Genomic DNA, 57,671 nt, shown 5'->3' on the forward strand with positions numbered 1-57,671 from the left:
TCACCAAGACCGTCGGCGCCTTCGCCGTCACCCAGCCCGAGCCCGGCATCTTCGTCTGGCTCACCCCCTCCGGGCACACCTACCGCCGCGAACGCAACGGCACCGTCACCCTCCTCGCCGTCCGCCCACCCCACCACGGCCGACCCGAACCCCTCCACGACGAACGCGACGACCCACCACCCTTCTGACGGCTGACTGCTGAACGACCGACGGCTGACGGCTGACGGCTCAGTTCACGGGTGCTGCGGCGGGTGAGTGCCCGGGCAGGGAGCGCGGCGTGGCGGTGCTACTACCGCCCGCGAGAAGCGTGAAGGGCGTCGTGACGGTGGTTCCGCCGTGAACGCACAAGCCCCGCACGGCACCGATGTGACACACCGCGGCGGCAGGCCGGTTCGGACAGGCACGCAACGCTTTCCCCCTCACCCCCAAGGCCCGTTGACGCACCAACCCCCATGCTGTTCGCGACCATTGGGGAGGGCGCCCCGATGTGGCCCCCATCACGCTCTTCGTACGTTCGTGTCAGCCGGTCCGGAGCAGTCCGGCGCATCGCTTCGACGGAGAAACGGACACCCACATGACGACGATTGCCAACAACCTCCTCGAGTTTCTGTTGAGTCTCCTGCGCGATCCCGAGGCCGCGGCGGCGTTCCGTCACGACCCGGAGAAGGCCCTTGAGAACGCCGGGCTGAGCGACGTCTGCACGGAGGACGTCGAGGCCGTGCTGCCGGTGATCTTCGACTACGCACCCGTTCGCGTCGACTCGTCCTTCGATCGGGACTACAATACCGGCCGCAACGAGTCTGACGTCGGCGGGAACATCTCGCAGCCGCCGCCGTGGCGTCCTGACCGGCCCGACCGTGACGACGGCGACCGTCCCCGTGATGACGATGACCGTCCTCATGACGACGATCGCCCTCGAGACGACGACGACGACCACGCGCACGCCGTTCAGCAGCTGAGCTACGTCGTCAACAACTACTCCTACACCTCCAAGATCGACGACCGCGACACCATCACCGACCAGTCGGTTAACCAGAACATCTGGGCCGACGGCGATGTGGTCCAGCTGTTCGACAACGACGCGGTCATCGCCTCGGGCGACCACGCCGTCGCGGCCGGCGATGACGCGGACGTCGACAACTCGCACGACGAGTCCACGAACACCTGGGTCGACGTCGAGGACGGCGAGGCCACCGTGGTCGTCGGCGACGACAACTTCTCGGACGACATCGAGAACTCCGGGAACTACGCCGATCGCGGCGGCTCGGTGGAGGACAACGACACCGAGATCGACAACGACGGCCAGTACGCCGACCGCGGTGGCGAGAACCACGACACCGACGTGGACGTCGACTTCGACAACAGCGGCCAGATCGCCGGTGGCGACGCCGTGCACGCCGAGGACGAGGGCCAGGCCGCCGGCGACGACCTGACGGACAACGACACGGACGTGGACGTCGACGTCGACTTCGACAACAGCGGCCAGATCGCCGGTGGCGACGCCACCGACAGCCACGACGAGACGGCCGTCGACGTCGACTTCGACAACAGCGGCCAGATCGCCGGTGGCGACGCCACCAGCACTGACGTGGACGTCGACTTCGAGAACGAGGGCCAGATCGCCGGCGGTGACGTCAACCAGAACGAGACGGACATCGACGCGGAGTTCACCGACAACTCCGGCCAGGTCAACGACTCCCTGAACGGGAACGACATCGGCAACACGGACACCGACGTCGACATCGAGGACTCCTTCACCGTCGAGGACTCCTTCACGCAGGACAACGACGTCGTCGACGTCGACGACTCCCTCAACGACAACGAGACCGAGGTGGAGCTCTGATACTGACCCTCAATCGGAAATAGACCCCCAGTGGGCCCAGCGGCTCCACGTCCCCCCGTCCGCCGCTGGGCCTTCTGTGGTGTCATTGGACAAGCCGACGGCGAGGGAGCCGACGTGGACCTGGTGAAGCTGGTGGAGCAGGGCATCGCCCTGACGGGGGAGGGGCGTCCCGACCTCGGTCGGCGGCTCGAGCAGACGCGCCGCCGGCTGCTCGACCCGAGCGTGCGAGTGATGGTCGTCGGGGAGTTCAAACAGGGCAAGAGCCAGCTGGTCAACGCCCTGGTCAACGCGCCGGTCTGCCCCGTCGACGACGACATCGCCACCTCTGTCCCCACGATCGTGCGGCACGGCGAGAAGCCGGCCGCGTTCGTCGTAGGTCTGCCGTCGGGCCGGCCGCTGGAGGGGGCCGACGACGCACCCCCGGTCCGCGAGCCCGTCCCGCTCGCCGAGCTCGCCGGCTACGTCTCCGAGCGCGGCAACCCGGGCAACGAGCGCCGGCTTCTGGCCGCCGAGGTGTTCCTCCCGCGGATGATCCTCTCCGGCGGGCTCGCCGTGGTGGACTCGCCGGGCGTCGGCGGGCTCGAGTCGCCGCACTCGCTGACGACGCTCACCGCCCTCCCCGGCGCCGACGTCGTCCTCCTGGTCTCGGACGCCTCCCAGGAGTACACCGAGCCGGAGATGCGCTTCCTGCGCCAGGCGATGCGCATGTGTCCCAACGTCGGCTGCGTCCTGACGAAGACGGACATCTACCCGGACTGGCGACGGATCGTCGAGCTGGACCGCCGCCACCTGGACGCGGTCGCCCCGAACATCCCGATCTTCCCGGTCTCCTCGGTGCTGCGCCTGCACGCCGCCAAGGAGCAGGACCGGGAGCTCAACGAGGAGTCCGGCTTCCCCGCCCTGGTGCGCTACCTGCGGCAGGACATTCTCGGCCAGGCCGAACGGCTCGCCCGGCGCTCCGTCGCGCACGACCTGCGCTCGACGGCGGACAACCTGCGCATGTCCGTCCGCGCAGAGCTGCAGGCGCTGCAGAACCCCGGAGCTACGCCACAGCTGATCGTCGACCTCGAGGACGCCAAGTCGAAGGCCGACGAGCAGCGACGACGGTCCGCCCGCTGGCAGATCACCCTGGCCGACGGCATGACCGACCTCATCTCCGACATGGAGCACGACCTGCGCGACCGCATGCGGGCCGTGATGCGCGAGGCCGAGGAGGCCATCGACCGTGGGGACCCCGGCCCGGTGTGGGACCAGTTCTCGGACTGGTTCGAGCAGCGCACCGCCTCGGCCGTCTCCGACACCTTCGTCTGGACGGACGAACGCTCGCAGTGGCTCGCGCGCCAGGTGGCCGACCACTTCTCCCTCGAGGAGCTGCGCCTGCCCGACCTTCGCGTCGGGGACACCGACGACGTCCTCGACCCGGTCGAGCCGGTGCCGTTCCTCGACCCCGGCTACATGGGCATGGGCCAGAAGGTGCTCGTCGGGATGCGCGGCTCCTACGGCGGCATCCTGATGTTCGGCCTCCTGACCGGCCTGCTGGGCATGTCTTTGGTCAACCCCCTCTCCGTCGGTGCGGGCCTCCTCATCGGGACAAAGGCGTACAAGGACGACAAGGAGACCCGCCTCAAGCGGCGCCAGGCAGAGGCGAAGGCACTCGTGAGACGTGCCACCGACGACGTGATCTTCCAGGTCGGCAAGCAGCTCAAGGACCGGCTGCGGCTGGTGCAGCGCGCCATCCGTGACCACTTCACCGAGCTTGCGGAGGAGCACCACCGCACCCTCGCCGACTCCGTCCAGGCGGCACAGAAGGCGGCGGCGACGTTCGCCGCCGAGCGGGAGGGGCGGATCAAGGAGCTGCGCGCCGAGCTGGCCCGCGTCGAGAAGTTCCGCAGCCAGGCCGACCAGATCGAGAAGGATCCGGCACCGGCAGGGCGCCGATGACCGGCCGGCTCGTGGCGGAGGTGCGCGCGCTTCTCGCCGCGGCCGCGGAGCTCTACGAGGACGACGACGCCGCCGAGACGCTCAGGGCCTACGAACGGCGGCTCGACGAGCCGCTGCGCGTCGCCGTCGCCGGCATGGTCAAGGCGGGCAAGTCGACGCTGCTCAACGCGATCCTCGGGGAGGAGATCGCGCCCACCGACGCGGGGGAGTGCACCACGGTGGTGACCTGGTACCGGTACGGGGCCACGCCGCGCGTCACCCTCGTCCCCGTCGACGGCGCACCTCGGCCGCTGCCCGTGCGCAGGGAGGACGGCCGCCTGCTCCTGTCGCTCGACGGCACGTCGCCCGAGCGGGTCCGGCGGATCGAGGTCGAGTGGCCCGTGCCCAGCCTGCGGCGCCTCACGCTCGTGGACACGCCCGGCATCGCCTCCCTCTCGGGGGACGTCTCGGCCCGCACCACGGACTTTCTCACCCCTGAGGACGCGCCCGCGCAGGCGGACGCGGTCGTCTATCTCATGCGGCACATGCACGCCTCGGACATCAACTTCCTCCAGTCGTTCCGCGACACCGAGGCCAGCCGGTCGGGCACCGTCAACGCCATCGCCGTCCTTTCCCGCGCGGACGAGGTGGGCGCGGGCCGGATCGACGCGATGATCTCCGCCGGCGTGGTGGCGGCGCGCTACCGCGAGGACCCCACGCTGCGTCCCCTCGCCCTGGGGGTGGTGCCGGTGGCCGGCCTCGTCGCGCAGAGCGCCCGCACGCTCCGCCAGGAGGAGTTCACGGCGCTCTCGGCCTTCGCCGAGCTCGACCGGGCCGCCCGGGAACGCATGCTCATCTCCGCGGACCGCTTCGCCGCCCCGACGGCGCCGGTCGACATCCCTCCGGAGCGGCGCCGTGCGCTGCTGCAGCGGTTCGGCATCTTCGGCATCCGGCTGGGCGTGGCCCTCGTGCGAGGTGGCACCACGGACCCCACCGGGCTCGCCCACGCGATGGTGCGCCGCAGCGGGCTCGACGCCCTGCTCGCCCTGCTCGACGCGCAGTTCCAGACCCGAGCCGACCACCTCAAGGCGCGCTCGGCGCTCGTCGCGGTCGAGCAGCTGCTGCGCGAGCGACCTCGCCCCGGCGCCGAGGACGTCAAGGCGTCCCTGGAACGGGTCCGCGCCGGCGCGCACGAGTTGCGCGAGCTCGGGCTGCTGGCCCAGGCCCGCTCCGCCGGGCTGCCCCTGCGGGACAGTGCCGCGGCGGCCGAGGCGGAGGTGCTGGTCGGCGGGCGGGGGGCGGCCCCGCGAGCACGGCTCGGTCTCCCGGCGGACGCCACCGACGAGGAGGTTCGCGCGGAGGCTGCGGAACGGTTGCGTCACTGGCGCGCACGCGCCGAGAGCCCGCTGACCGACCGGGCGGCGGCCGAGGTCTGCCGGGTGGTGGTGCGCAGCTGCGAGGGCGTCCTCGCTGAGGTCGGCGCGGCAGACCCGGGGTCAGCGCTCGCGGAGCCAGCGGCCGACGCTCGGCGCGAGGCTCACGAGGTAGGCCAGGGCGGCTAGGGCCACCCACGCCACGAGCACCACGCGATCGCGGAGCCCGTTCGCGCCCGGGACGGTGAGGTACGCCTCCGCCACCAGGGCCACGAGCAAGTGCACGACCAGCAGCACCGTCAGGCCGACGCGCGCCCCGCCCCGCCGCGCCGTCATCCGGCGCACCAGGAGGCTCTCGACCAGGACGACGAGCACGATCGCCGCCACCGTGGCGACCAGCACCACCTGGGAGGCCGTCTCGACGGTGCCGGCCGCACGCCCCGGGTCGAGCTCGCGCACCTGCTCGGCGATGCCCGCCAGGTGCTCCTCACGGCCGAGGAAGGCGAAGACCACCGCAGTCAGGCCCGTGAGGAAGCTGAGCAGCCACAGCGTCCGGGAACGGAGCAGCGCGGGCGGTGGCGGGACCGTGGCGGGCGCGACCGGCGCGGGCGTGCGGTCCGACATCGCCGGGCGCGGTGGGGGAGAGGCCGAGTCGGGGGTCCGTGCGGACGGGCCGGGAGGCGTGGCCATGGCAGCACGCTAGCTGCGGGACCGCGCCGGATGGCGGGATTCGTGCTCAGTGCGTCAGCGCGTCCCGGAGCACGTCCAGCCCCACGGACCCGACGTCGAGGGCGCGGCGGTGGAACGCCCTGAGGTCGAACTCCTCGCCCCGGGCGGTCGCGGACTCGCGGGCGGCGTCCCGGGTCTCCTCCCACAGGCGCTGGCCGATCTTGTAGCTCGGAGCCTGGCCGGGCCAGCCGAGGTACCGGTCGAGCTCGAACGCGAGGAACTCCTCGGCCATGTTGGCGTTGCCCTTGAGGAACTCCCACGCCCGGGCCGCGTCCCAGGTGCCGCCGCCCCACTCCTGAGGTGCGGGCTTGCCCAGGTGCACGCCGATGTCGAGCACCACACGGGCCGCCCGCAGCCGCTGGCCGTCGAGCATGCCCATCCGGTCGCCCGGGTCGTCGAGGAAGCCCAGGTCCGCCATGAGCCGCTCGGCGTACAGCGCCCAGCCCTCGCCGTGCCCGCTGACCCAGGACGCCAGGCGGCGCCAGAGGTTGAGCAGCTCCGCACGGTAGACGGTCTGCCCGATCTGCAGGTGGTGACCCGGCACGCCCTCGTGGTAGACCGTGGTCCGCTCCCGCCAGGTCGCGAACTCGGTGACGCCGTCGGGCACCGACCACCACATGCGGCCCGGCCGCGAGAAGTCGGCGCTGGGGCCGGTGTAGTAGATGCCGCCGGTGTGGGTCGGGGCGATCAGGCACTCCAGGCGCCGGACCGGCTCGGGGATGTCGAACTGCGTGCCGGCGAGGGCGGCGACCGCCTCGTCCGAGGTGACCTGCATCCACTCCCGCAGCGCCTCGGTGCCGTGCAGCATGCGCGCCGGGTCCTTGTCCAGGCGTGCCATGGCCTCGGTGATGTCCGTGCCGGGACCGTAGAGCCGGTCGGCCACCTCCTGCTGCTCGGCGACGATCCGCGCCAGCTCGGCCCGCCCCCACTCGTAGGTCTCGTCGAGGTCGACGACGGCGCCCAGGAAGTACCGCGACCACAGCGCGTAGCGGTCGCGGCCCACGGCGTCCTCGCGCGGCGCGTCGGGGGCGATCTCCTCGCCGAGCATCCGCGCCAGGTCGGCGTACGCCTGGCGGGCGTCGGCGGCCCCCTTCTCGAGCGCCGCGGCGAGGGCGCGGGTGGGGGTCTCGCCGCTCGGCCGGGCAGAGGCGACGAGCGTGGTGAAGAAGGAGGTGTCGGCGTCGGCCAGGTCGTCGGCCTGCTTCAGGCACGCCTCCACCTGGCGCAGCGCCGCCACGTTGCCCGCGGCACGGGCGGCCCGCAGGGACTCCTGGTAGCCCTCGAGCGCGTCTGGCACGGCCGCCAGGCGGGTGGCGATCGTCTCCCAGTCCTCCGCCGTCGCCGTCGGCATGAGGTCGAAGACCTCACGGACGGCCTGCACCGGGGAGGCGATGACGTTGAGCTCGCGCTGGAGCTCGCCGGCCTCGGCCAGCTCAACCTGCAGGCCCAGGCGCTCGCGCATCGCGGCGTGCGTGACGCCGTCGACGTCGTCCACCGGCGCGAGAACCTCCAGCTCCGCCAGCGTCGCGCGGTCGAGCATGGCCTGCTCCTCGATCCCGGCGGGGGAGAGGTCCGGCATCTCGTGGTCGTGACCCGGCAGCCCGAGGGTGGTCGCGGTCAGCGGGTCCAGCGCGGCCAGCCGGTGGACGTAGGCGTCCGCGATCGCGTCGGTCGGGGTCGCGGGACGGGCGGCGGGTGCGCCGTCGGACGTGGTCTGGGTCACGGGTGGGAGCCTAGCCCCGCCCACGACCTCCGTTCAGCGGTGGAGGGACCAGCGCCAGGAGCCCGCGCCGGGCCCGGGCGGGACCCCGATCACCCGCGCCCGGTCGGTCCAGCGCGTCCGGACCCGCTCCGCGGCGTCGTCCGGCAGGCCACCGAGCTCGTCGACCCGGCCGCGGGCCGCGACGATCCCCGCCACGAGCGCGGCGAGCTCCAGCTCGTCGGGCCGGCCGTGGACCACCCGGACCGCGGGAGCCGCCGGCGCCCCGTGCGCCGCCGTGACGGCACCGCCCAGCGCGACGGCGACGACGTCGTCGTTCCCGCCGCCGGACCACTCCGCGGGCGAGGCGGCGGAGGCCAGGGAGTCGTCGATCGTGGTCACAGCGGGATGTTCCCGTGCTTCTTGGCCGGCAGCGACGCGCGCTTGGTCCGCAGCGCGCGCAGCGCCCGCACCACCTGGACCCGCGTCTCGGCCGGGGCGATGACGCCGTCGACGTAGCCTCGCTCGGCCGCCTCCCACGGGTTCACGAGCGCCTCCTCGTACTCGGCGACGAGCCGGGCCCGCTCGGCCTCGACGTCGCCGCCCTGCTCGGCGACCTTCTTCAGCGCGCCGCGCTGGAGGATGTTCACCGCGCCTCCCGAGCCCATCACCGCGATCTGCGCCGTCGGCCAGGCGAGGTTGACGTCCGCGCCCAGCTTCTTGGAGCCCATGACGATGTAGGCGCCGCCGTAGGCCTTGCGGGTGATGAGCGTGACGAGGGGGACGGTCGCCTCGGCGTACGCGTAGATGAGCTTCGCGCCGCGGCGGATGATGCCGTTCCACTCCTGGTCGGTGCCCGGCAGGAAACCGGGGACGTCCACGAACGTCAGCACGGGAAGGTTGAACGCGTCGCAGGTGCGCACGAACCGGGCTGCCTTCTCCGAGGCGTTGATGTCCAGCGTCCCGGCCATCTGCAGCGGCTGGTTCGCCACGATGCCCACCGGTCGGCCCTCGACGTGCCCGAACGCGGTGATCATGTTCTGCGCGAACCCGGGCTGGACCTCCAGCAGCTCGCCGTCGTCGACGACGTGCTCGATCACGGTGCGCATGTCGTAGGGCTGGTTGTCCGAGTCGGGCACGAGGGTGTCGAGCTCGCGGTCGGCGTCGGAGACCTCGAGCGCGGCGGTCGCCTCGGCGTCGGAGGTGGGCCACGACGGCGGGTCGGAGAGGTTGTTCGACGGCAGGTAGGACAGGAGGGCACGGACGTAGTCGATCGCGTCGTCCTCGTCGGCCGCCTGGTAGTGGGCGACACCGGAGCGCTGGTTATGGGTGGCCGCGCCGCCGAGCTCCTCGAAGCCGACCTCCTCGCCCGTGACCGCCTTGATGACGTCCGGCCCGGTGATGAACATGTTCGAGGTGCCCTCGGCCATGACGATGAAGTCGGTCAGCGCGGGCGAGTAGACCGCGCCGCCGGCGCTGGGGCCCAGGATCAGGGAGATCTGCGGGATGACGCCCGAGGCCGCGACGTTGCGCCGGAAGATCTCCGCGAACTGCGTCAGCGCCGCCACGCCCTCCTGGATGCGCGCGCCCCCGCCGTCGGAGATCCCGATGAGCGGCACACCGGTGCGCAGCGCCAGGTCCATGACCTTGGTGATCTTCTGCCCGTGCATCTCCCCGAGCGACCCGCCGAAGACGGTGAAGTCCTGGGAGTACACGCACACCTGGCGGCCGTCCACGGTGCCGAAGCCGGTGACGACGCCGTCGCCCGGGATCCGCTTCTTCTCCAGCCCGAAGTTGGTGGAGTGGTGGGTGGCGAAGGCGTCGAGCTCGGTGAACGAGCCGGGGTCGAGCAGCGCCTCGAGACGCTCGCGGGCGGACTTCTTGCCGCGCTTGCCCTGCTTCTCGACGGCGACGGCCGCCGGGGCGGTGATCCCGCGCTCGGTCCGGGCGGCGAGATCCGCCAGCTTCTCGGCCGTCGTCGACGTCGGCGCAGGAGGGGACGTTGCCGTGGAGGGCTGGTCGGCTGCCGCCCCGCGGGCGGTGGTCGCTTCGGTCACTCTCGACAGCGTAGTTGTCACTTTCCCACGGCCCGTGCACGGAGAGCGGTGATTCCCGGCATGTCCAGTTGTGCAGGTCCCACAAGAGCGGAGCGCAGGTGAGGAGGCGCCCGAGCACCAGGGACGTGGCCCTGAGGCGCTTCGGTGCGTCACATGCCTCGCGAATGCGCCGGCGTGTCACCGATAAGTGCTGCTGCGCAGATGAAGTCGTCCCGGACCGACTTCATCTGCTGAGGACCACTTCGGCAGTCGGTGGTTTGTCGCGCCAAGGGCACCGGGTGGGTGGTTGTCGCGCCAAGGGCACCGGGTGGGTGGTTGTCGCACCGGCGGCACGGGGTGGTTGGCTTGTGCCGTGACCCACGACTCCCCGTTCGCCCGCGTGGTCCGCGTGCCGCGCACCGGTTCCACCAACGACGACCTGCGCGCCGCCGCCGCTGCCGACCCCGACTCCTGGCCGCACCTGTCGGTGCTCGTCGCGGACCACCAGGACGCCGGCAAGGGGCGCGCCGGCCGCACCTGGGTGACCCCGCCGGGCAGCGCGCTGACCGCCTCGGTCCTCCTGCGCACGGAGGTGCCCCGGGAGCGCCTCGGCTGGGTGCCGCTGCTGGCCGGTCTGGCGGTGCAGCGTGCGTGCGAGCGCCTGCTCGCGGGAGTGGCCGCGGCCGGCGGGGCCGCGGGCAGCGCCGGGGCGGCCGCCGTCGGGGACACGAGCGGCCCCCGGACGGGCGTGAAGTGGCCCAACGACGTCCTGGCCCTGGGCGTCGGCACGGCAGACGTCGAACGCTGGGGCCGGGACCGCAAGCTCGCCGGGATCCTCGCGGAGGTGCTGCCCGGCGGCCGCGGGAGCATCGTCGTGCTCGGGATCGGCCTCAACGTGGCCCAGGCGGAGCTGCCGGTGCCGTGGGCGACGTCGCTGCGGCTGCTCGGCGCCGACGTCGATCCCGCCGGGGCGCTCGACGCGGTCGGGGCGGAGCTGGTCCCGTTGCTGGACGGGTGGCTGGCGGCCGGCGGGGACGCCGACGTCTCGGGGGTGCGTGACCGGGTGCGGCAGGTCTGCGTGACCCTCGGGCGCCGGGTGCGCGCCGAGCAGCCCGGCGGCGGGGGCCCGGAGGGGCGGGCGGTCGACCTCGACGCCGACGGCCGGCTGCTCGTCGACACCGGTGCCGGGGTCGAGGCGGTGGCCGCGGGGGACGTCTGGCACGTCCGGACCGAGCCGGCGGCGGACTAGGCTCGAAGGGTGAGCGAGGACACGCGGGGTGTCGCCCCCGGCGCCGAGGGGGTCGACCAGCTCCCGGACGGCGAGCTGGGCGTCCCCGACGTGCCGCGCCGGGACGACATCGGGGAGGCGTCCGGCGGCGAGACGTACTCGTCGACCGTGCGGGCCTCGGTGGAGCAGATCCTGGGCGGGTCGGAGCGCTACACCATCGTCGAGCTCGCACAGCTGGCCGGGGTGGGCGTCGACTTCGCCCGCACGTTCTGGAAGGCGATGGGCTTCCCGAACGTCACCGACGACGCCGTGCTGTTCGGCGACAGCGACGTCAACGCGCTGCGCGTCATGGGGCAGCTCATCACCGACGGCCGCATCGACACCAGCACGGCGATCTCCCTGCTGCGCGCGCAGTCCCACACCACCGACCGCCTCGTCCTGTGGCAGACCGAGGCGCTCGCCGAGGGCGCCACCCGCAGCATGAGCCTCGACGACGTCTCGGCCCGGCTCGTGGTGCTCGACCGGCTGCCCGGCATCGTCGACGTGCTGCAGTCCCAGCTCAACTACTCCTGGCGCCGCCAGCTCGCGGCGCTCATGGTGCGCACCGAGGCGGAGGTGGCGGACAGCCGCCGCCCGGACCTGGACCCGTTCCGCATGCCGCTGCAGCGCGCGGTGGGGTTCATCGACATGGTCGCGTACACCCGCCGCTCCACCGAGCTCGGGTCCCGGGCGCTCGCGGACCTCGTGCAGACCTTCGAGTACACCTCCCGCGACGTCATCACCACGCACGGCGCCCGCGTGGTCAAGACCATCGGCGACGCGATCCTCTACGTCGCCGACGACCTGCCCACCGGGGCCGAGGTCACCGTCGACCTGCTCAACGCCCTGCAGGCCAGGGAGAACATGCTGCCGGTGCGCGCCTCGGTGGTGTGGGGCGGGGTCATCTCCCGCAACGGCGACGTCTTCGGCCCCACCGTCAACCTCGCCTCCCGCCTGGTGGACGTCGCCCCGGCGGGCACGATCCTCATGGACCGCTCGACGGCGGACACCTTCGCCACGCTCCCGGCGGCGGCGCGGTACACCATGGTCCCGCGGGCGGTCGCCGAGCTCCAGGGGCTCGGCGAGGTCACCCCCATCGAGCTTCGCCGCCGCCCGGGCTGACGGCTGCCGAGCCGTCCCCAGGACCGAGGTCCCGCAACATCCGCACCGGAGTGGTGCCGTGGAGACCCTCCGACATGCGTCGTCGTCCCAGGGGTGAGGGTTACTTGACCTGTTCTTGGGATTTGGGCCTACGATGACGCCGTGACCAACGTGCTGCTCGTCGAGGACGACCCCGCCATCGCCGAACCCCTGGCTCGCGCCCTCGGGCGCGAGGGCTACGAGGTCCGGCCCCACGGGACCGGACAGGCCGCCATCGACGACCTCGCCAACGGCGTGGACCTCGTCGTGCTGGACCTCGGTCTGCCGGACATGGACGGGCTCGACGTGGCCCGGCACATCCGCAACAAGGGCCTGACGCTGCCCATCCTCGTGCTGACCGCGCGTGCCGACGAGGTGGACCTGGTCGTCGGGCTGGACGCCGGCGCGGACGACTACGTCACCAAGCCGTTCCGGCTCGCCGAGCTGCTCGCCCGCGTGCGGGCGCTGCTCCGCCGCGCCGGCGGGGACGTCACCGAGGAGGACGAGCTGGTCGCGCAGGACGTGCGCGTGGACGTCGCCGCGCACCGCGCGTTCCGTGGCAGCCGGGAGATGCACCTGACGGCCAAGGAGTTCGAGCTGCTGCGCGTCCTCGTGCGCGACGCCGGTTCCGTCGTCGGGCGCGAGACGCTCATGCGCGAGGTCTGGGGGACGGACCCGACCGGCTCCACGAAGACCCTCGACATGCACGTGTCCTGGCTGCGCCGCAAGCTCGGTGACGACGCGAACGACCCGCGGTACATCACCACGGTGCGGGGCATGGGCTTCCGCTTCGAGACCACCGGGAACTAGTCGCCGTGCGCCGTCGCGCCATCCAGATGATCGTGGTCGCGGTGACGGTCGCCGTGCTCATCCTGGGTGTGCCGATGGCGGTCTTCGGCGGCATCTTCGTGTGGGAGGCCGAGCGGGCCACCCTCGACCTGCGCGTCTCCTCGCTCGGGCGCTCCGTCGAGCGGCGCATCAACGTCGGCGAGGAGCTCGACGACGCGATGCTCGAGCCGTGGGTCGGCGGCAACGTCCAGCACGAGGCCGCCATCCTGGTGCGCGGGCCCGAGGGGGGAGAGTTCCGCGCCGGCCCAGCGCTGGAGGGGAAGGTGCTCCGCTCCCTGCAGATCACCCCCTCGGGGGCGACGATCCGCATGGACATCGACGCCTCGGACGTGCAGTGGCAGGTGGCGAGGGTCGTCGCGCTGATCGTCGCGGGCGCCGTCGCGGCGCTGGCGGTGGGGGTGGTCGTCGCCCGGCGCCAGGCGCGCAAGCTCTCCGCGCCGCTCATCTACCTCGCAGCCTCCGCCGAGCAGATCGGCTCAGGGCAGGTGCGCCCGCGCATGAAGCCCTCCGGGATCGAGGAGATCGACCTCGTGGCGGCGGAGCTCGCCCGCACGTCGGACCGTATGGCGGGCCGCCTCGCCGCCGAGCGCCAGTTCGCCGCCGACGCGTCCCACCAGCTGCGCACCCCACTGACGGCGCTGTCGATGCGGCTGGAGGAGATCCTCACCGTGTCGGACCAGGAGGAGGTGCGCGAGGAGGCCCGGGTGTCCCTCGAGCAGCTCGAGCGGCTGACCGGTGTGGTGGAGGACCTGCTGAAGAGCTCCCGGTCCTCCTCGGGCGGGACCACGGAGGCGGTGCACCTCGACGAGGTGTTCGCCCAGCAGGAGGAGGAGTGGGCCGCCAGCTTCGAGCGGGCGGGCCGCAAGCTCGTCCTCGACGACGCCGCCGGGGTGGCCGTCCTCGCCTCGCCCGGCTCGCTCGCCCAGGTGCTGGCCACGCTGATCGAGAACTCGCTCAAGTACGGCGACGGGACGACGACGGTGCGCACGCGCGCCTCCGGCAAGGGCACCGGGGTGTTCATCGACGTCGCCGACGAGGGCCAGGGCGTGAGCGACGAGCTGGCCCCGGACATCTTCACCAAGCACGTCTCCGGCGGCTCGGGCACGGGACTCGGCCTCGCGCTCGCCAAGAGCCTGGTCGCCGCCGACGGCGGCCGGCTCGAGCTCAGCCAGCGGCGCCCGCCGGTGTTCACGGTCTTCCTCAACGCCCTGCCGAGGACCCTCGACCCCGACGTCGTCCTGCCGCAGGGGGCGCTGGTGACCGTGGGGCGGCGCCGCCGGCGGCGGTGAGCCGCACGGTCGGTGAGACGCCTTCCTGACTGATCGGGCTACGGGACTCGGCGCACACCCAGAGTGTCGCTCCTGTCGCCGTTCCAGTCGCCGACGTAGATCTCGTCGTCGGCGCGGCCGTAGACGAGGACGAGATCGGCCTTGCCGCCGGCAATGGTGTCTTTGACGTGGTACTCGGAACCGCGGCGGACGGCGAGGGTGTCCTTGCGATCTCCGTTCCAGTCGCCGGCGAGGACGGTGTCCTCCGGGCGGCCGTAAACGACTACCTGGTCGGCCTTGCCGCCGGTGATGGTGTTCTTGATGTGGTACTCGGAGCCGCGGCGGACGGCGAGGGTGTCCTTGCGATCTCCGTTCCAGTCGCCGGCGAGGACCTGGTCGCCCGAGCGGCCGTAGACGACGACCTGGTCGGCGGGCCCGGAGGTCATGGAGTTGCGCACGTGGTACTGGGCGCCGCGGCGCACCGTGAAGGTGTCTTTCCCGTCGCCGTTCCAGTCGCCGACGAGGACGGTGTCGCCGGGGCGGCCGTAGGCCACTACCTGGTCCGCCGCGCCGCCACCGAGGGCGTTCTTGATGTAGAAGAGGTTTCCCCGGCGCAGAGCGATGGTGTCCTTGTTGTCGCCGTTCCAGTCGCCGACGAAGACCTGGTCGGTCACCCTGCCGTACTGGAAGACGTGGTTGGCCCTGGTGGTCCACGCGTCGTTGAGGAAGAACCCGTAGCGCTGCTCGGTCGGAGCCGGCTTCGGGGCGGCGGGGTCTGTCGGCCCCGCCGGGTCGGTGGGTTCGTCCGGGTCGGGGGGGTCGGTCGGCTCCGTCGGGGGCGGCTCCTGGGGGGCCGGACTGCCGTCACCGGTCAGGAGGGCGGAGTGGACCTCGTACTCCACGTCCGCGGCGAGGATCATGAGGTCCCCGGTCCACCTGTCCTTGGTGCTGGTGGCGTCGTTGAAGCTGCCCGAGAAGACCTTCTCGGCCGAACCGAAGTCGATGCTGCCGGTCGAGCTCTCGCGCACGAGGATGTCGTCGTAGTTGATCGCCGACGTGTACACCACGTGCAGCGTCCTCTCGGCCTCGTTCAGCTGCACGATGCCCCGGGTCCCGCTGCCGGAGACCTCGTAGAACGGGTCCCAGCGTCCGGACGGGCGGCGGACGAGAAGTCCGAGATCGGGATGTGACGAGTCGTTGAAGGAGGTCTTGACCACCGCGTACAGCGTGCCGTCGGACGCCGTGGCGACGTTGATGTGGTCGTCCGCGAAGCCGGAACCGTTGCTGGCCGCGTAGGCCGCGCCCGGCAACTCGACGGCCCCCCACGAGCCGGGTGCCGAGCTGTTCGGGTGGAAACGGAAGCCGAAGCGGTCCCTCCGCTGGTCCGACCACATGACTCCGACACCGCCGGACATCGCGGCGACCACGGCGATGTCGTCCTTGTCGATGCCCGTCTCCAGGGTGACCGGACCCGAGAACGAGCTGTACGGGAAGCTGCTGTACTGAACCTCGACCGAGTTCTCGGTGTCGTAGGCCAGCCACATCCGGCCCGTGGCGTCGATGTCGATCGTGGCGGTCTCGCCGCCGCTGCCCAGGTCCACCGAGGTTGCTCCCGACCGCGAGCCCCAGGGCCGGTAGCTGCGCGGCCCGGAGTCATACTGGAGCGAGACGAGCTCGGTGGACCCGTCGTAGAGCAGCACGTGCACGACGTTGCCGACCGCCTTCACGTCGGCCCGCACCGTGGTGTCGTCGGTCAGGCGATAGACGTTGGTCCAGCTGCCGCCGTCGTGGCGCCAGACCCAGGTGCCGGAGGACGAGGCCAGCACGGCCCACCAGGTGCCGGCGTACTTCCAGGTCTTGGACTGCGGCTTCTCGCCGGTCGTGACGGTGGAGGAGATGGTCGCGTCGCCCTCGATGATCGCCGTGGCGGCGAGCTGCTCCGGCGCGGCAGCGCGCGCCCCTGGGGCGCCAGCGCTCGCGCCGTCGTCGCCGTGCCAGGCCAGGTTCACCAGGCCCGGCTCGTCCGACGGCGCCAGCACCTCGATGGCGTAGACGTCTCCGGCGTCGGCCTCGAAGGTGACGAGGGAAGTGGCGAGGTCGCCGTCGTCGTCGTTCGAGACCAGCGGGGTCTGACTCTCCACGTCGGCGTGGACCGTCAGGACGGTGTCCATCTCGCTGCCGTGCGTGTAGAAGCGGTAGGTGCCGGTCGCCGGGGCTATCCAGGCCCACCACAACGACGGGTCGTCACCGGAGTCGGCCGGTGAGGACAGCACCGTGACCGTGCCCTCGGCACCGGTGATCTCCGGGCCGGGCACAGCACCGCTCCCGGCGGTCGCTGCCGAGGCGCCCGCCGCCGGCAACATCGCCAGCACGACCGCCCCGGCCAGCAGCGCGGCTGCCCACCTCGCTGGCGGGACCTCTGCGGCTCTCGACATGGCTTGCTCCCTGACGCTCCGGCTGGCTCGTACGCCGGAAGGCTGCGAGCTCGCGCGAGAAGATGAAGGGTCCTGATCCGTGGTGCTGCCGAGTATCACAACCGGGTCACGGCGTCGGACTTTTTCGGAGGGTGATTTCCGGGCGACGAAGGAGGTCACCCTTGTGGGAGGACAGAAGGGGACCCGCACCCCATGGGTGCGGGTCCCGGCCCTGCTGCGAAGCGCCGCTCCTTACGGAACTCGACGGACGCCGAGGGTGTCGGTTCCGTTGCCGTCCCAGTCGCCGACGTAGACCTCGTCGTCGACTCGGCCGAAGCTCTGGACGAGATCGGCTGCGCCACCCGAGATGGAGTTCTTGACGTGGTAAACGTTCCCGCGTCGCACGGCGAAGGTGTCCCCGTTCTTGCCGTCCCAGTCACCGGCCAGGACCGTGTCGGTGGCCCTGCCGTACGCGATAACCCGGTCAGCGACGCCGCCAGAGACCGAGTTCTTGACGTAGTAGGTGTTCCCGCGACGGACGGCGAGCGTGTCCTTGCTGTCGCCGTCCCAGTCGCCGACCACGACGTCATCGCCGGCCTTGCCGTAGTGCACCACCTGGTCGGCAGGCCCACCGGAGATGGTGTTCTTGATGTGATAGGCGTTGCCGCGCCGAACCGCGAAGGTGTCGACGCCATCTCCGTCCCAGTCTCCGACCAGCACCACGTCGCCGGTCTTGCCGTAGGCGATGACCTTCTCGGCCTGTCCGCCACGCTGTGCGTTGCTCACGTAGAACATGTTGCCCCGGCGCACGGTAATCGTGTCTCCGCCCTTTCCGTCCCAGTCACCCATCAGAACCTCGTCGGTGAACTTGCCGTAGACGAACACGTGGTTCGCCTTGGACGACCAGGAGTCGTTGAGGAAGAACCCGTACCGCTGCTCGGTCGGCGTTCCCGGACCGGGGGCGGACGGTCCCGTCGAGGTCGAGAAGGTGTGCGTCCAGGTGGTCTTCGCGCCGGCGGCGAAGGTGTAGCCGTCCAGCGCCCGGGCGGTGACCGTGACGGTGCCGCTGCCCTCATGGGTGCCTGCAGCCTTCACAGCTCCGCTGACGAGGTACTCCACGCCGGTCCTCGTGGGGATGGTGTACGTGTCGGACCCGGTGCCGGCGCGGTCGTCGAAGGTCACATCCGCCGGCGCCACCTCCACGTCCTCCTCGACAGGCTCGAAGGCCGGGTCAGCGTTCATGAGCTCGGTGATCTCGGCGGGCGTGAGCGCCCGGTCGTAGATGTGCACCGAGTCGACCGCGCCATTGAACGGTGTTGAGCCGCTGGAGTCAGACTGGGCGCCGATGGTCAGGGGAAGGTCGTTGGTCGCGACCTCTGCAGGGCCCGTGATCGACGGTCTCGCGTTTCCGTTGACGTACAGCGTCATGCTGGTTCCGTCATAGACACCGACCAGGTGGTTCCATTGCCCTGGCGTGACAGCGGTCACAGCGCCGGGCGTCGCGGACGAGTCGACCCGGAACGTGTTCTGGTTGGTCTGCTGGTTGAGCCGGAAGAACGCGACATCGTTGTTCGACAACGACAGCTCATAGCCACCAGTGACGCCTTGCACCGCCTTCTTGACGATCGACTCCGTGGCAAACGCATCGGGATTCACCCAAGCAGCCACAGACATCGGACCGGTGAGGTCAAGCTCGGGGGAGTCGGGGATCGTGACGCGGCCGCCGGTGAAGTCCAGTGCGCCGCTGCCACGGTGACCAGGGATCCGGGCGACCGACCCCTGGATGGTGCCGTCGTTGTCGCCGACCGAGTCGACGACGGCGGACCCGGAGCCTTCGTCCATCCGCCAGCCTCCGACGAGGCCCTCGTCGGTCGCTGCAGCGGCCCCTGAAACTGGTAGCACCACGATGGTGGCGCCGAGTGCCATGGCCGCCAGCGCTGGCAGCGCTCTTCGCGACCGGTGAGTCAACAACGTCTCTGACATGGTTCTCTCCGCCAAGTTGGTCTCTGCCACGGGCCGCCGCCGGTTGGCCACGGAGTGTGACTTGGCTCACCTTTGAGCCGTGCGGGGAGTCTTGCAGAGGGCCTGCGATTGCGAAGTCGATTGACGGAAACGAAATCAGGATGTTTGCGTCGTCCTGCGAAGCCGCAGGTCAGTGCCTCGAGGTGAAGACCAGATACCGGTAGCACAGGTACCGGAAGGCTGTTCCGAGCACCAGGCCGACGCCGTTGGCCGCGATGTTGTCCGCCAGCGGGGACGTGAGACCGAGGGCGTAGTGGCTCACCGCGAGGCTCCCCACCGCGATCGCCATGCCGCCGAGGTTGACCAGCGCGAACATCGTGAGCTCGCGCACCTGGGACTCACGCCGGCTGCCGGCGAAGGTCCAGTACCGGTTGCCCAGCCAGGCCACGAGCACCGAGACCGTCACCGAGATCACCTTGGCCGTGAGTGGTTTCTCGCCCAGCACCTCGCCGGGGCCGAAGCGCAGGAGGTTGAACAGGCCGACGTCGACGATGAACGCCGTGCCGCCGACGGCGCAGAAGCGCACGATCTCGAGCAGCCAGGCGCCGAGGGTCTGGCCGCGCAGGAAGCGCAGCACGAGGCCCGGCGCGGGCGCGGGTGCGGCAGGACCGGTCGGGACGCCAGGGGCGGCTGCCTCCGTGGCGTTCTCGATGCTGGACCGCGTCACCGGTCCAGCGTATCCGCGGTTAGGCTCGACGATCGTGGAAGCACCGGTCGTGGCAGTCGTGGGTGGGGGCCAGCTGGCCCGGATGATGCAGCAGCAGGCGATCGCGCTGGGCGTGCACCTTCGGGTTCTCGTCGAGTCGCCCACCGTCGCCACCGCCCAGGTGGTGCCGGATGCCCCGGTCGGGGCGGCCTCTGACGCCGCGGCGATCCGCTCGCTCGTCGACGGCGCCCACGTGCTCACCTTCGAGCACGAGCACGTCCCGAACGAGCTGCTCCGGGAGCTCGAGGCCGACGGCGTGCCCGTCCGCCCCGGGCCCGACGCCCTGGTCCACGCCCAGGACAAGATCGTCATGCGCACCCGCCTGACCGACGTCGGCGCGCCGTGCCCGGCGTGGGCGCCGGTCCGGACCGAGGCCGAGCTGGCCGCGTTCGGCGACGCCACCGGCTGGCCCGTCGTCGTCAAGACGGCCCGCGGCGGCTACGACGGCAAGGGCGTGCGGGTGGTCCGCTCCGCGGCCGAGGCCGCCGACTGGCTCGAGGCCCTCGACCCCGGCGACGCCCTGCTCGCCGAGGAGAAGGTGCCCTTCACCCGCGAGCTCGCCGTGCTCGTCGCCCGGCGCCCCACCGGCGGGCCCGACGGCGCCGGCGAGGTGCGGTCCTGGCCCGTCGTCGAGACGGTCCAGCAGGACGGCGTCTGCTTCGAGGTCCTCGCCCCGGCTCCGGACCTGGACCCGGCGACGGCGGCCCGGGCGCGAGAGATCGGCGAGCGCATCGCCACCGGGCTCGGCGTCACGGGCGTCCTCGCCGTCGAGATGTTCGAGGTTCACCACGACGACGGCACCTCCCGCCTCGTGGTCAACGAGCTCGCGATGCGCCCGCACAACTCTGGCCACTGGACCATCGACGGCGCCGTGACCAGCCAGTTCGAGCAGCATCTGCGCGCCGTCCTCGACTGGCCGCTCGGCGGCGCGGACGCCAGTGCCGACCACTCCGTGATGGTGAATCTCCTCGGGTCGGCGCTGGAGGACCCGCGCGCCGCATACCCCGAGCTCATGGCCCGCTACCCCCAGGCCAAGGTGCATCTGTACGGCAAGGAGGTGCGGCCCGGACGCAAGCTCGGGCACGTCACCGTCACCGGGCCCGACCTCGCCGAGGCGCGGCGCGTGGCCCACGCCGCCGTCGCCCTGCTGCGCGGGGACGACGTCGAGGTCGAGGCGATCACCGAGGACGACGCCGACCACGTCGACCGGTAGACGCGGACAGCCGCCGTGCGCTGCCGATCTCACGTCGGCGCGTGAGGTCTCGTGGGTGATCGGTCAGTCGACCGGGGGGACGTCGAACAGGGCCGCCTCGGCGTAGCGGCGGCCGACGGCGAGGTCGTACTGAACCATCTGGTAGTCCTCGAGGAGCTCGAGCGCCCGCGGCGGGAGGTCCGCCGCCGCAATCTGCTGCCCGTCCGGGCCGAGCGTCAGAGTCCGTTCCACGGCCGAGACCTCATTCTCCAGCTCGGCGAGAAGGGCGTTGAACGGGGTGATGGGCGCATCGGCCGCCGCAAGCATCTGATTGACGAGAAAGTTCGGACCGAGGGTGGGTGCGGTGTCGAGCTTCCGGGTGGGGAAGTTCGCCCACACTACGTAGGGCGTCTCGAACAAGGTCTGCTCCGGGACGGCGGCTTTGACGGACTCCGGCCAGAGCGAGGCCAGGTGGTCACCGTACAAAAGCACGATGGTACGTTCGTCCATCTGCTCGAGGTCGGAGACGAGCTGCTCGATCGCTTGGTCGCTGTGGCGGAGCCCCCGCAGGTACTGCCCGATCTCGGCTCTCTCTGCGTCGCTCATCTCTCCCTCCACCGCGACGGGATCCGAGTACAGGCCGGAGTAAGGACGGTGGTTCTGCATCGTGACCACGTTGACGAGCATCGGCTCACCGGCCGCCCTGAGCTCGGCGACGACCTCGTCGTAGGTCGCGGCGTCCGAGACCTGACCCCGGTCCGAGATCCGGCCGGTGTGCTTCATGTCGTCCCGGAACTTGCTGCGGTCGAATCCGAGCGCCGGATATACCGCGTCTCGCCGGTAGAAGGTGCTCACGAACGGATGGACCGAAAGCGTCTGCCTACCATCGCCGAGACTCCTCACGAAAGAGGGGAAGGTGGCGTGGTGCGGGAGCAGCGTCTGGAACGGCGTGTGCAGCTGAGGGCGGAAGTTGGTCTGCGCCATCCCGGTGAGCACCTCGAACTCGACGTTGGCGGTCCCGCCGCCGTAACCCGAAGCGACCGTGGAGCCGGACGTGTTGTTCTCCATGAGGGAGCGGGTGAACGGAATGGGGTCCTCTGACATGCGGATGGGCAGGCGCGACGGATCAGCGAACGTTTCATTCAGGACGATGACGACGTTCGTGTCCCTCAGAGCGTCGGGATTCCGCCCTGCGTTGATAGCCGACGCCAGCTCCCCGTACCTGTCGGCAATCTCGTCCATCGTCTTCTCGTCGTAGCCGGCGGGCCGCTGCATCGGGGAGGCGGGGAGGTTGTACAGGGTGCCTGCAAGAAATCCGTTCGTCGCATAGTTCCTCGGCTGGTCCCAGTGGAGCCACACAGGATCCGTCCGTTCGTAAACCTCACGCAGCGCGTTGCCGGGCTCGTTGAAGCCTGCGGCGACAACGAGTGCACCGACCGCGAGAACTGCTGTTGTCGCCCGAGCCACGTACGAGGGTAGTCGGCCCGGGAGCCGTCTTCGCGTCACGCTTCGAAGTCGGCGGAGGAGGCTCACTGCAACGCCGCCGACCAGAAGAGCACCGACCACGATCGCGACCTCCTGGTCTACCCCCGCGCTGTCCAGGAGCAGTCCCAGGTCGCGCAGGTACGAGACGTCGGTGGGGTAGACCGGCTCGTCGCGCAGCCGCATCTTCGAGACGTCGGCGAAAGCGATGACCACACCGGCCGCCAGGCTCAGCGCTCCGGTGACGAGGAACCGGCCGGTGACCCCCTGCACCAGTGCGACCACGGCCCACACCACGAGGCAGTTCAGTGCCAGACGACCAATGGGCAATGCGTTTACGTGCCCGAACGGGTCGCCCGATGCGCCGGTGGCTGCGTGGGAGAGCTCAAGTCCGATCGTGAGCACCACTGCGGTCGCGAGGGTCAGTGCTGCAGCCGGAACGGCTCGTTCCAGCGAGTCGCGCACTCGGTGGATCCAACCGGTCACGCCGCGCCGGCGTCGAGGTCGACGATGCCGTACGGGCGGGGTGGTGTCCGCGGCGACGGAGGTGGTCTGGCGAGTTGCTGCGATGGTGCGCATGGGTGCCGTTCGTCTGCCGATGGGGCCGGCCGCGCCCCGGAGTCACGGGTGAACGCGGGCTGAACGGCAGATTACGACAGGCTGACAGTGGCTGCTGGTGGCATCTCAGCGGGTGCGCCGTCGGTGAACGGCTCGGCGCGTCCGGCGACGGTGCTGCCAGACTGACGCGCGGAGCCGGCGCGGGCCGGCGCGGGACGAGGAGGAACGATGGGCGCAGCGGTCGGGATCGTCATGGGCTCGGACTCCGACTGGCCGGTGATGAAGGACGCCGCGGACGTCCTCGCCGAGTTCGACGTCGAGACCGAGGTCGACGTCGTCTCCGCGCACCGCATGCCGGCCGAGATGATCGACTACGGGCGCGAGGCCGCCGGCCGCGGGCTCCGCGTCATCATCGCCGGAGCCGGGGGAGCGGCCCACCTGCCCGGGATGCTGGCGGCGGTCACCCCGCTGCCCGTGATCGGCGTGCCGGTGCCGCTGCAGTACCTCGACGGCATGGACTCCCTCCTCTCGATCGTCCAGATGCCCGCCGGCGTCCCGGTCGCGACCGTCTCCATCGGCGGGGCGCGCAACGCTGGCCTCCTGGCCGCCCGCATCCTCGCCTCCGGCGCGGACGACGACGCCGCCCGGCTGCGCGAGCAGATGGTGAGCTTCCAGGAGGGGCTGCGTCAAGTCGCGCAGGAGAAGGGGGCGCGCCTGCGCGCCCAGCGCTCGGGCCGGGTGGGCTTCGGGTCGTGACGCCGGGTGCGCTGAGGCAGCCCATAGGGTTACCGGCATGAGCACCCTCGTCATCGGCGGCGCCGGCTACATCGGCGCGCATGTGGTTCGTCTCCTGCTCCAGCGTGGCGAGGACGTCGTCGTCGTCGACGACCTGTCGACCGGGGCGGCGGAGCGGGTCGGCGAGGCGACGCTCGTCGAGCTCGACGTCGCCGGGCCCGACGCCCAGGAGAGCCTCGAGCTCGTCATGCGCGAGCGGGGCGTGACCTCCGTGATCCACTTCGCTGCGAAGAAGCAGGTGGGGGAGTCGGTGGCGCGTCCGACCTGGTACTACCGGCAGAACATCGGCGGCCTCGCCAACGTCCTCGGCGCCATGGAGGGGACCGGGGTGGCGAACATGATCTTCTCCTCCTCCGCCGCCGTGTACGGGATGCCGCCGGTGGAGGTCGTCACCGAGGGCACCGACTGCCGCCCCATCAACCCCTACGGCGAGACCAAGCTGGTCGGCGAGTGGATGCTGGCCGACTGCGAGCGCGCCTGGGGCCTGCGGTGGGCCGGGCTGCGGTACTTCAACGTCGCCGGTGCCGGCTGGCCGGAGCTGGGTGACCCCGCCGTCCTCAACCTCGTCCCCATGGTCCTCGACCGCCTGGCGAGGGGGGAGCGGCCGAAGATCTTCGGCGACGACTACCCCACGCCCGACGGCACGTGCATCCGGGACTACATCCACGTCCTCGACCTCGCCCACGCGCACCTGGCGGCGATGGACCACCTGCGCTCCGACGCCGAGCTGACCGAGCACGTCTTCAACGTCGGCACCGGGACCGGGGCGTCCGTGCGCCAGGTGATCGACGCCATCGGCGAGGTGTCCGGCCTCGACGTGACCGCCGAGGTCGAGCCCCGCCGCGCCGGGGACCCGCCCCAGCTCATCGCGGCGCCGGACCTCGTCCGCGACGTTCTGTCCTGGAAGGCCGAGCACGGCCTGGGCGACATCATCCGCAGCGCCTGGGAGGCCTGGCAGGCGGGTCCCCGCCGCATCGGCTGACAGGTCCACGATCCGGGACGGCCCCGAGCGGGCCGACGCCGTCGGAGGGCGGGCGTCAGCATGGTGACCTCGGCACACCCGCCGACCCGCACCCGGTGCGGAGAACGTCGAGGAGGACCCATGACCAGCGTCACCGACGAGCTGCTTCGCAACGCCGAGGCCTACGCCGCCACCTTCGAGAAGGGCCAGCTGCCCATGCCGCCCGCGCGCCAGGTGGCCGTGGTGGCCTGCATGGACGCGCGGCTCAACCCCTACGGTCTCCTCGGCCTGAAGGAGGGCGACGCCCACGTCATCCGCAACGCGGGAGGCGTGATCACCGAGGACGAGATCCGCTCGCTCACGATCAGCCAGCGGCTGCTCGGCACGCGCGAGATCGTCCTCATCCACCACACCGACTGCGGGATGCTCACCTTCACCGACGACGAGTTCAAGCAGCAGATCGAGGCGGACACCGGCCTGCGCCCCGCCTGGGCGGCGGAGTCCTTCCGGGATCCCGCGCAGGACGTACGGCAGTCGATCGGGCGGATCGCCGCCAGCCCGTTCATCCCGCACAAGGACCACGTTCGTGGGTTCGTGTACTCGGTGGCCGACGGCACACTCACCGAGGTGAGGTGAGCCCGGGTCATCACTGACCCGGGTCGTCAATGACCCGGGTCACCCCCCGACCGGGTCACCCCAGGACCCGGGGCGCCCCTTGCCCGACCCGCCAACAGGCCCGGGCAGCCCCCGGTCTTCGGGCACCCGCCGCTCGCCGACCGCGCGGGCGAACACGTACACCCCCCGTGCAGCCCCCCTCACCCTCAGGGTGGGGCGTCCGATTTCACCCTCCCCTCGTCTTACCCACCCGGTTACGGGCGTCCGGTTCTCGGTGTGTGATGGATCACAAGTCGCCGGTCCGGGGGCCCTCGGTCACCCGCTCTCCCGGCGCACAGAACCTTCGTACTGACCGGCGCGTGAGCTGGTCCCGCATGAGGAGGACGCGCGTGATCGATGACCGGACGTGGGCGGGCTCGGCCGCCTGCGCGCAGACCTCGCCGGACACCCTCTTCGTGCGCGGCGCCGCACAGCGCACGGCGCGGGAGCTCTGCTTCTCGTGCCCGGTCCGCATGGCCTGCCTCGTGGAGGCGCTGTCCAGCGCCACCGAGTTCGGCGTGTGGGGCGGGATGACCGAGCGCGAACGGCGTGCCCTCCTCAAGCGGTACCCCGACGTGACGGACTGGGCGAGCTGGCTCGCCGAGCACGGCCACGAGGTGGAGACGCCCTCGATGGCGGCCTCCCGCCGGCGGGTCGCCGCCCTCGGTGCGGCGGCGCGCGCGAGCTGAGCCCGGCTCGTCACCCCGGGCGCCGGGGGCGACGGGGATCGCCCCCGCGTCGTGACCAGATCGTGACATTGGGGGTGCGAGGCACGGAGCGGCGACCTAGCGTGGAAGGCCATGGCCGCCACCCACGTCACGACAGCCACGCCGTCGGCTCCTCCTCCACGGCCCCTCGAGGGACCGGAGAACCGGGGGCCGTCGTCCGCCCGGCCGCGGCTCTACGCCATCGACGGTCTGCGGTTCCTGGCCGCTCTCGCCGTCGTCCTGTACCACTTCGCCGCGCGGTGGTCGCAGGTGTGGGGGGACGAGCCGGGGCACGTCTTCCCGGAGATCGGCCCCGTGCTGATCTACGGCGTGCTCGCGCCGGAGCTGTTCTTCGTCATCTCCGGCTTCGCGATCCTCATGACCGCGTGGGGGCGGGACGTCCCGCACGTCGTCGCCTCCCGCCTGGCGCGGCTGTACCCCTCGTACTGGATCGCGGTGATCGCCACGTCGGTCCTGCTCCTGTGGATCTGGCCGGCCGGCAAGGACATCAGCGTGGGCGAGGCGCTCGTGAACCTCACGATGTTCCAGGAGGCCTTCGGCGTCCGGCACGTCGACGGCGTGTACTGGACCTTGTGGACCGAGCTCCGGTTCTACGCGCTCATGGTGCTGTTCGTCGCCTGGGGGATCACCCGGCGCCGTCTGCTCTGGGTGAGCGCGCTGTGGCCCCTCGCCGCGCAGGTGGCGCACGAGCTCCAGGTGCCCGTGCTGCAGGAGGTCCTCGTCGAGCAGTACGCCCCCTTCTTCGCCGGCGGCATGCTCATCTACCTGATGCACCGCGAGGGCCAGTCGCGGACGGCCTGGCTGATCGTCGCCATGAACGCGGCGCTCGCGGTGCGCAACACCGTGCCGTGGCAGATGCACTCCGTGAGCACGAACACCGTCTTCACCCCGGACCCCTGGGTCCTGGGCACCCTGACCGCCGGGTGTTTCGCCCTCGTGGCGCTGCTGACGCTGACCCGGGTCCAGCGCCTGCGGTGGGCGTGGCTGCTGCCCGTCGGCGCCCTGACCTACCCGCTGTACCTCGTGCACGAGTTCTGGGGCTGGTGGCTGATCGACAACCTCGCCGCCCACGCCGACCGGTGGGTCGTCCTGGGGGCCGCTGTCGCCTTCTCCCTGGTCCTCGCGTGGCTCGTCCACCAGGCGGAGAAGCGGGTCGGGCCGCCGATGCGGCGGTGGATCGAGCGCAAGTTGCGCCGTCGTCCCGCGGCACCTGACCGGGCGAGGGCGGGCGAGCGGCGGGATCGCGTGCCCGCCCCGGCCTGACGGCGGCGCACCGGCTCAGATGCCGAGAGCCGGTGCCTCCATCGCCGGGCAGGTGTCCATGACGACGGCGAGGCCGGCCGCCGCGGCGCGCGCCGCGGCCGCCTCGTCGACCACGCCGAGCTGGAGCCACACCGCGCCGGCGCCGACGGCGATCGCCTGGTCCACGATGTCGCCGGCGAGCTCGGACCGCACGAAGACGTCGACGACGTCGATCCGGCCGGGCACGTCGGCGAGCGTGGCGTACCCCGTGGCGCCGTGGACCTCCTCCGCCCTCGGGTGGACCGGGGCGATCTCCATCCCGAGGTCGTCCCTCAGGTACCTCGCGATGCCGTAGGCGGTCCGGGTGGTGTTCCGGGACAGCCCGACCACCGCCCAGCGGCCGGGTGTGGTCAGGAGACGGCGGACGACGTCCGGGTCGTTCACGTGAGCCATGCCCCAAGCGAACCACGTCCGCTGATACGTTCCACCAGTGCACGACGCCGTCGGGACCAGGGTCCCGTGACCTGGGGCGAGACCGTCCCGCCCGGTCTGGCGCTGTGGGCGTCGCTGGTGCTGCCGGGCTGGGCGTCCCTGCGTCTCCTCGGGGTCCGCGGGCTCGTCGCCCTCGCCGCGGCACCGGCGGTGACCACCGCGCTCGCCGGCGTTCTCGGACTGCTGTACCCGGTCCTCGAGGTCCGGTGGACCCTGCCCTCCGCCGTCGTCGGTGTGGCGGCCGGCGTGCTGGTCGCCGCCGCGGCCGGGTTCCTCCTCGGCACCGCGGCCCGGCGGAGCACGGACGAGCGCCATGCGCTCTGGCTGCCCCCGCCGCTGCCGGAGCGCTCGGCGGGCCTGCTGAGCGGCTCCCTCGCGCTGGCGGTCGCGCTGGTGTGCGTCCCGATGGCGGTGGGAATGTCGTCGCCCGACTCGCCGGCGCAGGCCTGGGACGCGGTGTTCCACCTCAACGCGATCGGGTCGGTCCGCAGCACCGGGAACGCCTCCACCCTCGGTGGTCTCGCGGAGCTGTACGGCGGCCGGGCGGTGTACTACCCCGCGGTGTGGCACGCGATCGTGGCGGTCGCGCCCGGGTTCACCTCGGTGCCCGCCGCCGCCAGCACCGCCGCACTGGTGGTCGGCGGGCCCGTCTGGCTGGTCGGTGTCGCCGCGTTCACCCGCGCGGTGCTGCCGGAGCGGGCGCTGCCCGCGCTGGTCGCCCCCGTCCTGGCCGCCACCTTCGTCGCCTTCCCGGTCGTGGTGCTCACCGTCCTCGCCCAGGAGCCGATGGGCCTGAGCCTCGCGCTCCTGCCCGGGGTTCTCGCGCTGCTCGTCGTGGCACTGAGAACCCGCTGGTTCTGGCCGGCGAAGGTCTCAGCGGCCCTCGCCCTCGCCCCGGCCGCGGCGGGCGTCGCGCTGGCGCACGGCTCGGGGGTGTTCTCGCTGCTCGTGCTCGGCGGGCTCCCGAGCGTGGTGATCCTCGTCCGGCAGGCACGCCAGGGCTGGGCCGCGGGGCGGCCGCGGGCCGTGCTGGCCGGCGTCGCGGTCGCCCTCGTCGTCACGGCGACCACCGTCACCCTGCTCGTCACCTTCCCGGCCTTCCTCGCGACCCTGTCCTACGAGCGCGCGGGTGCCGGGAGCTACCTGCCGGTCCTGGCCAGGCTCGTCACGGACACCCCGCAGGTCTACTGGTACGGGAAGGGTGCGGGGAATCTCGTGGTGAGTGCCCTCGCGATTATCGGGGCGGCCATGAGCGTTCGCGAGCAACGGCACCGGCACCTGGTGGCCGTCCTCGTCGTCGCCGCGGCCCTGGTCCTGCTCGCAGCCGGCCCGCCCGAGAACCCGCTGCGCGTGCTCACCGGGTTCTGGTACACGCAGGCGGCGCGCATCGCACCCCTCGTGGTCATCCCCGCGGTCGTGCTCGCGGCGGGCGCTCTCGCCGCGCTCGCCGAACGGCTCGACGCCGGCCTCCACGCCCGGGCGCGCGCGGTCCCGCCCTGGGCGGTGCCGGTCTCGCTGCTCCTCGTCGTCGTCATGCTCACCGCCGGGGCCCGGTGGGACCTGAAGGTGCGGATCACCGCCTCCGTGCACGATCCCGGTGCGATCGCCTGGGGCACCATGCTCGTCGACGACGAGCTCGCCATGATCGAGCGCCTGCCGGAGCGCCTGCCCGAGGGCGCAGTCGTCCTCGGTGATCCGTTCAACGGCTCGGCCTACCTGCCCGCGCTCGCGGGCGTCGACGTCGTCTTCCCGCAGCTCGGCCCCCTGGGCGGCGAGGACCGTCGTCTGCTCGAGACGTCCTTCCGCGAGCTGCGCGACGACCCCGCCGTGTGCCGCGCGGTGGACGCCCTGGGCGTCACGCACGTCTACACGGACACCGCCGGCGCGGAGGACGGCGCCAAGGTGTCCGACCGCACCTCCGGTCTGCGGGAGGTCGACACCTCCGCCGGGTTCACGCTCGTCGACCGCGGGGGCACCGCGAGCGTGTGGCGGCTGACGGCCTGCTCGTAGGCACGGCCGCCCGCGTTATCGGACTGTGATCTTTGCCTCTGAGCGTCCGGTGGGCTTTATCGGACCGGGCCGGCCTCCCTAGCCTCGACGGCGGTCCGGTACACCGACGCGAGGAGCAGACGGGCACATGATCAAGCGAGCGGCTCTGGCCGCGGCAGGGCTGGCCGTAGGGATCGGGTTGGCCGCCGGCGTGTCCCAGGCCGCGATCGGGCCCGTCTCCCAGCTCACCACCGCCCACGTCTCCACGGCGGAGCAGGCGCCGAAGCCCAAGGAGGCGCTGGCCACCGCCACGCCCGCACCCCGGCCGGAGCCGACCGCCGCGACGCCTCAGGCCCCCGAGGAGCCCCCCGAGGAGCCGACCGAGGTCCCGGTCGCCGGCGAGGCGACCGGCGAGGCACCCGTCGAGCCCGAGGCCCCGGTGGAGGAGCCCGCCGCGGCCCCCGAGCCGGAGGCGCCGACCGAGGATACCGACGCCCCGGCTCCCGCTCCTGAGCCTGTGCCCGCCCCGGCGCCGGAGGCGCCGGACTCCGGCTCGTCCGCCACCGACCAGGGCTTCGACCAGCGCATGGTCGCCCTCATCAACGCCGAGCGTCAGGCGGCCGGCGTGGCGCCGCTGCAGTACCAGGCCGGGCTGCGTGCGGGTGCGCTGGCGCACTCGAGCTGGATGGACGACAACGACTTCCAGCACGCCTCCGACGCCACGATGGACGCCGACACCGCGGTAGCGGGCTGCTCGGGCGGCTGGGCCGAGAACATCTACTGGGCGTCGGACACCGGGACGTCGCCCGAGGCGGCGATGAGCGCCTACATGGACTCGCCCGGGCACCGGGAGAACATCGTGCACCCAGACCTGCGCCACGTCGCGACCGGCACGGTCATGACCGACGGCGGGCTGTTCAACACGCAGCGGTTCAGCTTCGGCTGCGCCTGACGGTCGGTCGGCGCCCCCGCACGACGAGCGCTACCCGGGCGTCCGCACGTCCGACGGCGTCAGCTCGCCGTCCCGCAGACGCTGGAAGAACTGCGGGGCGAGGTCCTCGTCGAGGAGCACGGTCGACCCGATCGTGCCCGGTCGGTAGTCGAAGTCCGCGATCGGTGGCGCGCCCGTCACGCCGTCGGGGCCGGTGGCGTTGCGGAATGCCAGGGCCATGCGCCCGAGGTCGACGATGCCCGTGTCCGTGTCGGTGACCAGAGCCCCGGTGCCGGCCTCGACGAGCTGGACGTGGTCGACCGGGTTGACGAGGGTGGCGGGCGCGGCGACCTCCCTCATCACCGCCCCGATCACCTGGCGCTGACGGTCCGCACGGCCGATGTCGCCGTTGGGGTCCGCGTAGCGCATCCGGGCGAACGCCAGGGCGGTGGGGCCGTCGGCGACCCGGCAGCCGGCCGTCCACCGCAGCCCGGAGAGCTCGTCGTCGACGTCGTAGTCCAGGCACAGCTCCACGCCGCCCACCGCGTCGACAACCTCCTGGACCCCGCCCATCCCGATCTCGACGTAGTGGTCGACGGTCAGGCCGGTCAGCTGCTCCACCGTCTCCGCGAGCAGCGGCGGGCCACCCAGGGAGTAGGAGGTGTTGAGCTTCTCCGGGCCGTACCCGGGGATCTCGACGAGGGTGTCGCGCGGGAGCGAGACGAGGGCCGTCGGGCCGGAGTCCGGCACGTGCATCACCATGATGGTGTCGGAGCGCTGGCCCTCGGTCGCGTCCGCCACCGCGCCGTCGGCGCGGGAGTCGGAACCGGCGAGGAGGTAGGTCGTCCCCGCGGTGCCCGGAGCGCCGGTGAGCGCGTCGACGTGCTGGATCTTGCCGTTCGCCCAGATCAGCAGGCCGATCGGCCAGGCCAGCAGCACCACGAGCAGCACGCCGAGCAGCACCAGGCCCGGGCGGCGCCGCCTGCGCCGGCCCGTCGCGCTCGGGGCGGGCGGCGCCGGAGCCCGGACTGGGCGCCGGGGCGGCGCCGCCGTCGTCCCGGCGGAGGAGGGTTGCGCACCGCGCGGCGAGTACGAGGGCGGCGCGGCGTCGGGCGTGCGGCCGCGGCCGGCGGGGCGCTGAGCCGGTCGCGGCGCGGCCTCGGACGAACCGCGGGCCGGGCGTGCGTGCCGACGCGGATGGGCGGGCTGCGACGTCGGCTCGCGCGGACCGACCGGACGGGCGGTGCGCGGGTCCGGGCGGCTGCCGCCCGAGACGGGGCGGAAGCTGGGGGGCAGTTTCGCCCGCTCGTCCTCGCTCATGCCCCTCCACGTCTCGCTGGTCCCGGCCCCGCGCCGGCAGGGCGCCGTTCGTGCGCACGCCAGGGTAGCCCCGACACCTGTGCGACGGGGCCGGCCGTCACTTGGTGCACACCGGGATGGTCGGCTCGGGGGAGGGGGCGGCCGTGACCACGCCGTCGTCGGTCGGCTCCTCGGTGGGCGGCGAGGTCGGGTCGTCCGTCGCGGTCTCCGTCGGCTCGGGGACGGGCGCCTCTCCCGTGCCGGTCAGCGTCGCGTCGATGGGACGGTCCGCCTTGATATTCTCCCACATCTGCTCCGCGTCCACGGAGGGGACGACGCGCGGACCCGCCCAGTCGAAGGGCATGGTCGCGAAGCTGATCGCCCCGGGCTCGAGGCCGCGCAGCGAGTTGGCGAGACCCGCCATGGTCGGCAGGCCGCCGATGTACGGGCCGGTCGTCAGGGTGGACGTGGCGGCGTCGAGGAACTGGTAGAGCGCGGGCAGGTCGGTGAGGAGGTTCTTGCTCAGGGCCTCGCGGGCGATCGCCGCGACGAGCTCCTGCTGGCGGCCGATGCGCGAGATGTCGGAGCCGTCGCCGACCGTCTTTCGCGCGCGGGCGACCCCGAGCGCCTCGGTGCCGTCCAGCACCTGGCACCCGGCCGCCACCTGCAGCTGCGCGAACGGGTCGTCGATCGGCTCAGGGATGTAGAGGGGGACGCCGTCGAGCGCCTCCACGACGTTCTTGAACCCGGCGAAGTCCACGACCACGAAGTCGTCGATGAAGATGCCGGTCAGGTCCTCGACGGTCCGGATCGTGCAGGCAGCCGCGGCGCCGACGTCGCCGGTCTCGCCACCGGTCTGGAAGGCCGAGTTGAACATCACGTCGTACTGCTCGGGCGTCTCGGTGCCGTCCGGGAGCCGGCAGGACGGGACGTCGACGAGGGTGTCGCGCGGGATCGAGACGACGTCGACGCGGGACCGGTCGGCGGAGACATGCGCGATCATCGTCGTGTCCGAACGCATGCCGGTGACCTCGCCGGCGGCGCCGGCGCCGTCGACGTCGCTCTCGCCCGCGCGCACGTCGGACCCCATGACCAGCAGGTTGATCGGCTGGCCCGCCTTGGAGTCGATCGGCTCGGCGGAGGCGACGGCGGAGGGGCGGTCGTCCCCGAGCAGATCGTCGATGTCGTGGCGGCCGATGTTGCCCTGCAGCTCGCTGTATGCGAAGGTCGCGCCGGACCCGAGGAACAGGGCCGCGGCCAGGGCGCCGACCCCGGTGCGGCGGAGCAGCCGGTGCCGCTCGAGCGTCCGGGCGTGCCGGGGAGACGTGAGCGGCTGCTCCGTCACGGCTCGCGTCAGGGACGCCCGGGGTCCGGGCGCGTTGGCATGTCTCGGCACGGTGTGATCCTACGGTTCGTTTCGACGACCCACGGTACAGGCGGCGCGGTCGCGCGCCGTACCCCTTCCCGGCGGGCGGCACGACGCTCCCGGGATTTCCGGACGTGCGGCGGATCCTGCTCTAGGGTCGGCGGTGGACCAGCTCGGAGCCCCTCGGGGCGCACCTCGGGGGATCACATGGCACGGTCGTTCCGCGTTGTTCTCGCCGCCACTCTCGTCGGAGCCCTGAGCGCGATGCCGACGTCGTCGGCCTCTGCCGCCCCGCCGCGCGGCGCCGTCGACGGACCTCTCGACACCGGCACGTACGCCGTGACGTCCTACTTCGGGGCCCGCTGCCTGCCGATCATCAACGCCTCGACGTCCCACGGCGGCGTCGACCTGGGCGCCGCCGACGGCTCGCCCCTCTACGCCGTGGCCGACGGGCGCGTGGTGCGCGCCGAGCCCAACTTCTCCGCGGGCCAGTGGCTGGTGGTCGAGCACGTGGTGGGCGGGCGCCGGGTCCAGGTGAGCTACTCCCACATGTGGGACGCCGACCGGTTCGTCCGCGTGGGGCAGACCGTGCGGCGCGGCCAGAAGATCGCCGAGGTCGGCTCGTCCGGCGTCTCCACCTCACCGCACCTGCACCTCGAGGTGTGGCTGGGCTCCTACGGCAGCGGCACCCAGGTGGACCCGCTCGGGTGGTTCCGGTCCCAGGGGGTCGACCTGCTCGGTGCGGCCATGAGGGTCGTGCCGCGGTCCGGCCCGGGCAGCTGCACGTACTACGCCGTCGGACCCACCCCCGTGCGCACGTCGGCCTCGGCCGGCGCCCCCGTGGTGGCCACGGTGCCGAACCACACGGTCCTGACGTCCAGCCCGGGCACCAAGTCCAACGGGTTCCTGCCGGTCCGGGCGGGGAACGTGTCGGGGTGGGCGCACGCCAGCGACGTCTCACCCACCCGGCTCGGGGTGCCGACGGCGCGCACCACCGGGGACGTGGTGCTCAGGAGCGCGCCCAGCGCCTCCGCCGCGGAGGTGGCGCCGCTCGGTGCGGGAACCGGCCTCGAGGACGTCGTGGCACTGTCCGCCGGGTGGTACCAGGTCGAGACGGGCGGGCGCACCGGCTGGCTGCCCGCCGGGCGGGTGCGGCTCGAGGCCGGCACGTCGCGCACGATCGACTACGGCTTCTTCCTCGCGAACACGTTCACCACGACGGCGGACACCGTCTTCGAGTACGGCGACTACTTCGACGAGTTCTTCGTCGGCGACTTCGACGGCGACGGCGTGGACACATTCGCGTACCGGCGCGGACGGATCTTCTACATTCGGGACACCAACCTGCCAGGCAGGCCGGATCGGACCGTCGCCTACGGGAGGCCGGGGGACACGGTCCTCGTCGGCGACTGGGACGGCGACGGGGTGGACACGTTCGCGGTCCGGCGGGGCAGCAGCTACCACATCAAGAACTCCGTCACCTCGGGACCGGCCGACATCGTGGTGGTTTACGGGCGCTCCGGCGACACGGTGCTCGTGGGTGACTGGGACGGGACCGGCGGGGACACGCTCGCCGTGCGCCGCGGGGCGGAGTACCACGTCAAGAACTCGATCACGGCCGGAGCCGCCGACCAGGTGGTCGTCTACGGCCGGTCGGGAGACGACGTGCTCGCCGGGGACTGGGACAGCGACGGGCGCGACTCGCTGGCCGTCCGGCGCGGGGCGGAGTACCACGTCAAGAACGCCATCGCGCCGGGCGGCGCCGACGTCCGGGTGGTTTACGGTCGCGCCACCGACGAGGTCTACGGCGGGGACTGGAACGGCGACGGCGAGGACAGCCTGGCTGTCTATCGCTTCTGACGCTCCCGTGAGGGCGGTGAGGCGATCGTCGGGTCGCCGCCGGGACCCGTGGCGGGAAGCTCGCGGCGCGCCGTCGGCTCCGCGTCCGCGCGCCGGACCGCGTCGCGACCCTCCGGCTGGGCCTCGTTGATCGCCTCCTGGGCGGCGATGGCCGCCTCCGCCAGCGCGATCTTGCGGGCCAGGACCGTGATCCGTCGGTTGAGCAGCGCCGTCGTGCGGTAGGTCGTGGCGAGCGAGCTCAGGAAGGCGATCACCAGGGCGTACAGCAGGAGGTCCGCGCCTCGGCCGACACCGAGCAGCCGGGCCAGCCAGGTGAGCCAGCTGGGGAAGAGCACCGACAGGACCGCCAGTAGGACGAACCCGACAAGCATCAGCCGGCGGACCGCCTGGTGGCGTGCCCCCGCCGTCGACCGCGTGAGCAGGACGGTGATGATGGCGATGGCCACCAGCAGGATGATCTGGATCAGCACGACAGCGCCCCCAACTAGTTGAACACCAGGTCGACAAGGATGTTGACCGAGTTGAGCAGCGACTGGCCCTTGCCCTTGGAGTAGTCCGTGTACAGGACGTGCACCGGGTACTCGGCCCACGGGAGTCCGGTCCGTCCGAGGTTCAGCACGATCTCCGTGGCGTGCGCCATCCGGTTCTGTCGGAGGTCGAGCTTGGAGGCCGCGTCCCGCCGGATCACCCGCAGCCCGTTGTGCGCGTCGGTAAGCCGCAGCCCGGTGGACTGGTTCGTGACCCAGACCGCGGTGCGTAGCACCAGGCGTTTGGCCAGGCCGGGGCGGGTGCGCGCGTCGAGGAAGCGGGAGCCGAAGACGATGGCGAGGTCGTCACGCCGGGCGAGCTGCACCATCGCCTCGGCGTCCTCGACCTGGTGCTGACCGTCGGCGTCGAACGTGACGATGTACTCGGCATCCGTCTGTTCGAGCACGTACCGCATGCCCGTCTGCAGCGCCGCGCCCTGACCGAGGTTGAAGGGGTGCCGGACGACGACGGCCCCCGCCCGTTCCGCCGCCGCGGCCGAGGCGTCGGCCGAGCCGTCGTCGACGCAGACGACGTTCGGGAAACGCTCGCGGGCGCGCGTGACGACGTCACCGATGACTGCGGCCTCGTTGTACAGGGGGACGACGAGCCACGCGTCGGTCACGGGAGGCACGGTGGACATGGACGACATTCTCGCAGGAGATCGGTCTGTCCCATTCGATGGTCCCGGGAGGCGGGTCGTGGTCTGGGATACCGTTCCCCCCGACCCGCCGCACAGCCCGGAGCGGGCCCAAGGACAAGGATGACTGCATGACGACGCGCATCGTTGACAGCGCAGATGTGTCGCCGGAGGCCGTGGTCGGGGACGGATCCTCGGTGTGGCACCTGGCACAGGTCCGCGAGGGGGCGGTCCTCGGTGAGGGGTGCGTGGTGGGTCGCGGCGCGTACATCGGCACCGGGGTGCGGATGGGGCGGCACTGCAAGGTGCAGAACTACGCGCTGGTGTACGAGCCGGCGGTGCTGGGCGACGGGGTGTTCATCGGCCCGGCGGTGGTGCTGACCAACGACACCTTCCCGCGCGCGGTGAACCCGGACGGGTCGCTGAAGTCGGCGCACGACTGGGAGCCGGTCGGGGTCACGATCGGGGACGGCGCGTCGATCGGCGCGCGGGCCGTGTGCATCGCACCGGTGACGATCGGGGCCTGGGCAACGGTGGCCGCCGGGGCGGTGGTGACGAAGGACGTCCCGGCGCACGCGCTGGTGGCCGGGGTGCCGGCCCGCCGGATCGGGTGGGTCGGTGCGGCCGGGGTTCCCCTGGTGCGCGAGGATGAGTTGTGGCGGTGCCCGGCCACGGGTGCGGTGTACGAAGAGTTCGAGGACACGATCAGAGAGGTGCGGGCCTGATGAGCCTGGAGATGATTCCTGCGGCGAGGCCGATCATCGGCGAGGACGAGCGGGTCGCGGTCGACCGGGTGCTCGCCTCGGGGATGGTGGCGCAGGGCCCGGAGGTCAAGGCCTTCGAGGCCGAGTTCGCCGAGCACCTGGTGCAGGGGCGGGAGTGCGTGGCGGTGAACTCGGGCACCTCGGGGCTGCACCTGGGGCTGCTCGCGGCCGGGATCGGGCCGGGGGACGAGGTCATCGTGCCCTCGTTCACCTTCGCCGCGACCGGGAACTCGGTGGCGCTGACCGGGGCGACGCCGGTGTTCGCGGACATCGAGCCGGACTTCTTCTGCCTGGACCCGGAGTCGGTGCGGGCGGCGGTGACGGAGCGGACGAAGGGCATCATGCCGGTGCACCTGTACGGGCACCCGGCGAACATGCCGGCCCTGCAGGCGATCGCGGACGAGCACGGCCTGATGGTGTTCGAGGACGCCGCACAGGCCCACGGCGCCTCGCTGGAGGGGAAGAAGGTGGGCACGTTCGGGGCGTTCGGGATGTTCTCGCTGTACCCGACGAAGAACATGACCTCCGGGGAGGGCGGGATGGTCTCCTGCGCCGAGCCGGAGATCGCGCGCCGGGTGCGGCTGCTGCGCAACCAGGGCATGGAGCGCCAGTACGCCAACGAGCTGGTCGGGCTGAACAACCGGATGACGGACATCCACGCCGCGATCGGCCGGGTCCAGCTGACCAAGGTCGACGCCTGGACGAAGCGACGCCAGGACAACGCCGCGTTCCTGGACGCGAACCTGGAGGGGGTGACCACCCCGCCGGTCGCGGCCGGGGCGGTGCACGTCTACCACCAGTACACGATCCGCATCCCCGGCGCGGCCGGGGCGGAGCGGGACCGGGTCGTGACCGCGCTGCGCGAGGAGCACCAGGTCGGCTCGGGGGTGTACTACCCGATCCCGAACCACCGCCTGGAGTCCCTGAAGGGCTACGCGCCGGGTTTGGAGCTGGCGGAGACGGAGAGGGCGGCGGCGGAGGTCATCTCCCTGCCCGTGCACCCCTCCCTGACCCAGGAGCACCTGGAGCGGATCGTCACCGCGGTCAACACCGTCGTGGTGAAGGCAGGAGCCTGACATGACCCAGCAGAACCTTCAGGACGCCGTCACCGACGCGGGCGAGCGTCCTGCGCTGCGGATGGGGCTGATCGGGCTGGGGTCGATGGGCCGCCACCACGCCCGGGTGATCCGCGAGACCCCCGGCATGGACCTCGTCGCGGTCGCCGACCCGGGCGGGGACAAGTTCGGCGTCGCCCGCGACCTGCCCGTCCTGCCCGACGTCCACGCCCTCATCGACGCCGGCCTGGACGCGGCGATGGTCGCGGTGCCGACGATCTACCACGAGGACGTCGCCCTGGCCCTGGCCGCCGCGGGGGTGCACACCATGGTGGAGAAGCCCATCGCCCACACGGCCGAGGCCGGCCAAAGGGTCGCCGACGCCTTCGACGCCGCCGGCCTGGTCGGCGCGGTCGGCTACGTCGAGCGGTGCAACCCGGCCCTGCTGGAGATGCGCCGCCGGATCGCCGACGGCGAGCTCGGCGAGGTCTACCAGATCGCCACCTCCCGCCAGGGCCCCTTCCCCGGCCGCATCAGCGACGTCGGGGTCGTCAAGGACCTCGCCACCCACGACGTGGACCTGACCGCCTGGCTCGCCCAGTCCCCCTACGAGTCCGTCTCGGCGCAGGTCACCCACCGCTCCGGCCGCGAGCACGAGGACATGGTCGTCGCCGTCGGGCGCCTGGCGAACGGGATCATCGTCAACCACATGGTCAACTGGCTCTCACCGCGCAAGGAGCGCCAGACCGTCGTCACCGGTGAGAATGGCGCCCTGGTCGCGGACACCGTCGCCGGAGACCTGACCTTCTACGCCAACGGCACCGTGGCGACCCAGTGGGACGCCGTCGCCACCTTCCGCGGCGTGTCCGAGGGCGACGCCATCCGCTACGCCATCAACAAACGCGAACCCCTGCGGGTGGAGCAGGAGAACTTCCGCGACACCATCCACGGCACCAACACCCCCACCACCACCGCCGTGTCCATGGCGGAGGGCGTGCACACCCTCACCGTCGTCGAAGCCCTCCTCGACTCCGCGAGTACCGGACGGTTCACAGGGATCTGACGCGCTGGTCGCCGCTCTCGGGGCCCCGGTTCCGAATCTGATGGCGTCCCGAAGGGCGGCTGTCAGTGGAGGAAGTACTTCTCCAGTGCGGCGACGGCGGTGAGCGCCTGCGTCTTCTCCAGGACGGTTCCCTGCTGGAACATCTCTGTGAGGTCGGACCGCACCTCGTTGCCCACGGGAAGGGTGTCGACGGTCCTGGCCCGTCGCGAGAAATGTTCCCGCACCGCAGGCTTCGTGGCGTACCAGAACTCGAACGGGTTCATGGAGTTCGCCGTCGCGCGCGCGGGAGCCGGAAGACGGAGCGCCTTCCGGAGCCGGGGAGGGCCGTACTTCCTGACGCCTCTAAGTTTGGCGCCCAGGCGCCCCTCGGAGAGATAGGCACCGGTCTTCTCCCACCGGAAGGAAGCGGCGCCCGGGTGCTTCCGCACGATCCACTCCTTGTACAGCTTGTGGTTCGCACGCAGCGCGAGCGGGACGCCGAGGCAGAACTCCATGAGCTCGACGTTCAGGAACGGGCTGCCGACCTCCGTGTAGTGCTGCCGGATCAGGTGGGTGTTCAGTGCGCCGTTGAATCCTCGCTGGTAGAACATGTAGATCTCCTGGTCCGAGTACGCATCGAGGTGCGTTCGGTCCAGCTTGTCCGCGAACCTGCTCGAGTACGCCCCCGCCATCCGGACCGGAGTCGTGCCGCTCGATCGCGGCAGGAACGAGCCGACGACGACGTCGCCCAGCTGACCCGTGTGCTCGATCCCGAAGTGGTCGAGGTTCAGCACGTCTAGCAGCTGCTTCCCGCCGGTGATGCCGGAGTAGAGGGCCAGGCCGTGGTTCATCGCGACGATCTGGCTGTCGTCGAAGATGAAGCTCGCGTCGTCCAGGCTCTTGAGCAGGAACTCGTTGCCGAGGTGATCGGCGATGTGGGCCGCGATGGTCGCGTCGAGGTAGCCGGACTGACTGAAGGTGATGTTGAGCATGTCCTGGTAGCCCAGCTGGTGGGCCACCCACGTCACCATCCGCGAGTCGAGCCCCCCGCTCAGGTCGACCAGGTGCCGGTACCCGTACTCGACGTCCTTCTCGAACTCCGTCCGCACGGCGTCCTGGAACATCGCGTCGAGCTGATCGACGATCTCCTCGACGGCCACGCCCGTGAGCTCGTCAGGTCGCCGGACGAGCTGGTGGTACCGGTGGACCGTCGCGGTTCCTCCCAGGACCTTCAGGTAGTGGCCGGGCGGAACGCGCGTGATCTCGTTCGCGTAGGTCTCGCCACCGGTCATGAAGCCGTAGGTGAGGATCGAGTACACGGCGTTCTCATTGACGGAGAGCTGTCGCCCGACCGCCCGGTTCCACGTGAGCAGATCGTTGACGTCGGAGCTGATCGCGAACATCTCGCCGGCGGTCGACCAGAAGACAGCCTTGTCGCCGACGTGGTTGGTGAAGGCCGTCCATTCGCGGGACGACTTGTCGTAGAAGGCGCCGGAGAAGCTGCCCCGGAAATACCTGAAGAAATCGTGCACGTCGTCGTCGAGATAGCCGCGCACCAGCTCGGCCAGCGAGCTCGCGTTCCGGTCCCGGAGCAGCGCGGACTTGTTGAGCAGCACGCCGTCGGTCACGACGATGTAGCGCTCGTCCTCGTGGAAGAGCTTGTCGTCGAGAAAGCGGGGGAGCGTGGCGCGGCGGACGTGGAGATCCTGGTGGTGGATCGATTCCGTGAGCAGCGAGCTGCCGCTGGCGGCCGTGGCCTTCCCGGGATCTCGGTTGGACACGAAAAACCCTGGCAAGGCGAGACCTCCAGTGGCGCGGGCGAGAAAATCCGGGTCAGTCTACTGGCCGCTCCTGCTGTCTCCGGGTTCCGCAGGGCGAGCCGGGTAGGGACTGGCCAGCTCCGGGTGGTGCCGATGTCAGGTCGGTTCTTCGCAGGCACTAGCCTCGTCCGAGGCGGGAGCCTCGTCGGAATGCGGGCACCGGCAGGTCATCAGTCATCGGAGGAGGTGCGGTGGATTGGTTTCTCGGCTCCGGACCTGGCTGACCGCGCAGCTCGGCGGCTCCCGGTTCGTCCGTCATGTCATGACGCTGATGTCGGGGACGATCTTCGCGCAGGTCGTCGCGATGGCGGCCTCGCTGGTGCTTGCTCGCATCTTCTCGCCCGAGGCGTACGGCGGCATCGCGATCTTCACCTCGGTCACCGGCGTGATCGTGACAGTCGCGTCGCTGCGGTACGAGGTCGCCATCATGCTCCCGAAGACGAACGACGACGCCCGCGTCGTCTACCGCCTCGCCTCTCGCTCCATCGCCATCGTGTGCCTCCTCGCCACTGTCGTGTTCGTCGCAGCCTCGCCGTGGGTGGCCGACCATTTCGACGACGTCGCCCTCTCTCGCTGGCTCATGCTCGGCGGACTCTCGGCCTACTTCCTCGCGCAGATCAACGCCATCAGCTACTGGCTCAACCGGCACACGCGGTACCGGACCATCGCAGCGAACAAGATGCAGCAGAGCCTCGGGACGGCCGGCGGCCAGATCGGGCTCGGTCTTGCGGGGCTCGTCTCCATGACTGGGCTGGTGCTGGGCCAGATCCTCGGGCAGGCGTGGGCGTGGGCGCGGCTCGTGCGCCACACGCCCGAGCTGCGCGGTCCGTTGCCCGAAGGCGGCCCCAGCGTTCGCGACATGGCGCGCCGCTACCGACGGATGCCCCTTCTCACCGGCCCGGCCGCGCTCCTCGACAGCCTGAGGCTGAACGGCATCAACCTGCTGGTCGCGACTTACGCGGTCTCCGCTCTCGGCCAGTTCAACATGGCCTGGCGCCTGCTCCAGGCGCCGGTGATGGTCATCAACGGTGCCGTCCAACAGGTGTTCCTCCAGCGCCTGGCCGCTGCCGTCCCCGGGGAGATGACCCGGCTGGTCCGCGCGGCGGTCGGTCGGTCCGCAGCCATCGGCGTTGTGCCGTTCGCGTTCCTCTGGATGATCTCGCCCTGGCTGTTCCCGTTCGTGCTCGGCGAGCAGTGGGACAGGTCCGGCGACTTCGCACGTGCCCTCACCCCGTGGCTCTACATGCAGCTCGTGACGGCGCCCATCTCCACCGTCTTCGTGGTCGCCGAGAAGCAGCAGCGGATGCTCGTCTTCTCCGCGGTGTTCTGCGTCCTGCCGCTCAGCCTGCTGGCGTTCTCGCCGTGGGACCTGCTCACCACCACCTACCTCCTGGGCGCTCTCATGGCGGCCATGCTGGTGATGATGGTCGTCATGACCGACGTGACGGCACGTGAGTACGACAGAACCGGCTCCGTGCGGGCCTCTGAAGGAGACCGACCGTGACCACCGCGCGCGACCGTCCCACGATGGTCTTCCACGCCCCGTACGCGATCGACCCGAACCCCACGTCGGCGAGTCGGCTGCGGCCCCTGCGCATGCGTGACGCGTTCGGCGAGCTGGGCTACGACGTCATCGAGGTCACCGGCCGGCCCGGGGAGCGGCGGGCGGCGCTCCGGGCGCTGCGCCAGCACCTGCGGGCCGGCGGCCGGGTGGACTTCCTGTACTCGGAGAGCTCGACCATGCCCAACGCGCTCGGCACCTCCGTCCGGCAGGGCTTCCCGCTGCTGCTCGAGCCGGCGCTCTGGCGGCTCTGCCGCGCGCACGGCGTGCCGTACGGCGTGTTCTACCGGGACGTGTACTGGCGATTCGAGACGTCCATGGCGGGGGCTTCCTGGTGGTGGTCCGCGCTCCTCCAGGTGCTCTACCGCTTCGATCTTCTGGTCTACCGGCTCGCTCGCCCCCACTTCTTCCTACCCTCGGAGCACATGGCCCCGGTGGTCCCGGTCCCGCCCCGCAGCTCCTTCACCGCCCTTCCGCCAGGGTCGGAGGTCCGCGACTCTCCGACGCCGCGCGGGCTGAGCCTCTTTTACGTCGGGGGCATCGGTGGTGACTACGACCTGCGGGTCTTTGTGCGCGCCGTCGGTCGCCTGGCGGGCCTGCCCCTCACCATGTGCGTACCACCGGCCCACTGGGAACGGGCGCGGCAGGAGTACGAGCCGCTGCTCGGGGACGCGACGGCCGTCGTCTATGCGCGCAGCGACAGGCTGGACGTCCACTACGAGGCGGCCTCCGTGGCCGTCCTCTATCTCCAGCCGACCGAGTACCGCCGGTTCGCGGTGCCTGTGAAGCTGTTCGAGTACCTCGGCCGGGGCAGGCCCGTCATCGCCTCCGAAGGCACGCTGGCCGGCGACATCGTCCGCGACAGCGGTGCGGGCTGGGTGCTGCCGTACGACGAGGAGGCGCTCGCCGCTCTGCTCGAGCGGCTCCGGGACGCGCCCGAGGAGGTGGCAGAGCGGGCCGCTGTCGCTCGCCGGGTGCGCGAGGACCACACGTGGCGGGCCCGGGCGGCCGAGGTGGCACGGGTGCTCGCAGGCGAGGGTGCGCTGGAGGATCAGGGCGTCAACGAGCGGTAGATGTCCTCGAGCTCCGCGACGGCGTGCGCCGTCGACCGACGGGACTCGACGAACTCGCGGCCGCGCCGGCCCATGTCCCGCCGCTCCTCGGCTGGCATCTCGAGCATGGCGCGCAGGGTCTCGGTGAGGGACTCGACGTCCTTCTCGCGGGCGAGCAGGCCCGTCTCGCCCCGGACGAGCATCTCGGAAGCACCGCCGGAGTCATTCACGACCACGGGTACGCCGCACGCCTGCGCCTCCAGGGTGACCAGCCCAGCGGCCTCTCGCCACCCTTCGTGTTCCTGCGTCGCCAGCACGAAGATGTCGCTGGCGCGCAGGGCGTCGCGCACCTGCGTGCGGTCGAGCGCGCCGCGCAGCTTGATGTGCTGATGGGTGCGCGCCTGCGCGGCGACGTCGTCCCGCAGCGGTCCGGTGCCGATCAGGTGGAGCTCATGAGGTACGACGTCGGCCAGGGCAAGGGACGCGGCCACGAGGTCGTGCACGCCCTTCCGCCGGTGCAGCGCCCCCACGTGGGTTACGACCGGAAGATCCCGCTCCTCCATGGGGCCCGGCGTGAACACGTCCGTGTCGACACCCTGGTAGTGAACGATCAGCCTGTGACGCGGAACGCCGGCATCCGCCGCGCGGTCCGCCAGGAATTTGCTCACCGGGAGCACCACCCGCGACGCGCGGGCGGCGGCGCGGAAGTTCTTCCGGTGCCAGCGCTGCATCACCGTCGTCACGGGCCGCAGGTTGAGGAAGACGTCCGCGCCGTGGAGCGTGGTGACGAGCGGTGCGCCCGTCCGTCGCGACGCCCGCACCGCCGGCAACGTCCAGGTGCCGGTGTGCTGGTGGACGACGTCGGGGCGGTACCTCGCGATCATCCGGGCCATGCGGCGCAGGAAGAGCGGTTCGAGCACCTCCCGCTGCCGGAAAGAGAGCAGCCCCGCACCCGGGACGGCCGCGTGCACAGGGGTGCGCAGAGCAGGGTCGGTGACCTCGGCGACGAGGGCGAAGAGCGAAGCCTCGCCGTCGAGCCGCTCGGCGTGCTGCAGCACGAAGTACGTCGGCGGGATCCGGACGGTGCCGACGGAGAGAGCGACCCTCACCGCGCCGGCACGGTGGCGGGAACGCCGGCGAGCAGCGCGTCGACCACCTTCTCGGCGGCGCGGCCTTCCCCGTACGGGGCGGCGTCCGTCTCGGCCGGCCGGGGCCTGGTAGCCGCGGCGACGAGTCCCTCGCCGGGCTCGGCGAGGACGTTCCACCCGAGCTCGACGGTCTCCACCCACTCCGTCTCGGTGCGTACGGTCGTGCACGGCGTGCGGAGGAGGAAGGCCTCCTTCTGCAGCCCGCCGGAGTCAGTGACGACGCCACGGGCACGCATCGTCGTGGCGACGAGCTCGCGGTAGGCCAGGGGCTCCACGACTCGGAGGGAGCCACCGGCGAGAGACAACCCGTGCTCGGCGGCCTTGGCGACCAGCCGGGGGTGGGCGGGCAGGACGACGGGCGCGTCCAGAGCCGCGAGCGAACCGATCGTGTCCGCGAGGCGCTGCGGGTCGTCGGTGGACTCGGCGCGGTGGATCGTCGCGAGGTAGAACTCACCGTCGCGGAGCCCGAGGCGCTCGAGCGACGCAGGCCGATCGCCCGTCAGCCCGTCCCGGGTCTGCAGCAGCACGTCGGTCATGACGTCTCCCACCACCCGGGTGCGCTCGCGGAGGCCCTCGCGCTCGAGGTGGCGGGCTGCCGTGTCGGTGGGCGCGAGGAGCAGGTCGGCGCAGTGGTCGGTCAGGACCCGGTTGTGCTCCTCCGGCATCTGCCGGTTGAAGGAACGCAGGCCTGCCTCGAGGTGCGCCACCGGCAGGTGGATCTTCACGGCGGCGAGCGCGGCGGCCAGCGTGGAGTTCGTGTCGCCGTACACCAGCACCCAGTCCGGGCGGTGCTCGGCGAGCACGTCCTCCAGCCTGGCGAGCATGGCGCCGGTCTGGTGACCGTGGCTCGCCGACCCGACGCCGAGGTGGACGTCGGGCGCCGGGATGCCGAGCTCGTCGAAGAAGACGTCCGAGAGCATCGGGTCGTAGTGCTGCCCGGTGTGGACGATGACGTGGTGGACGCCGCGCGCGGCGGCCTCGTGCGCCACCGGCGCGAGCTTGACGAACTGTGGACGGGCGCCGACGACGGAGAGAACCTTCATGTCGGATACCCTAAGCGCGACCGCGAAGCGTTTCGGAAGGGGCCGCCGGGGTGCACGTCCTGCAGGTCCCGTCCTGGTACCCCGACGACGCGAACCCTCTCGGCGGGAGCTTCTTCCGGGACCAGACGCACATGCTCCGCGACGGCGGCCTCGAGGTGGGTGTCTGCTCCGTGGCCCACACGCATCTCGCGCGGTGGGTGCGCGGGGGTGGGGCGACGGTCAGCAGGGAGGACGGCGTCGTCGTCGTTCGCGGCGTCGTGCCGACCATGCCCGGCAAGGTGCAGGTGATGGAAGGCGCTGTAGTCCGGCGGCTGGCACGGCGTGCGCTCGCCGCCTACGAGCGCGAGGCCGGCGTCCCGGACGTGGTCCACGCCCACTCCGTCCTGCCGGCGGTGCACGTGGCGGCCGAGGCGTCCCGGCGCTGGGGCGTTCCCTACGTCCTCACGGAGCACCGGCCGTGGTCCCTCACCGTGCCGCGCACGGGGGGCCGCTTCGCCGGCATCCGCGGTGCCGTCCGGGGAGCGAGCGGCCTCGCCACCGTCTCCACGGCGATCGCGAGCGAGCTCGCGGCGCACTACGGAACCCCGCCGTGGGACGTGATCGCGCTCCCGGTCCCCGACGCCTTCTTCGCCGAGCCGTTGCGCGCGCGGAACGCCGACGACGAGGTGGTGCTGACGCACATCTCCCATCTCGACGTGAACAAGCGCCCAGAGCTGACCCTGCGGGCCTTCGCCACCGTCCACCGGCGCGTGCCCCGGACCAGACTCCGCATCGTGGGCGGCAGTCCTCTTCGAGTCGAGGAACTGTCGGCAGTGGCAGCCGAGCTGGGGATCTCCGATCACGTGGAGCTGCCCGGGCGGCTTCCGCGTCAGGAGGTGGCCGGCGTTCTCGCGTCGAGCGACGTCTTCGTGCTCGCCAGTGCCGTCGAGGCCGGCGGGACGGTGCTCTCCGAGGCACAGGCGTGCGGCGTGCCGGTCGTGGCCACCCGGACGTGGGCGGGTCAGTTCTCCGTGGAGCCGGGCACCGGCCTGCTCGTCGACGTCGACGACGAGGCGGGGCTCGCGGACGCCCTCACGCACATGGTCCGCCACCTCGACGACTTCCCTCGGGAGTCGATCCGGGCCCGGGCGCGGCAACGCTTCAGCGCCTCCACGTTCGTGGGTGCGAGCACGGACCTGTACGAAAGGGCGCTCGCTGGTACGAGGCCCGCTGCGGACGTCCCGTAGGCTGCCAGGGCTGAACGGACGGCACTGCAGGAGGACTCGGTGGGGAGCAGCACAAGGGCGTTCGTGGCGTCCCGGATCTTCGTGCCGGAGCCGGCGGCGGCCTCCTTCCGGCTGGAGGCACTGGCCCTGGCCCTGCAGGACGACGGTGCCGACGTCACGGTCCTGACCACGCGTGCTCCCGACGGCGCGACGCCGGACGTCCCCGGCGTCGACGTGCGTCGCTGGCCGGTGCTGCGCGACCCGACCGGCTATGTCCGGGGCTACGTGCAGTACTTGAGCTTCGACGTTCCGCTCTTCCTCCGCCTGCTCCTCGCGCGGAGGCCGGACGTCGTCGTCGCTGAGCCACCGCCCACGACCGGTGCCGTGGTGGCGCTGGCGGGCATCGTGCGGCGGTTCCCCTACGTCTACTACGCGGCGGACATCTGGTCCGACGCGGCAGGGGCGAGCGCGCCGCGGCCGGTGGTGGCCGCGCTCCGGGCCGTCGAGCGACTCGTCCTGCGCCGCGCGGCGGCGGTCCTCGCCGTCTCGCCCGAGGTGGGCGAGCGTGTCCAAGAGCTCGGAGCCAGGCGGGTCTCGGTCGTGCCGAACGGGATCGACACCCGCGTCTTCGCAGCCGAGGGCGCCGCACCGGCCCCCGCGGCGGGCCGGTACTTCCTGTACGCCGGCACGGCTTCGGAGTGGCAGGGCGCGGAGGTATTTGCGAGCGCGATGCGCCGCGTTTACGCCCGCCACCCCGACGTCCGGCTCGTGTACCTCGGCCAGGGCAGCTCCTGGGAACGAATCCGCGAGATAGCCCGCACGCTCCCGGACGGTGTCGTCCGTATGCACGACAGAGTCTCCCCGGCCGAGGCCGCTGCCTGGTTGCTCGGTGCCGTCGCGTCGCTGGTGAGCATCCGGCCCGGACTGGGCTACGACCTCGCCAGGCCGACGAAGGTGTTCGCCGCGCTCGCCGTCGGGTGCCCCGTGGTCTACGCCGGCCCGGGCCCCCTTCGTGACGTGGTCGACCAGGGGTTCGGCTGGACCACCAAGCACGACGAGGAGGCCGTCGCCGAGGCGATGCTCCGTGCGCTGGACGGACCACGCCCGGACCCGGCGTCCGCGCGCAGGTGGGTGGAGGAGCACGCCTCGTTGCGCGCGACTGGCGAGCGGGCGGCCGATTCGGTGCTGGGTGTCGCTCGGCGGCTCACGCTGTGATCGTCGTAATGATCTCCCGGGCGAGTGCGGCCTCTCTCTCGAAGGACAGCTCGCGACTGGCCTGGTGCGAGGCCTGCTTGTAACGGGCGATCTCCTCCCGGCCGAGGCCGCGAAGGCTGTCGACGATCGTGTCGAGCTCGAAATCGTCGCTGACGATTCCCAGGCGGTGATCCCGGACCACCCTCGCCATCTCGGGTGTCGGTCCGATGGCGACGGCCAGGCGGGCCTGGACGAAGTCGAAGAGCTTGTTGGGCAGGGTGCGGGCCGCGTTGGGGTTGTACGGCGGGATCCAGAAAACCCCGACGTCGTAGGCGTTCAGCGTCGTGGCCAGCGCGTCGGGCGCGACCGGCGGGTGAAACCTGATGTGCGGCGCTCCGTGCGCACGCTCCTCGAGCGAGCGCAGGTACCGCCCCCCGTCAGCAGCCGGCACCAGGTACAGGTCCAGGCTGAAGTCGTCGCCCAGCCGGACGGCGGCGTCAAGCATGAGTTCGATCGATCTGCCCGGCACCGCGCCGCCCGAGTGGACGAGGCGGATCCGGTCGTCATCGACCGGTGTCGGCCGGAGATCTGCCCACGCTGCGGCGTTGCGCATGACGCGCGGCCGGACGCCGTACCGGTCGGCGTAGAGGTCCGCGATGGAGCCCGCAACGGTGGTCGTGGCCGCGCACCTCGGGAGGTACACGCGGCAGCAGTGGTCCATCAGGGGTGCGACCAGCAGACGCCACGAGGTGAGCTGGGTGCGCTCCTCGGGGGCCCACTCGTGCATGTCCGCCCACACCGGCGCATCACCCGCGAGCCGGAAGGCAGCAGGGAGCGACCTAGCATCGTTCGCCACCACGGCGTCCCACCGCCGTCCCTGGCCGAGACGCAGCGCCGCTCTCGACGCCGGGGCGGCTAGCTCGGCCGACCGCAGGCGTCGCGTGGCGAGCTTGAGTACGCCCGAGGGCGTCTGCGGCAGGGACATCGCCGAAGTGGGTATCTCAAGGTGTTCCGTGGCGCCCGACGGACGCGGCCCGTACCCCATCGTTGTGACCTCGGCCACCTGTGACACCGCGGAGATCTGCCGGAGGAGGCGCGCGTCGCGCACGAGTTCGGAAAAAGACAGGATGAGCACGCGCGGGCGTTTCGGCATGCCGCCCATGGTAGGGCGGGCCCCGGCGGCTTCCGGACGGTCCCAGGAGCCAGCGCGCCGGCGTGGGTACGCTGGCCCCCGACCTACTCTCGTCTCTGAGGAGAAGCATGCGCATCGCAGTCGTCGCACTGGGCAAGATCGGTCTTCCCCTGGCGGTCCAGTTCGCCGACGCCGGCCACGAGGTGGTCGGGGTGGATGTGCAGAGATCAGTCGTGGACCTGGTCAACGCCGGGACGGAGCCGTTCCCGGGTGAGGCGCACCTGCAGGAGAAGCTGGCCGAGCTGGTGCCGGCCGGGCGCCTGCGGGCGACGACGGAGTACGCCGAGGCGATCCCGGGCGCGGACGCGGTGGTGCTGGTGGTGCCGCTGTTCGTCGACGACGAGACGTGGGCGCCGGACTTTGAATGGATGGACGCCGCGACCCGGTCGCTGGCCGAGCACCTCACGCCCGGGACGCTGATCTCGTACGAGACGACCCTGCCGGTGGGGACCACCCGGAACCGGTGGAAGCCGCTGATCGAGGAGATCTCGGGGCTGAGCGAGGGTGAGGACTTCCACCTGGTGTTCTCCCCGGAGCGGGTGCTGACCGGGCGGGTGTTCGCCGACCTGCGGCGCTACCCCAAGCTGGTGGGCGGGCTGTCCGAGGCGGGCACGAGGCGGGCGGTGGAGTTCTACGAGGCCGTGCTGTCCTTCGACGACCGGCCCGACCTGGCCCGGCCGAACGGGGTGTGGGACATGGGCACCGCCGAGGCGGCGGAGATGGCCAAGCTCGCCGAGACCACCTACCGCGACGTCAACATCGGCCTGGCGAACCAGTTCGCGCTGTTCGCGGACAAGGCCGGGATCGACGTGTACAAGGTCATCGAGGCCTGCAACTCCCAGCCATACTCCCACATCCACCGCCCGGGCATCGCGGTGGGCGGGCACTGCATCCCGGTCTACCCGCGCCTGTACCTCTCCACCGACCCGGACGCGTCCATCGTGCGCACCGCCCGCCAGTCCAACGCGGCCATGCCCGCGCACGTGGTCGCCCGGGCCGCGGAGGTCCTGGGGGACCTGTCCGGGCTGCGGGCCGTGGTCCTCGGCGCCTCCTACCGCGGCCGGGTCAAGGAGACCGCGTTCTCCGGGGCCTTCGCCACCGTCGACGCCCTGCGCGAGCGCGGGGCGGCCGTGGCGGTGCACGACCCGATGTACACCGACGACGAGCTCGCCGCCCTCGGCTGGGAGCCCTACCACCTCGGCGAGAGCGCGGACCTGGCCATCGTCCAGGCCGACCACCCCGAGTACGCCGACCTGACCCCGGCCGACCTGCCCGGGCTCCGGCTGCTCTTCGACGGCCGCCGGGTCACCGACGCCGCGGCCTGGAACGGCACCCCCCGGCTAGTGATCGGCGGCGGCGCATGAGGTCGGTGCGTCCGACGTCGGCGCATTGATGACCTGGACGCAGACGCTGCCGGTGGCCCTGGCCGCCCTGGCGGTGCTCTACATCCCCGGGGCACTAGTGCTTCGAGCCCTGCCGGCCCGCGGTCTCGTCGCCCTCGCAGGCGCGCCGGCCGTGACCTTCGGCGCCCTCGGTGCCGTGGCAATCGGCCTATCCGCGGTGGGTGTGCCCTGGTCCCCACTCTCGGTGGGCCTCGTGCTCGTCGCGCTCCTGGCTGTGGGCGTCGCGGTCACGTGGAAGATGCGAACCCGGGAGGCTCCGGCGGAGGACGGCGGCCGATGGTGGGCGGTGGCCGTCGCGGGCTCGGCGGCGGTCGGGTTCCTCGTGCAGGCGCTGCCGCTCAAGGCGGGGATGATCCATCCCGGAGCTTTGCTGCAGGCGTGGGACGCGCCCTTTCACTACAGCGCCATCGAGATCGTCAGAGACTTCGGCGACGCGTCGCCGTTCGGGGGCCTTGATCCGCTCTACGGAGACTCGGCGCAGTCCGTCTTCTACCCGTCGCTCTGGCACGCGGTCGCAGGGCTGCTCCCCGGGCCTGCGGTGCTCGTCGCGAACGTCATGCTCTTCGTCGCGCTCGGCACCTGGATGCTCGGCGTGGCGGCGCTGGCCCGAGTCTGCTTTCCCAGCTTGCCGGCGGTCGCGGTGGTCGCGCCGCTGGTGGCGGGGGCGTCGACCGCCTACCCGTCGGTCATGATCCGCATGTCGCAGTACCCGCTGACCGTGGCCGTCGCCCTGGTCCCGGGCGTTCTCGCGCTCGTCGCTCACGTGGTGCTCGGGCGGAGGAGCAGCCGCCGCGCGAGGGGCGGCCTAGCCAGACCCGCGACCATCCTCGTGCTCCTCGGTCTCGCGGCCCTCGGCCTGTTCGCGGTTCATACCTCCGCCCTGGTGGCCGTGGCGTTCGCCCTCGCACCGCTGGTGCTGCTCCAGGTCGCCACCGTCGTCCGGAGCCTCGCGCGCGCCGGTCGAGGTGTGGCAGCTGCCGCCGTCGCTGCCGGATCTGTTGCCGTGGCGGCCGCGGCAGTCTGGTCGGTGCTCTCGACGGAGCGGCTGCGCTCGATGATGGGATTCGAGCGCGACGTGACGGCCGTCGGGGCCAGCGTGCGCAACGCCCTGCTCATGGACTCGTTCGGGCCCGCCGACCCGTTGGTGAACCTGCCGCTGGCTGTCGCCGGAGGCATCGGGCTAGTCGTGGCGCTCACCCGCCGCAGCAGTCGCTGGCTGGCTCTCGCGTGGGCGCTCTTCCTCGCGGTGTACGTGGTGGCTTACCTGCCCGCGGGACCCTGGAAGTTGCTCAGCGCCTTCTGGTACAACGAGGGCTCGCGCGTCCAGGCGGTCGCAGACACCCTGTGGGCCCCGCTCGTGGCCGTCGGCGTCTGCTTCGTCGGGAGCCTGCTCGTCTACCTCGTGCCCGGGCGTGCGCGGACCGCTCCGAGACGCGCGCGGACCGCTCAGGGAGGGTGGCGGGCGGTGACGGCGGGTGTGCTGGCCGTTGTGCTCGGGATCGGATGCTTCCTGGTCTCCGGAGGTTTCCGCGCGGAGGAGAAGTCGCAGTTCTGGATCGCGCCGTACTTCGTCCCCGACGCGATGGCGGCCCGTGGCGCCTACGCCTCCGACGAGGAGGTGGCGATGCTCTGGCGGCTCCGGCAGACGCTGCCGGCGGATGCGGTGGTCGTGGGGGACCCGTTCAACGGAGCGGCGTTCGTGCCCGCCGTGACCGGACGCAGGGCCGTTCCGCCCCACGTCTCCGGCGGCAGCGCTCGGGCAGCCGACGCCCAGTACCTGCTCCAGCACTTCAGGGACGTCGGCGAGGACCCCGCGGTGTGCGCCGCGATCGGACGCCTCGGAGTCACGCACGTGTACCTCGACGCGCCGATCACCATCTACGGGTGGGATCTCGCCCAGAGCAATCCCGGCATGTACGGCGTCGACACGGCCGGGTTCGAACGGGTCGACGCCGGTGGGACCGCCTCTGTGTGGAAGATCACTTCCTGCGGTGGTTTCTGACGGCCCGGATGGGACGCCGGGGCCGACGTATTAGCCTGAGCGAATGGTCCGAGACGGGGAGAGTGTTGGTGGGTCCCGCGTACGGGTGGTGAGCGTGACGTTCAACCCCGGCCCCGAGCTCGAGCACTTCGCGCGTTCGTTGAGCGAGGCGACGCGGTCGCCCTACACGTTCGTGCTGGTCGACAACGGGGACGAGCGCGATGTGGTCGACGACGTCGCGGAACGGTACGGCGCCGAGGTCCTGCGCCCCGGCACCAACCTCGGGTACGGCGCCGCCGCCAACCTCGGCGCCCGCGCCGGCGCCGAACCCTGGGTCGTCGTCGCGAACCCGGACGTGATCTGGCGGCCCGGCTCGCTCGACGCGCTTGTGGAAGCAGGAGACCGGCTCCCCGACGCGGGCGCCCTGGGACCGCAGATCCTCAACACCGACGGCACTGTCTACCCGTCGGCGCGCGCGGTGCCCTCGCTGCGGCAGGGCGCCGGGCATGCGCTGCTCGCGAGGGTCTGGCAGAACAACCCGTGGACCCGTGCCTACCGGCGCGAGCACGAGTTCGTCGAGCCGGCGGAGCACGCCGTCGGCTGGCTCTCCGGCGCGTGCCTGCTGCTGCGGCGCGCGGCGCTGGCGCCCGCCGGGGGCTTCGACGAGAGCTACTTCATGTTCTTCGAGGATCTTGATCTGGGTGAGCGACTCGGTCGAGCGGGCTGGCACAACATCTACGTTCCCTCCGCGGTGGTGGTCCACGACCAGGGCGCGAGCTGGCGGGAGCGGCCGGCCTCGATGATCCGGGCGCACCACCGCAGCGCGGAGCACTACCTGCACAGGCGTTACGCCGCCTGGTACCTCGCTCCGCTGCGGCTCGCCATCTCGGCGGGACTGCGGGCGCGCGCATGGTGGGAAACGCGCGGGTCGACGCGCCGCGCCGCATGACGATGCTCGACCTTCTCGCCTCCGTAGCGGTTGTCGTGCTGCTGCTGTTTGTACCCGGTGCCGCCTGTCTGCGCCTCCTCGGCGTCCGGGGGATCCTCGTCGTCGGCGCTGCGCCGGCCGCGAGTATCGCCGTCATCGGTGCCGGCACAGTGCTGCTGGACCTCCTCGGCGTCCCGTGGCTCTGGTGGTCGGCGGGCCTCTGGCTGGTGCTGGTCTGCGGCGTCGTCGGTCTGTTCGGGCGGCTCACCGCCGGCTCCGTGCGGCTGGCGGCCCCGGACAGGCGCGGGCTTGCCATGGTCGTCGGGGGCCTCGCCGTCGCCTTCGCGGTCCAGGTCGCGGCGTACCACCAGGGCATGGGCAGCCTGAGTGCCGTCCCGCAGATGCACGACTCCCTCTTCCACCTCAACGGTGTCGAGCTCGTCAGTCGCACCGGCAACGCCTCGCCGTTCGGTGGTCTGGCGGGGATGTACGGCGACGGCGGAACCGGGTACTACCCGAGCGCTTGGCACGCGGTCGTCGCGCTCGCCTCGGCCGTGGCGCCGATCGAGGTGGCGACCGGCGCCGCGCTGTACGTCGCCATCCTCATGCCGTGGCTGTTGGGGATCGCGGCGCTGGGCGCGGTGGCGGTGCCCGGGCGTCCGGTCGTCGCGGCGGTCGCCCCCGTCGTCGCATGCTCGTTCCTCACCTTCCCGACGATCGCTGCGGTGTTCAAGGGAATGTATCCGTTCGGGTTCTCGGTAGCCCTGACCCCTGGTGCGCTCGCGCTCGCCGTGGCGGTGCTGCAACGTCTCCGGGAGAGCCGTGGGCGCGGGGTCCTCACCGCCGCGCTGTCCTCCGCAGGGGTCGTGCTCGCACACGCCTCGGGCGCGGCGGCGCTGGCGCTGCTCGTCTCGCCCGTGCTCGTGCAGGAGTGCTGGCGGCTCGGGACTCGTCTGGTGCGGGGACGCAGGGGCGTGCCGGGGGTTGCGGTTGCCGCCGCTCCGTGGGTGCTGGGTCTCGCGTTCGTGGTCGCCGTCTACACCGTGCCGCGCCTGCAGGCGATGGCGAACTTCGCCAGCCCGGAGCAGGGCCGGTCCACAGCACTCGTCCAGGCGCTGCTGTCCGAGCGCACCGGCGAGGCCTCGACGTGGGTCAACGTCGTCATGGTGGCGCTCGTCAGCGTCGGGCTCGCCGCGGCCGCAGCGAGAGCGCATACGCGCTGGCTCGCCTTCTCGTGGTTGCTCGCCCTCGCCGCGTACGTCGTGACGGCCGGCCCCGAGGGACGACTCCGGGTGCTTGCCGGCTTCTGGTACAAGTCTCCGGACCGCGTCGACTCCCTTCTGGTGACGATGTCCGCGGTCCTCGGCGCCGTCGGCCTCGCTGCCGTGGGGATCACCGTGATGAAGGCGGTGCCGCGGGTCGCGCCCCGGGTGCCGGCTCGGGCCGCGTCGGTCGCTGCAGCCGCCGTGGTACTGGTCCTCCTCGGGCTCTCCTTCGCGACGTCCGGCGGCTTTCGCCACGACGAGCGTGTGCTGTGGACCGCCCGGGCGTACGACCCGGAGCGGATGATCCACCCTCCCTGGGCGAGTGGGTCCGAGCTGGACTTCGTTCGCGGTCTGCGCGACGTCCTGCCGGCGGACGCGCAGGTGCTCGGGGACCCTATGAACGGGGCCGGCTTCATACCTGCGCTGGCCGGCCGGCAGACCGCCGTCCCGGCGTTGGGTGACTCGGTTCCCACCGAGGCCGAGGACTTCCTCATGCAGACCTTTCGCAACATCCACACCGACCCGACGGTGTGCGACGTGCTCGACGAGGAGGGCATCGGCTACTACTACGAGGACGTGTCCGTGCCCTACGGGGCACGGACACTGGCCGACTTTCGGCCGGGACTCTACGGCGTCGACACCGCCGACGGGTTCGACCTGCTGGCACGGGAGGGGACCGCGGCCCTCTACCGGATCACCGCCTGCGGCTGAGGAAGGCGTCGCACGGCTGATCTGTCAGGCCCCGATCAGGGCGTGACGGTGACCCTGGGCCTGCTGTGCAGGTATCCGACCGTCTGACCGGAGGACGTGACCGTGAAGCTTGCGGCCCGGGCGGCGCGGTCGATGTCCTTGCCCGCGGAGTCGCGCACCGCGACGTTGACCGCATAGTCGCCCTGACCGATCTCCAGCGCGGGCAGGGTCACCGAGAAGTTGACCGAGTTGTCGACGGGCGGGAGGGACACGTCGAGGAGCGTGGTGTCGGTGCCGAAGATGACCTGCCCGAGCGGGGTCTCGATGCTGGTCGCCAGGGTCCAGGCCTCCAGCGGCTCGCGAACCTCGAGCACGCCGCTCACGGTCAGGTCGTCACCGGGCACGATGGAGAGCGACTCGCCGTCCTGACCGGGCGAGGAGAGCGCCACACCGCTGATCCGTCCCCTGCGGGCGGCTGTCGGCCCGCTGACCGTCGTGGCCTCCCGCTGCTGGATGTCCTCCTGGATCTGCGCCTCGTAGTCCCTGCGCAGCCGGCGCAACGCCTCACGGGGCGTTCCATCGGCCAGGATCTTGCCTTTCTCGAGGACGACGGCGCGGTCGCAGACCTCGGCCACCTGCTCGGCGGAGTGGCTCACCAGCACGATCGTGCGACCGTCGTGCTGGAACTCGCGGATCTTCTCCATGCACTTGCGCTGGAACGGCTCGTCGCCCACGGCCAGCACCTCGTCGACGAGGAGCACGTCCGGGTCCACGTGCACGGCCACGGCGAAGGCGAGGCGCACATACATCCCGGACGAGTAGAACTTCACCTGCGTGTCGATAAAGTCCTCGATGCCGGAGAAGTCCACGATGGCGTCGAAGTGCCGGTCCGTCTCGCGCTGGTGGAGACCGAGGATCGCGGCGTTCAGGTACACGTTCTCGCGCCCGGTGAGGTCGGGGTGGAAGCCCGCTCCGAGCTCGAGGAGAGCCGCCAGGCGCCCACGGCGCAGCACCTCGCCGGACGTCGGCTGGATGATCCCGCCGATCGTCTTGAGCAACGTCGACTTTCCCGAACCGTTGGGCCCGACGAGACCCACCGAGGTGCCCGCGTCGATCGCGAGGCTGACGTGGTCGAGGGCCCAGAAGTCCTCCTTGAACCTCGCCGACCGGCCCGCGTTGACGATGCGTTCCTTGAGCGACTTCTCCTTGCGGATGACGAACCGCTTGGACACGTCGCGGATGTCGATAACGCTGCAGTTCATCTCAGAGCTCCTGGGCGAAGTTGCCCTGCATGGTGGCGAACAGACGTTGGGAGATCACCAGCATGACAAGGCCGACGGCGAGCGCCACCAGCAGCCGCATGGCGAGGTCGCCCGGGAAGGCGCCCTCCGGTGCGGCCGTCCAGACGGCGCGCTGAAAGCCGAGGACGGCGATCGTGACCGGATTGTCGAGGTAAAGCAGGGCGATGGTGGGGCTGACGGCGCCATTGACCATCTGCCAGGAGTAGACGATCGGCGATGCCCAGAAGCCGAGCATGAGCGCCACCTCCACCAGGTACTGGACGTCGCGGAGGTAGACGTTCGCGGCCGAGAGCACGAGGGCGGCGGCGGTGGCCCACACCAGGGTCACGGCGAGGGCCGCCGGCAGGTAGAGCAAGCGGCTGTCGAAGACCAGTCCGCGTATGGCGAGTGCGGCGACAAGGAGGATGGCCAGCTGGATCGCGAAGTTGAACAGCGCCGATCCCACGGTGGCCAGCGGGAAGATCTCCCGGGGAAGGTAGATCTTCTTGACGATCCCGTCGTTGGCGAGGATGGATGCGGTCCCGTTCGCCACGATCTCGTTGAAGAGCTGCCAGACGGTCAGCCCGGTGAAGACGTAGATGGCGAAGTCCGGGATAGCCCGCTCGGCGCCGAGGAAGCGACCGATGGCGACGTAGTAGATGAGCAGCGAGACCAGCGGTCGAGCCAGCGTCCACAGGAACCCCAGCGCGCTGTCCTTGTACCGCGCACGCAACTCCCGGCGCACCAGCATGCCGAGCAGCTCGCGACGTTCCCAGATCGCACCGACAGAGTCACGGGCGCCGACGAAGAACCCGCTCGGCGGGCTCGCGCGACGCAACGGCTGCGTGGCGAGCTCTCGCATCCGTGCCTCTGCTTCGGGACTCATCGATCTCCCTAGGTGGTTCACGGGCGGACGTGATCCGACCGCCTACTGACGGACCAGGATAGATCGGATCCTGTCGACGACAGTTCGCGCGGCGGCCCGGAACCGGCGGTCCAACGTCCCGTCGAGCAGGGCCAGCGCGTTGTCCAGGTCGGCCTGCAGTCGGGCTGTGTGCTCTGCCCCCG

At 71.6% G+C, this 57,671-nt stretch carries 48 protein-coding genes (1 of these 48 running past the window's edge); 28 read left to right on the forward strand and 20 right to left on the reverse strand.

Annotation, left to right across the window (positions count from 1 at the left end):
• The 4 genes from KZX45_RS14330 to KZX45_RS14345 all read left to right on the forward strand — a co-directional run.
• On the forward strand, window positions 1-188 hold a 188-nt coding region (locus KZX45_RS14330; RefSeq protein WP_248257835.1), incomplete at its 5' end, for a hypothetical protein.
• A gap of 386 nt (window positions 189-574) precedes the next feature.
• Entirely contained in the window at window positions 575-1,843 is a 1,269-nt protein-coding gene (locus KZX45_RS14335) for an IniB N-terminal domain-containing protein (protein ID WP_248258433.1), read from the forward strand.
• 114 nt (window positions 1,844-1,957) lie between these two features.
• On the forward strand, window positions 1,958-3,784 hold the full coding sequence (locus tag KZX45_RS14340; RefSeq protein ID WP_248258434.1) for a dynamin family protein: 1,827 nt from the start codon (window positions 1,958-1,960) through the stop codon (window positions 3,782-3,784).
• Window positions 3,781-5,325 (forward strand): dynamin family protein, encoded by a 1,545-nt coding sequence (locus KZX45_RS14345; RefSeq protein WP_248258435.1) that lies wholly within the window; start codon window positions 3,781-3,783, stop codon window positions 5,323-5,325. The genes KZX45_RS14340 and KZX45_RS14345 overlap by 4 nt, the downstream gene beginning before the upstream one ends.
• Here the strand turns inward: KZX45_RS14345 and KZX45_RS14350 are convergent.
• From KZX45_RS14350 to KZX45_RS14365, 4 genes are read right to left on the reverse strand one after another with little or no spacing between them, the layout of a single operon-like run.
• The gene (locus KZX45_RS14350; protein WP_248258436.1) at window positions 5,260-5,826 is read right to left on the reverse strand and encodes a hypothetical protein; all 567 of its coding nucleotides are present in this window, start codon (window positions 5,824-5,826) and stop codon (window positions 5,260-5,262) included. The two genes, KZX45_RS14345 and KZX45_RS14350, sit on opposite strands and share 66 nt — an antisense overlap.
• A gap of 46 nt (window positions 5,827-5,872) precedes the next feature.
• Complete coding sequence (locus tag KZX45_RS14355; RefSeq protein WP_248258437.1) at window positions 5,873-7,588, reverse strand: DUF885 domain-containing protein; 1,716 nt, start codon at window positions 7,586-7,588, stop codon at window positions 5,873-5,875.
• A gap of 33 nt (window positions 7,589-7,621) precedes the next feature.
• Window positions 7,622-7,966, reverse strand: a complete 345-nt coding sequence (locus KZX45_RS14360; RefSeq protein WP_248258438.1) for an acyl-CoA carboxylase subunit epsilon — start codon at window positions 7,964-7,966, stop codon at window positions 7,622-7,624.
• Complete coding sequence (locus KZX45_RS14365) at window positions 7,963-9,528, reverse strand: acyl-CoA carboxylase subunit beta (protein ID WP_248258535.1); 1,566 nt, start codon at window positions 9,526-9,528, stop codon at window positions 7,963-7,965. The genes KZX45_RS14360 and KZX45_RS14365 overlap by 4 nt, the downstream gene beginning before the upstream one ends.
• Window positions 9,529-9,973: 445 nt before the next feature.
• Between KZX45_RS14365 and KZX45_RS14370 the strand changes: the two genes are divergently transcribed.
• The 4 genes from KZX45_RS14370 to KZX45_RS14385 all read left to right on the forward strand — a co-directional run bounded on the left by KZX45_RS14370 (window position 9,974) and on the right by KZX45_RS14385 (window position 14,145).
• Complete coding sequence (locus tag KZX45_RS14370; RefSeq protein ID WP_248258439.1) at window positions 9,974-10,849, forward strand: biotin--[acetyl-CoA-carboxylase] ligase; 876 nt, start codon at window positions 9,974-9,976, stop codon at window positions 10,847-10,849.
• A 9-nt stretch (window positions 10,850-10,858) separates the two neighbouring features.
• The gene (locus KZX45_RS20350; protein WP_248258440.1) at window positions 10,859-11,989 is read left to right on the forward strand and encodes an adenylate/guanylate cyclase domain-containing protein; all 1,131 of its coding nucleotides are present in this window, start codon (window positions 10,859-10,861) and stop codon (window positions 11,987-11,989) included.
• 141 nt (window positions 11,990-12,130) lie between these two features.
• A complete protein-coding gene (locus KZX45_RS14380) occupies window positions 12,131-12,817 on the forward strand; it encodes a response regulator transcription factor (protein WP_248258441.1) in 687 nt (228 codons plus the stop codon).
• Window positions 12,818-12,822: 5 nt separating this feature from the next.
• A complete protein-coding gene (locus KZX45_RS14385; protein ID WP_248258442.1) occupies window positions 12,823-14,145 on the forward strand; it encodes an ATP-binding protein in 1,323 nt (440 codons plus the stop codon).
• Between the two features lie 38 nt (window positions 14,146-14,183).
• Here the strand turns inward: KZX45_RS14385 and KZX45_RS14390 are convergent, their stop codons facing one another.
• The 3 genes from KZX45_RS14390 to KZX45_RS14400 all read right to left on the reverse strand — a co-directional run bounded on the left by KZX45_RS14390 (window position 14,184) and on the right by KZX45_RS14400 (window position 19,227).
• Window positions 14,184-16,559, reverse strand: coding sequence for a hypothetical protein (locus tag KZX45_RS14390; RefSeq protein WP_248258443.1), 2,376 nt, complete (start codon window positions 16,557-16,559; stop codon window positions 14,184-14,186).
• Window positions 16,560-16,790: 231 nt separating this feature from the next.
• Entirely contained in the window at window positions 16,791-18,521 is a 1,731-nt protein-coding gene (locus KZX45_RS14395; RefSeq protein ID WP_248258444.1) for a LamG domain-containing protein, read from the reverse strand.
• 169 nt (window positions 18,522-18,690) lie between these two features.
• Entirely contained in the window at window positions 18,691-19,227 is a 537-nt protein-coding gene (locus tag KZX45_RS14400; protein ID WP_248258445.1) for a GtrA family protein, read from the reverse strand.
• A 34-nt stretch (window positions 19,228-19,261) separates the two neighbouring features.
• Between KZX45_RS14400 and KZX45_RS14405 the strand changes: the two genes are divergently transcribed.
• Window positions 19,262-20,479 carry a 5-(carboxyamino)imidazole ribonucleotide synthase gene (locus tag KZX45_RS14405; protein ID WP_248258446.1) on the forward strand — a complete coding sequence of 406 codons (1,218 nt, stop codon included), beginning with the start codon at window positions 19,262-19,264 and terminating at the stop codon, window positions 20,477-20,479.
• A 63-nt stretch (window positions 20,480-20,542) separates the two neighbouring features.
• Here KZX45_RS14405 and KZX45_RS20355 read toward each other — a convergent pair whose 3' ends face one another.
• Window positions 20,543-22,405 carry an LTA synthase family protein gene (locus KZX45_RS20355; protein ID WP_248258447.1) on the reverse strand — a complete coding sequence of 621 codons (1,863 nt, stop codon included), beginning with the start codon at window positions 22,403-22,405 and terminating at the stop codon, window positions 20,543-20,545.
• A 321-nt stretch (window positions 22,406-22,726) separates the two neighbouring features.
• On the opposite strand from KZX45_RS20355, the gene purE reads away from it, so the two are divergent.
• The 5 genes from purE (at window position 22,727) to KZX45_RS14435 (ending at window position 26,899) form a co-directional block, all read left to right on the forward strand.
• Entirely contained in the window at window positions 22,727-23,254 is a 528-nt protein-coding gene (purE, locus tag KZX45_RS14415; protein ID WP_248258448.1) for a 5-(carboxyamino)imidazole ribonucleotide mutase, read from the forward strand.
• A gap of 37 nt (window positions 23,255-23,291) precedes the next feature.
• Complete coding sequence (galE, locus tag KZX45_RS14420; RefSeq protein ID WP_248258449.1) at window positions 23,292-24,275, forward strand: UDP-glucose 4-epimerase GalE; 984 nt, start codon at window positions 23,292-23,294, stop codon at window positions 24,273-24,275.
• A gap of 120 nt (window positions 24,276-24,395) precedes the next feature.
• Window positions 24,396-24,890 carry a carbonic anhydrase gene (locus tag KZX45_RS14425; protein WP_248258450.1) on the forward strand — a complete coding sequence of 165 codons (495 nt, stop codon included), beginning with the start codon at window positions 24,396-24,398 and terminating at the stop codon, window positions 24,888-24,890.
• 368 nt (window positions 24,891-25,258) lie between these two features.
• Entirely contained in the window at window positions 25,259-25,597 is a 339-nt protein-coding gene (locus KZX45_RS14430) for a WhiB family transcriptional regulator (RefSeq protein ID WP_374112595.1), read from the forward strand.
• Between the two features lie 111 nt (window positions 25,598-25,708).
• The gene (locus KZX45_RS14435) at window positions 25,709-26,899 is read left to right on the forward strand and encodes an acyltransferase (protein WP_248258452.1); all 1,191 of its coding nucleotides are present in this window, start codon (window positions 25,709-25,711) and stop codon (window positions 26,897-26,899) included.
• A 15-nt stretch (window positions 26,900-26,914) separates the two neighbouring features.
• Here the strand turns inward: KZX45_RS14435 and KZX45_RS14440 are convergent, their stop codons facing one another.
• Complete coding sequence (locus tag KZX45_RS14440) at window positions 26,915-27,331, reverse strand: CoA-binding protein (RefSeq protein ID WP_248258453.1); 417 nt, start codon at window positions 27,329-27,331, stop codon at window positions 26,915-26,917.
• A 66-nt stretch (window positions 27,332-27,397) separates the two neighbouring features.
• On the opposite strand from KZX45_RS14440, the gene KZX45_RS14445 reads away from it, so the two are divergent.
• Together KZX45_RS14445 and KZX45_RS14450 are read left to right on the forward strand one after the other, a co-directional pair.
• Entirely contained in the window at window positions 27,398-29,380 is a 1,983-nt protein-coding gene (locus KZX45_RS14445) for a DUF6541 family protein (protein ID WP_248258454.1), read from the forward strand.
• A 127-nt stretch (window positions 29,381-29,507) separates the two neighbouring features.
• Window positions 29,508-30,311: a CAP domain-containing protein gene (locus tag KZX45_RS14450; protein ID WP_248258455.1), complete on the forward strand. Its 804-nt coding sequence runs from the start codon at window positions 29,508-29,510 to the stop codon at window positions 30,309-30,311.
• 30 nt (window positions 30,312-30,341) lie between these two features.
• Here the strand turns inward: KZX45_RS14450 and KZX45_RS14455 are convergent, their stop codons facing one another.
• Window positions 30,342-31,610 (reverse strand): LCP family protein, encoded by a 1,269-nt coding sequence (locus KZX45_RS14455; protein WP_248258456.1) that lies wholly within the window; start codon window positions 31,608-31,610, stop codon window positions 30,342-30,344.
• Between the two features lie 97 nt (window positions 31,611-31,707).
• Window positions 31,708-32,985 carry an LCP family protein gene (locus KZX45_RS14460; RefSeq protein WP_248258457.1) on the reverse strand — a complete coding sequence of 426 codons (1,278 nt, stop codon included), beginning with the start codon at window positions 32,983-32,985 and terminating at the stop codon, window positions 31,708-31,710.
• 177 nt (window positions 32,986-33,162) lie between these two features.
• On the opposite strand from KZX45_RS14460, the gene KZX45_RS14465 reads away from it, so the two are divergent.
• A complete protein-coding gene (locus KZX45_RS14465; protein ID WP_248258458.1) occupies window positions 33,163-34,815 on the forward strand; it encodes a M23 family metallopeptidase in 1,653 nt (550 codons plus the stop codon).
• Here the strand turns inward: KZX45_RS14465 and KZX45_RS14470 are convergent.
• Both KZX45_RS14470 and KZX45_RS14475 read right to left on the reverse strand, forming a co-directional pair.
• A complete protein-coding gene (locus KZX45_RS14470; protein WP_248258459.1) occupies window positions 34,803-35,285 on the reverse strand; it encodes a DUF2304 domain-containing protein in 483 nt (160 codons plus the stop codon). The genes KZX45_RS14465 and KZX45_RS14470 overlap by 13 nt on opposite strands.
• A gap of 14 nt (window positions 35,286-35,299) precedes the next feature.
• Complete coding sequence (locus KZX45_RS14475; protein ID WP_248258460.1) at window positions 35,300-35,983, reverse strand: glycosyltransferase family 2 protein; 684 nt, start codon at window positions 35,981-35,983, stop codon at window positions 35,300-35,302.
• 128 nt (window positions 35,984-36,111) lie between these two features.
• Between KZX45_RS14475 and KZX45_RS14480 the strand changes: the two genes are divergently transcribed.
• The 3 genes from KZX45_RS14480 to KZX45_RS14490 are packed head-to-tail and all read left to right on the forward strand — an operon-like array spanning window position 36,112 to window position 38,862.
• Window positions 36,112-36,705: an acyltransferase gene (locus KZX45_RS14480; RefSeq protein WP_248258461.1), complete on the forward strand. Its 594-nt coding sequence runs from the start codon at window positions 36,112-36,114 to the stop codon at window positions 36,703-36,705.
• Window positions 36,705-37,820 (forward strand): DegT/DnrJ/EryC1/StrS aminotransferase family protein, encoded by a 1,116-nt coding sequence (locus KZX45_RS14485; RefSeq protein ID WP_248258462.1) that lies wholly within the window; start codon window positions 36,705-36,707, stop codon window positions 37,818-37,820. Before KZX45_RS14480 ends, KZX45_RS14485 begins: the two co-directional genes overlap by 1 nt.
• A 1-nt stretch (window position 37,821) precedes the next feature.
• Window positions 37,822-38,862, forward strand: coding sequence for a Gfo/Idh/MocA family protein (locus tag KZX45_RS14490; protein ID WP_248258463.1), 1,041 nt, complete (start codon window positions 37,822-37,824; stop codon window positions 38,860-38,862).
• A 62-nt stretch (window positions 38,863-38,924) separates the two neighbouring features.
• Here the strand turns inward: KZX45_RS14490 and KZX45_RS14495 are convergent, their stop codons facing one another.
• Window positions 38,925-40,622, reverse strand: a complete 1,698-nt coding sequence (locus tag KZX45_RS14495; RefSeq protein ID WP_248258464.1) for an asparagine synthase-related protein — start codon at window positions 40,620-40,622, stop codon at window positions 38,925-38,927.
• 235 nt (window positions 40,623-40,857) lie between these two features.
• Between KZX45_RS14495 and KZX45_RS14500 the strand changes: the two genes are divergently transcribed.
• Both KZX45_RS14500 and KZX45_RS20360 read left to right on the forward strand, forming a co-directional pair.
• Complete coding sequence (locus KZX45_RS14500; protein ID WP_248258465.1) at window positions 40,858-42,165, forward strand: lipopolysaccharide biosynthesis protein; 1,308 nt, start codon at window positions 40,858-40,860, stop codon at window positions 42,163-42,165.
• A complete protein-coding gene (locus KZX45_RS20360) occupies window positions 42,162-43,295 on the forward strand; it encodes a glycosyltransferase (RefSeq protein ID WP_248258466.1) in 1,134 nt (377 codons plus the stop codon). The genes KZX45_RS14500 and KZX45_RS20360 overlap by 4 nt, the downstream gene beginning before the upstream one ends.
• On the opposite strand, the gene KZX45_RS14510 is transcribed toward KZX45_RS20360, so the two are convergent.
• Both KZX45_RS14510 and wecB read right to left on the reverse strand, forming a co-directional pair.
• Window positions 43,274-44,383, reverse strand: coding sequence for a glycosyltransferase family 4 protein (locus tag KZX45_RS14510; protein WP_248258467.1), 1,110 nt, complete (start codon window positions 44,381-44,383; stop codon window positions 43,274-43,276). The genes KZX45_RS20360 and KZX45_RS14510 overlap by 22 nt on opposite strands.
• Window positions 44,380-45,465, reverse strand: a complete 1,086-nt coding sequence (gene wecB / locus KZX45_RS14515) for a non-hydrolyzing UDP-N-acetylglucosamine 2-epimerase (RefSeq protein WP_248258468.1) — start codon at window positions 45,463-45,465, stop codon at window positions 44,380-44,382. Before wecB ends, KZX45_RS14510 begins: the two co-directional genes overlap by 4 nt.
• Before the next feature lie 50 nt (window positions 45,466-45,515).
• On the opposite strand from wecB, the gene KZX45_RS14520 reads away from it, so the two are divergent.
• Both KZX45_RS14520 and KZX45_RS14525 read left to right on the forward strand, forming a co-directional pair.
• Window positions 45,516-46,691 (forward strand): glycosyltransferase, encoded by a 1,176-nt coding sequence (locus KZX45_RS14520; protein WP_248258469.1) that lies wholly within the window; start codon window positions 45,516-45,518, stop codon window positions 46,689-46,691.
• A 39-nt stretch (window positions 46,692-46,730) separates the two neighbouring features.
• Window positions 46,731-47,885: a glycosyltransferase family 4 protein gene (locus KZX45_RS14525; RefSeq protein WP_248258470.1), complete on the forward strand. Its 1,155-nt coding sequence runs from the start codon at window positions 46,731-46,733 to the stop codon at window positions 47,883-47,885.
• On the opposite strand, the gene KZX45_RS14530 is transcribed toward KZX45_RS14525, so the two are convergent.
• Complete coding sequence (locus KZX45_RS14530) at window positions 47,875-49,026, reverse strand: hypothetical protein (protein WP_248258471.1); 1,152 nt, start codon at window positions 49,024-49,026, stop codon at window positions 47,875-47,877. The genes KZX45_RS14525 and KZX45_RS14530 overlap by 11 nt on opposite strands.
• A gap of 98 nt (window positions 49,027-49,124) precedes the next feature.
• Between KZX45_RS14530 and KZX45_RS14535 the strand changes: the two genes are divergently transcribed.
• From KZX45_RS14535 to KZX45_RS14550, 4 genes are all read left to right on the forward strand, one after another.
• The gene (locus KZX45_RS14535; protein ID WP_248258472.1) at window positions 49,125-50,420 is read left to right on the forward strand and encodes a nucleotide sugar dehydrogenase; all 1,296 of its coding nucleotides are present in this window, start codon (window positions 49,125-49,127) and stop codon (window positions 50,418-50,420) included.
• 28 nt (window positions 50,421-50,448) lie between these two features.
• Entirely contained in the window at window positions 50,449-52,461 is a 2,013-nt protein-coding gene (locus tag KZX45_RS14540; RefSeq protein WP_248258473.1) for a DUF6541 family protein, read from the forward strand.
• Window positions 52,462-52,555: 94 nt separating this feature from the next.
• Window positions 52,556-53,389: a glycosyltransferase family 2 protein gene (locus KZX45_RS14545; protein ID WP_248258474.1), complete on the forward strand. Its 834-nt coding sequence runs from the start codon at window positions 52,556-52,558 to the stop codon at window positions 53,387-53,389.
• Window positions 53,350-55,344 carry a DUF6541 family protein gene (locus KZX45_RS14550; RefSeq protein WP_248258475.1) on the forward strand — a complete coding sequence of 665 codons (1,995 nt, stop codon included), beginning with the start codon at window positions 53,350-53,352 and terminating at the stop codon, window positions 55,342-55,344. Before KZX45_RS14545 ends, KZX45_RS14550 begins: the two co-directional genes overlap by 40 nt.
• 35 nt (window positions 55,345-55,379) lie before the next feature.
• Here the strand turns inward: KZX45_RS14550 and KZX45_RS14555 are convergent, their stop codons facing one another.
• The 3 genes in view from KZX45_RS14555 to KZX45_RS14565 are tightly spaced (at most 42 nt apart) and all read right to left on the reverse strand, a layout consistent with a single transcriptional unit that may run on beyond the window.
• The gene (locus tag KZX45_RS14555; RefSeq protein ID WP_248258476.1) at window positions 55,380-56,585 is read right to left on the reverse strand and encodes an ABC transporter ATP-binding protein; all 1,206 of its coding nucleotides are present in this window, start codon (window positions 56,583-56,585) and stop codon (window positions 55,380-55,382) included.
• Between the two features lies 1 nt (window position 56,586).
• On the reverse strand, window positions 56,587-57,489 hold the full coding sequence (locus tag KZX45_RS14560) for an ABC transporter permease (RefSeq protein WP_248258477.1): 903 nt from the start codon (window positions 57,487-57,489) through the stop codon (window positions 56,587-56,589).
• A gap of 42 nt (window positions 57,490-57,531) precedes the next feature.
• Window positions 57,532-57,671, reverse strand: partial view of a polysaccharide pyruvyl transferase family protein gene (locus KZX45_RS14565; protein ID WP_248258478.1) — the 3' portion only. 1,165 nt of this gene lie beyond the right edge of the window; the window shows 140 of its 1,305 coding nt (coding positions 1,166-1,305); its start codon lies off the right edge, out of view — the gene reads right to left on this strand; the stop codon is at window positions 57,532-57,534.

Source organism: Georgenia sp. EYE_87, assembly GCF_023148685.1.
In the GTDB taxonomy this organism is placed as follows: domain Bacteria; phylum Actinomycetota; class Actinomycetes; order Actinomycetales; family Actinomycetaceae; genus Georgenia.

Excerpts from the sequence above, each read along its gene's own strand:
- KZX45_RS14435 (WP_248258452.1), top strand. The coding sequence starts at position 25,709 with ATGGCCGCCACCCACGTCACGACAGCCACGCCGTCGGCTCCTCCTCCA.
- KZX45_RS14465 (WP_248258458.1), top strand. The coding sequence starts at position 33,163 with ATGGCACGGTCGTTCCGCGTTGTTCTCGCCGCCACTCTCGTCGGAGCC.
- KZX45_RS14485 (WP_248258462.1), top strand. The coding sequence starts at position 36,705 with ATGAGCCTGGAGATGATTCCTGCGGCGAGGCCGATCATCGGCGAGGAC.
- KZX45_RS14550 (WP_248258475.1), top strand. The coding sequence starts at position 53,350 with ATGGTGGGAAACGCGCGGGTCGACGCGCCGCGCCGCATGACGATGCTC.
- KZX45_RS14390 (WP_248258443.1), bottom strand. The coding sequence starts at position 16,559 with ATGTCGAGAGCCGCAGAGGTCCCGCCAGCGAGGTGGGCAGCCGCGCTG.
- KZX45_RS14455 (WP_248258456.1), bottom strand. The coding sequence starts at position 31,610 with ATGAGCGAGGACGAGCGGGCGAAACTGCCCCCCAGCTTCCGCCCCGTC.
- KZX45_RS14540 (WP_248258473.1), top strand. The coding sequence starts at position 50,449 with ATGACCTGGACGCAGACGCTGCCGGTGGCCCTGGCCGCCCTGGCGGTG.
- KZX45_RS14395 (WP_248258444.1), bottom strand. The coding sequence starts at position 18,521 with ATGTCAGAGACGTTGTTGACTCACCGGTCGCGAAGAGCGCTGCCAGCG.
- KZX45_RS14530 (WP_248258471.1), bottom strand. The coding sequence starts at position 49,026 with ATGGGCGGCATGCCGAAACGCCCGCGCGTGCTCATCCTGTCTTTTTCC.
- galE (WP_248258449.1), top strand. The coding sequence starts at position 23,292 with ATGAGCACCCTCGTCATCGGCGGCGCCGGCTACATCGGCGCGCATGTG.
- KZX45_RS14490 (WP_248258463.1), top strand. The coding sequence starts at position 37,822 with ATGACCCAGCAGAACCTTCAGGACGCCGTCACCGACGCGGGCGAGCGT.
- wecB (WP_248258468.1), bottom strand. The coding sequence starts at position 45,465 with ATGAAGGTTCTCTCCGTCGTCGGCGCCCGTCCACAGTTCGTCAAGCTC.
- KZX45_RS14555 (WP_248258476.1), bottom strand. The coding sequence starts at position 56,585 with ATGAACTGCAGCGTTATCGACATCCGCGACGTGTCCAAGCGGTTCGTC.
- purE (WP_248258448.1), top strand. The coding sequence starts at position 22,727 with ATGGGCGCAGCGGTCGGGATCGTCATGGGCTCGGACTCCGACTGGCCG.
- KZX45_RS14475 (WP_248258460.1), bottom strand. The coding sequence starts at position 35,983 with ATGTCCACCGTGCCTCCCGTGACCGACGCGTGGCTCGTCGTCCCCCTG.
- KZX45_RS14335 (WP_248258433.1), top strand. The coding sequence starts at position 575 with ATGACGACGATTGCCAACAACCTCCTCGAGTTTCTGTTGAGTCTCCTG.
- KZX45_RS14440 (WP_248258453.1), bottom strand. The coding sequence starts at position 27,331 with ATGGCTCACGTGAACGACCCGGACGTCGTCCGCCGTCTCCTGACCACA.
- KZX45_RS14480 (WP_248258461.1), top strand. The coding sequence starts at position 36,112 with ATGACGACGCGCATCGTTGACAGCGCAGATGTGTCGCCGGAGGCCGTG.
- KZX45_RS14450 (WP_248258455.1), top strand. The coding sequence starts at position 29,508 with ATGATCAAGCGAGCGGCTCTGGCCGCGGCAGGGCTGGCCGTAGGGATC.
- KZX45_RS14560 (WP_248258477.1), bottom strand. The coding sequence starts at position 57,489 with ATGAGTCCCGAAGCAGAGGCACGGATGCGAGAGCTCGCCACGCAGCCG.
- KZX45_RS14425 (WP_248258450.1), top strand. The coding sequence starts at position 24,396 with ATGACCAGCGTCACCGACGAGCTGCTTCGCAACGCCGAGGCCTACGCC.
- KZX45_RS14345 (WP_248258435.1), top strand. The coding sequence starts at position 3,781 with ATGACCGGCCGGCTCGTGGCGGAGGTGCGCGCGCTTCTCGCCGCGGCC.
- KZX45_RS14535 (WP_248258472.1), top strand. The coding sequence starts at position 49,125 with ATGCGCATCGCAGTCGTCGCACTGGGCAAGATCGGTCTTCCCCTGGCG.
- KZX45_RS14350 (WP_248258436.1), bottom strand. The coding sequence starts at position 5,826 with ATGGCCACGCCTCCCGGCCCGTCCGCACGGACCCCCGACTCGGCCTCT.